51 protein-coding genes and 7 tRNA genes (1 of these 58 only partly in view) are annotated in these 55,100 nt (G+C 73.0%); 34 read left to right on the top strand and 24 right to left on the bottom strand.

What is annotated here, in order from left to right:
- The 3 genes from ACZ6JS_RS14170 to ACZ6JS_RS14160 form a co-directional block, all read left to right on the top strand.
- On the top strand, window positions 1-787 hold the 3' portion of the coding sequence (locus tag ACZ6JS_RS14170) for an acetylornithine transaminase (protein ID WP_469297863.1). The gene continues 419 nt to the left of window position 1, outside the view; only the last 787 of its 1,206 coding nucleotides appear in the window; its start codon lies beyond the left edge, outside the window; it ends in the stop codon at window positions 785-787.
- Window positions 788-794: 7 nt separating this feature from the next.
- The gene (locus ACZ6JS_RS14165; RefSeq protein WP_030841787.1) at window positions 795-1,331 is read left to right on the top strand and encodes an arginine repressor; all 537 of its coding nucleotides are present in this window, start codon (window positions 795-797) and stop codon (window positions 1,329-1,331) included.
- An 81-nt stretch (window positions 1,332-1,412) separates the two neighbouring features.
- The gene (locus ACZ6JS_RS14160) at window positions 1,413-2,330 is read left to right on the top strand and encodes a hypothetical protein (RefSeq protein WP_469297862.1); all 918 of its coding nucleotides are present in this window, start codon (window positions 1,413-1,415) and stop codon (window positions 2,328-2,330) included.
- Here ACZ6JS_RS14160 and ACZ6JS_RS14155 read toward each other — a convergent pair.
- From ACZ6JS_RS14155 to ACZ6JS_RS14145, 3 genes are read right to left on the bottom strand one after another with little or no spacing between them, the layout of a single operon-like run.
- Window positions 2,317-3,015 (bottom strand): L,D-transpeptidase family protein, encoded by a 699-nt coding sequence (locus ACZ6JS_RS14155; protein WP_469298115.1) that lies wholly within the window; start codon window positions 3,013-3,015, stop codon window positions 2,317-2,319. The two genes, ACZ6JS_RS14160 and ACZ6JS_RS14155, sit on opposite strands and share 14 nt — an antisense overlap.
- Before the next feature lie 6 nt (window positions 3,016-3,021).
- Window positions 3,022-3,603 (bottom strand): pyridoxamine 5'-phosphate oxidase family protein, encoded by a 582-nt coding sequence (locus tag ACZ6JS_RS14150; protein ID WP_469297861.1) that lies wholly within the window; start codon window positions 3,601-3,603, stop codon window positions 3,022-3,024.
- A 43-nt stretch (window positions 3,604-3,646) separates the two neighbouring features.
- Window positions 3,647-5,140: a hypothetical protein gene (locus ACZ6JS_RS14145; RefSeq protein ID WP_469297860.1), complete on the bottom strand. Its 1,494-nt coding sequence runs from the start codon at window positions 5,138-5,140 to the stop codon at window positions 3,647-3,649.
- A 331-nt stretch (window positions 5,141-5,471) separates the two neighbouring features.
- Here ACZ6JS_RS14145 and argH point away from each other — a divergent pair, with 331 nt between their 5' ends.
- Entirely contained in the window at window positions 5,472-6,902 is a 1,431-nt protein-coding gene (gene argH / locus ACZ6JS_RS14140; RefSeq protein WP_469297859.1) for an argininosuccinate lyase, read from the top strand.
- Between the two features lie 155 nt (window positions 6,903-7,057).
- On the opposite strand, the gene ACZ6JS_RS14135 is transcribed toward argH, so the two are convergent.
- Complete coding sequence (locus tag ACZ6JS_RS14135; protein ID WP_469297858.1) at window positions 7,058-8,230, bottom strand: hypothetical protein; 1,173 nt, start codon at window positions 8,228-8,230, stop codon at window positions 7,058-7,060.
- A gap of 104 nt (window positions 8,231-8,334) precedes the next feature.
- The gene (locus ACZ6JS_RS14130) at window positions 8,335-8,844 is read right to left on the bottom strand and encodes an HAD domain-containing protein (RefSeq protein ID WP_469297857.1); all 510 of its coding nucleotides are present in this window, start codon (window positions 8,842-8,844) and stop codon (window positions 8,335-8,337) included.
- An 89-nt stretch (window positions 8,845-8,933) separates the two neighbouring features.
- On the opposite strand from ACZ6JS_RS14130, the gene ACZ6JS_RS14125 reads away from it, so the two are divergent.
- The 3 genes from ACZ6JS_RS14125 (at window position 8,934) to ACZ6JS_RS14115 (ending at window position 12,577) form a co-directional block, all read left to right on the top strand.
- A complete protein-coding gene (locus ACZ6JS_RS14125; RefSeq protein WP_469297856.1) occupies window positions 8,934-9,485 on the top strand; it encodes a TetR/AcrR family transcriptional regulator in 552 nt (183 codons plus the stop codon).
- A complete protein-coding gene (locus tag ACZ6JS_RS14120; RefSeq protein ID WP_469297855.1) occupies window positions 9,482-11,026 on the top strand; it encodes an MFS transporter in 1,545 nt (514 codons plus the stop codon). Before ACZ6JS_RS14125 ends, ACZ6JS_RS14120 begins: the two co-directional genes overlap by 4 nt.
- A gap of 75 nt (window positions 11,027-11,101) precedes the next feature.
- The gene (locus ACZ6JS_RS14115; protein ID WP_469297854.1) at window positions 11,102-12,577 is read left to right on the top strand and encodes a membrane-associated oxidoreductase; all 1,476 of its coding nucleotides are present in this window, start codon (window positions 11,102-11,104) and stop codon (window positions 12,575-12,577) included.
- Between the two features lie 30 nt (window positions 12,578-12,607).
- Here ACZ6JS_RS14115 and ACZ6JS_RS14110 read toward each other — a convergent pair whose 3' ends face one another.
- Complete coding sequence (locus ACZ6JS_RS14110; RefSeq protein WP_350998081.1) at window positions 12,608-13,237, bottom strand: lysophospholipid acyltransferase family protein; 630 nt, start codon at window positions 13,235-13,237, stop codon at window positions 12,608-12,610.
- Between the two features lie 327 nt (window positions 13,238-13,564).
- Between ACZ6JS_RS14110 and ACZ6JS_RS14105 the strand changes: the two genes are divergently transcribed.
- From ACZ6JS_RS14105 to ACZ6JS_RS14095, 3 genes are all read left to right on the top strand, one after another.
- The gene (locus ACZ6JS_RS14105; protein ID WP_469297853.1) at window positions 13,565-14,731 is read left to right on the top strand and encodes a glycerophosphodiester phosphodiesterase; all 1,167 of its coding nucleotides are present in this window, start codon (window positions 13,565-13,567) and stop codon (window positions 14,729-14,731) included.
- Window positions 14,732-14,804: 73 nt separating this feature from the next.
- The gene (locus ACZ6JS_RS14100; RefSeq protein WP_469297852.1) at window positions 14,805-15,392 is read left to right on the top strand and encodes a sigma-70 family RNA polymerase sigma factor; all 588 of its coding nucleotides are present in this window, start codon (window positions 14,805-14,807) and stop codon (window positions 15,390-15,392) included.
- 37 nt (window positions 15,393-15,429) lie between these two features.
- Window positions 15,430-15,936 carry a GNAT family N-acetyltransferase gene (locus ACZ6JS_RS14095; protein ID WP_469297851.1) on the top strand — a complete coding sequence of 169 codons (507 nt, stop codon included), beginning with the start codon at window positions 15,430-15,432 and terminating at the stop codon, window positions 15,934-15,936.
- A gap of 48 nt (window positions 15,937-15,984) precedes the next feature.
- Here ACZ6JS_RS14095 and ACZ6JS_RS14090 read toward each other — a convergent pair whose 3' ends face one another.
- On the bottom strand, window positions 15,985-16,404 hold the full coding sequence (locus tag ACZ6JS_RS14090) for a hypothetical protein (RefSeq protein WP_469297850.1): 420 nt from the start codon (window positions 16,402-16,404) through the stop codon (window positions 15,985-15,987).
- Complete coding sequence (locus ACZ6JS_RS14085; RefSeq protein ID WP_469297849.1) at window positions 16,397-16,765, bottom strand: hypothetical protein; 369 nt, start codon at window positions 16,763-16,765, stop codon at window positions 16,397-16,399. Before ACZ6JS_RS14085 ends, ACZ6JS_RS14090 begins: the two co-directional genes overlap by 8 nt.
- A gap of 603 nt (window positions 16,766-17,368) precedes the next feature.
- Here ACZ6JS_RS14085 and ACZ6JS_RS14080 point away from each other — a divergent pair.
- The 8 genes from ACZ6JS_RS14080 (at window position 17,369) to ACZ6JS_RS14045 (ending at window position 28,381) form a co-directional block, all read left to right on the top strand.
- The gene (locus ACZ6JS_RS14080) at window positions 17,369-18,415 is read left to right on the top strand and encodes a methionine ABC transporter ATP-binding protein (protein WP_469297848.1); all 1,047 of its coding nucleotides are present in this window, start codon (window positions 17,369-17,371) and stop codon (window positions 18,413-18,415) included.
- A complete protein-coding gene (locus ACZ6JS_RS14075; RefSeq protein WP_469297847.1) occupies window positions 18,412-19,080 on the top strand; it encodes a methionine ABC transporter permease in 669 nt (222 codons plus the stop codon). Before ACZ6JS_RS14080 ends, ACZ6JS_RS14075 begins: the two co-directional genes overlap by 4 nt.
- A 113-nt stretch (window positions 19,081-19,193) precedes the next feature.
- Window positions 19,194-20,057 carry a MetQ/NlpA family ABC transporter substrate-binding protein gene (locus ACZ6JS_RS14070; protein ID WP_469297846.1) on the top strand — a complete coding sequence of 288 codons (864 nt, stop codon included), beginning with the start codon at window positions 19,194-19,196 and terminating at the stop codon, window positions 20,055-20,057.
- A gap of 255 nt (window positions 20,058-20,312) precedes the next feature.
- A complete protein-coding gene (locus tag ACZ6JS_RS14065) occupies window positions 20,313-21,038 on the top strand; it encodes a GNAT family N-acetyltransferase (RefSeq protein ID WP_469297845.1) in 726 nt (241 codons plus the stop codon).
- A gap of 69 nt (window positions 21,039-21,107) precedes the next feature.
- A complete protein-coding gene (gene cbiE, locus ACZ6JS_RS14060; RefSeq protein ID WP_469297844.1) occupies window positions 21,108-22,310 on the top strand; it encodes a precorrin-6y C5,15-methyltransferase (decarboxylating) subunit CbiE in 1,203 nt (400 codons plus the stop codon).
- Between the two features lie 275 nt (window positions 22,311-22,585).
- Complete coding sequence (gene cobT / locus ACZ6JS_RS14055) at window positions 22,586-25,666, top strand: nicotinate-nucleotide--dimethylbenzimidazole phosphoribosyltransferase (RefSeq protein WP_469297843.1); 3,081 nt, start codon at window positions 22,586-22,588, stop codon at window positions 25,664-25,666.
- A gap of 630 nt (window positions 25,667-26,296) precedes the next feature.
- The gene (cobA, locus tag ACZ6JS_RS14050) at window positions 26,297-27,532 is read left to right on the top strand and encodes a uroporphyrinogen-III C-methyltransferase (RefSeq protein ID WP_469297842.1); all 1,236 of its coding nucleotides are present in this window, start codon (window positions 26,297-26,299) and stop codon (window positions 27,530-27,532) included.
- Window positions 27,533-27,574: 42 nt separating this feature from the next.
- Window positions 27,575-28,381 (top strand): TrmH family RNA methyltransferase, encoded by an 807-nt coding sequence (locus ACZ6JS_RS14045; protein WP_469297841.1) that lies wholly within the window; start codon window positions 27,575-27,577, stop codon window positions 28,379-28,381.
- Window positions 28,382-28,387: 6 nt separating this feature from the next.
- Here ACZ6JS_RS14045 and ACZ6JS_RS14040 read toward each other — a convergent pair whose 3' ends face one another.
- A complete protein-coding gene (locus ACZ6JS_RS14040) occupies window positions 28,388-29,572 on the bottom strand; it encodes a serine/threonine-protein kinase (RefSeq protein WP_469297840.1) in 1,185 nt (394 codons plus the stop codon).
- 527 nt (window positions 29,573-30,099) lie between these two features.
- Here ACZ6JS_RS14040 and ACZ6JS_RS14035 point away from each other — a divergent pair.
- Window positions 30,100-30,309 carry a hypothetical protein gene (locus ACZ6JS_RS14035; RefSeq protein ID WP_381625941.1) on the top strand — a complete coding sequence of 70 codons (210 nt, stop codon included), beginning with the start codon at window positions 30,100-30,102 and terminating at the stop codon, window positions 30,307-30,309.
- Between the two features lie 213 nt (window positions 30,310-30,522).
- On the opposite strand, the gene ACZ6JS_RS14030 is transcribed toward ACZ6JS_RS14035, so the two are convergent.
- The 5 genes from ACZ6JS_RS14030 to ACZ6JS_RS14010 all read right to left on the bottom strand — a co-directional run bounded on the left by ACZ6JS_RS14030 (window position 30,523) and on the right by ACZ6JS_RS14010 (window position 30,986).
- Window positions 30,523-30,597: transfer RNA gene (locus tag ACZ6JS_RS14030), tRNA-Val, on the bottom strand.
- 40 nt (window positions 30,598-30,637) lie between these two features.
- Window positions 30,638-30,708, bottom strand: a tRNA-Val gene (locus ACZ6JS_RS14025).
- 19 nt (window positions 30,709-30,727) lie between these two features.
- Window positions 30,728-30,799, bottom strand: a tRNA-Val gene (locus ACZ6JS_RS14020).
- Between the two features lies 1 nt (window position 30,800).
- A tRNA-Cys gene (locus ACZ6JS_RS14015) sits at window positions 30,801-30,874 on the bottom strand.
- Window positions 30,875-30,913: 39 nt separating this feature from the next.
- Window positions 30,914-30,986 (bottom strand) — tRNA-Gly (locus ACZ6JS_RS14010).
- A gap of 180 nt (window positions 30,987-31,166) precedes the next feature.
- On the opposite strand from ACZ6JS_RS14010, the gene ACZ6JS_RS14005 reads away from it, so the two are divergent.
- Genes ACZ6JS_RS14005 through ACZ6JS_RS13995 form a run of 3 tightly spaced genes read left to right on the top strand, consistent with a single transcriptional unit; the run spans window position 31,167 to window position 33,953 of the window.
- Window positions 31,167-32,249: a chorismate-binding protein gene (locus tag ACZ6JS_RS14005; RefSeq protein WP_469297839.1), complete on the top strand. Its 1,083-nt coding sequence runs from the start codon at window positions 31,167-31,169 to the stop codon at window positions 32,247-32,249.
- Window positions 32,246-33,067: an aminotransferase class IV gene (locus ACZ6JS_RS14000; RefSeq protein WP_469297838.1), complete on the top strand. Its 822-nt coding sequence runs from the start codon at window positions 32,246-32,248 to the stop codon at window positions 33,065-33,067. The genes ACZ6JS_RS14005 and ACZ6JS_RS14000 overlap by 4 nt, the downstream gene beginning before the upstream one ends.
- 43 nt (window positions 33,068-33,110) lie before the next feature.
- Window positions 33,111-33,953 carry a GNAT family N-acetyltransferase gene (locus tag ACZ6JS_RS13995; RefSeq protein WP_469297837.1) on the top strand — a complete coding sequence of 281 codons (843 nt, stop codon included), beginning with the start codon at window positions 33,111-33,113 and terminating at the stop codon, window positions 33,951-33,953.
- Between the two features lie 220 nt (window positions 33,954-34,173).
- Here the strand turns inward: ACZ6JS_RS13995 and ACZ6JS_RS13990 are convergent, their stop codons facing one another.
- Window positions 34,174-34,668 (bottom strand): DsbA family protein, encoded by a 495-nt coding sequence (locus tag ACZ6JS_RS13990; RefSeq protein ID WP_469297836.1) that lies wholly within the window; start codon window positions 34,666-34,668, stop codon window positions 34,174-34,176.
- A 180-nt stretch (window positions 34,669-34,848) separates the two neighbouring features.
- On the opposite strand from ACZ6JS_RS13990, the gene ACZ6JS_RS13985 reads away from it, so the two are divergent.
- Both ACZ6JS_RS13985 and ACZ6JS_RS13980 read left to right on the top strand, forming a co-directional pair.
- Window positions 34,849-35,271, top strand: coding sequence for a hypothetical protein (locus ACZ6JS_RS13985; protein ID WP_469297835.1), 423 nt, complete (start codon window positions 34,849-34,851; stop codon window positions 35,269-35,271).
- A 160-nt stretch (window positions 35,272-35,431) separates the two neighbouring features.
- Window positions 35,432-35,605: a hypothetical protein gene (locus tag ACZ6JS_RS13980; RefSeq protein WP_173675212.1), complete on the top strand. Its 174-nt coding sequence runs from the start codon at window positions 35,432-35,434 to the stop codon at window positions 35,603-35,605.
- Here the strand turns inward: ACZ6JS_RS13980 and ACZ6JS_RS13975 are convergent.
- A complete protein-coding gene (locus tag ACZ6JS_RS13975) occupies window positions 35,546-36,166 on the bottom strand; it encodes a CGNR zinc finger domain-containing protein (RefSeq protein WP_469297834.1) in 621 nt (206 codons plus the stop codon). The two genes, ACZ6JS_RS13980 and ACZ6JS_RS13975, sit on opposite strands and share 60 nt — an antisense overlap.
- A gap of 197 nt (window positions 36,167-36,363) precedes the next feature.
- Window positions 36,364-36,777: an SsgA family sporulation/cell division regulator gene (locus tag ACZ6JS_RS13970; RefSeq protein ID WP_030011909.1), complete on the bottom strand. Its 414-nt coding sequence runs from the start codon at window positions 36,775-36,777 to the stop codon at window positions 36,364-36,366.
- A 176-nt stretch (window positions 36,778-36,953) separates the two neighbouring features.
- On the opposite strand from ACZ6JS_RS13970, the gene ACZ6JS_RS13965 reads away from it, so the two are divergent.
- Window positions 36,954-37,424, top strand: coding sequence for a TIGR02611 family protein (locus ACZ6JS_RS13965; protein ID WP_469297833.1), 471 nt, complete (start codon window positions 36,954-36,956; stop codon window positions 37,422-37,424).
- 46 nt (window positions 37,425-37,470) lie between these two features.
- Window positions 37,471-37,542 (top strand) — tRNA-Val (locus ACZ6JS_RS13960).
- Between the two features lie 67 nt (window positions 37,543-37,609).
- Here ACZ6JS_RS13960 and ACZ6JS_RS13955 read toward each other — a convergent pair.
- Entirely contained in the window at window positions 37,610-39,958 is a 2,349-nt protein-coding gene (locus tag ACZ6JS_RS13955) for an SCO7613 C-terminal domain-containing membrane protein (RefSeq protein ID WP_469297832.1), read from the bottom strand.
- Window positions 39,959-40,097: 139 nt separating this feature from the next.
- On the opposite strand from ACZ6JS_RS13955, the gene ACZ6JS_RS13950 reads away from it, so the two are divergent.
- Window positions 40,098-40,169: transfer RNA gene (locus ACZ6JS_RS13950), tRNA-Val, on the top strand.
- An 81-nt stretch (window positions 40,170-40,250) separates the two neighbouring features.
- Here ACZ6JS_RS13950 and ACZ6JS_RS13945 read toward each other — a convergent pair.
- A complete protein-coding gene (locus ACZ6JS_RS13945; protein WP_469297831.1) occupies window positions 40,251-40,976 on the bottom strand; it encodes an exonuclease domain-containing protein in 726 nt (241 codons plus the stop codon).
- A 222-nt stretch (window positions 40,977-41,198) separates the two neighbouring features.
- Between ACZ6JS_RS13945 and ACZ6JS_RS13940 the strand changes: the two genes are divergently transcribed.
- Window positions 41,199-41,813, top strand: a complete 615-nt coding sequence (locus ACZ6JS_RS13940) for a DUF4365 domain-containing protein (protein ID WP_469297830.1) — start codon at window positions 41,199-41,201, stop codon at window positions 41,811-41,813.
- A complete protein-coding gene (locus ACZ6JS_RS13935) occupies window positions 41,813-43,051 on the top strand; it encodes a hypothetical protein (RefSeq protein ID WP_469297829.1) in 1,239 nt (412 codons plus the stop codon). The genes ACZ6JS_RS13940 and ACZ6JS_RS13935 overlap by 1 nt, the downstream gene beginning before the upstream one ends.
- A 251-nt stretch (window positions 43,052-43,302) precedes the next feature.
- Here ACZ6JS_RS13935 and ACZ6JS_RS13930 read toward each other — a convergent pair whose 3' ends face one another.
- A complete protein-coding gene (locus tag ACZ6JS_RS13930) occupies window positions 43,303-43,803 on the bottom strand; it encodes a DUF4232 domain-containing protein (protein ID WP_469297828.1) in 501 nt (166 codons plus the stop codon).
- A gap of 10 nt (window positions 43,804-43,813) precedes the next feature.
- Window positions 43,814-44,329, bottom strand: coding sequence for a GNAT family N-acetyltransferase (locus tag ACZ6JS_RS13925; RefSeq protein WP_469297827.1), 516 nt, complete (start codon window positions 44,327-44,329; stop codon window positions 43,814-43,816).
- A 484-nt stretch (window positions 44,330-44,813) separates the two neighbouring features.
- Between ACZ6JS_RS13925 and thrS the strand changes: the two genes are divergently transcribed.
- Entirely contained in the window at window positions 44,814-46,790 is a 1,977-nt protein-coding gene (gene thrS / locus ACZ6JS_RS13920) for a threonine--tRNA ligase (RefSeq protein WP_469297826.1), read from the top strand.
- Between the two features lie 71 nt (window positions 46,791-46,861).
- The gene (locus ACZ6JS_RS13915; RefSeq protein ID WP_469297825.1) at window positions 46,862-47,422 is read left to right on the top strand and encodes an HIT family protein; all 561 of its coding nucleotides are present in this window, start codon (window positions 46,862-46,864) and stop codon (window positions 47,420-47,422) included.
- A 48-nt stretch (window positions 47,423-47,470) separates the two neighbouring features.
- Here the strand turns inward: ACZ6JS_RS13915 and ACZ6JS_RS13910 are convergent, their stop codons facing one another.
- From ACZ6JS_RS13910 to ACZ6JS_RS13900, 3 genes are all read right to left on the bottom strand, one after another.
- A complete protein-coding gene (locus tag ACZ6JS_RS13910) occupies window positions 47,471-47,872 on the bottom strand; it encodes a DnaJ family domain-containing protein (RefSeq protein ID WP_469297824.1) in 402 nt (133 codons plus the stop codon).
- 42 nt (window positions 47,873-47,914) lie between these two features.
- Window positions 47,915-49,579, bottom strand: a complete 1,665-nt coding sequence (locus ACZ6JS_RS13905; RefSeq protein ID WP_469297823.1) for a hypothetical protein — start codon at window positions 49,577-49,579, stop codon at window positions 47,915-47,917.
- Between the two features lie 140 nt (window positions 49,580-49,719).
- Window positions 49,720-51,915 (bottom strand): elongation factor G-like protein EF-G2, encoded by a 2,196-nt coding sequence (locus ACZ6JS_RS13900; protein WP_469297822.1) that lies wholly within the window; start codon window positions 51,913-51,915, stop codon window positions 49,720-49,722.
- Between the two features lie 302 nt (window positions 51,916-52,217).
- Here ACZ6JS_RS13900 and pgsA point away from each other — a divergent pair, with 302 nt between their 5' ends.
- From pgsA to ACZ6JS_RS13885, 3 genes are read left to right on the top strand one after another with little or no spacing between them, the layout of a single operon-like run.
- Window positions 52,218-52,883, top strand: coding sequence for a phosphatidylinositol phosphate synthase (pgsA, locus tag ACZ6JS_RS13895; protein WP_469297821.1), 666 nt, complete (start codon window positions 52,218-52,220; stop codon window positions 52,881-52,883).
- On the top strand, window positions 52,883-53,788 hold the full coding sequence (locus ACZ6JS_RS13890; protein ID WP_469297820.1) for a phosphatidylinositol mannoside acyltransferase: 906 nt from the start codon (window positions 52,883-52,885) through the stop codon (window positions 53,786-53,788). The genes pgsA and ACZ6JS_RS13890 overlap by 1 nt, the downstream gene beginning before the upstream one ends.
- Entirely contained in the window at window positions 53,785-54,957 is a 1,173-nt protein-coding gene (locus tag ACZ6JS_RS13885; RefSeq protein ID WP_469297819.1) for a glycosyltransferase family 4 protein, read from the top strand. Before ACZ6JS_RS13890 ends, ACZ6JS_RS13885 begins: the two co-directional genes overlap by 4 nt.
- The last annotated feature ends 143 nt before the right edge of the window (window positions 54,958-55,100 follow it).

Below are 55,100 nucleotides of genomic sequence, written 5' to 3'. Positions count from 1 at the left end.
CATGGGCGCCCTCGCGCTCACCGGCCAGCCGAAGAAGCAGGAGCCCTTCCTGCCCCTGCCCGGCGAGGTCACCCACGTCCCGTACGGGGATGTCGAGGCCCTGCGGGCCGCCGTCACCGAGGAGACCGCGCTCGTCGTCATCGAGCCCATCCAGGGCGAGAACGGCGTCGTCGTGCCCCCGGCCGGATACCTGACGGCCGCCCGCGAGATCACCCGGGCCACCGGCGCCCTGCTGGTCCTGGACGAGGTCCAGACCGGCATCGGCCGCTGCGGCCAGTGGTTCGAGCACCAGGCCCACGAGGGCGTCGAGCCCGACATCGTCACCCTGGCGAAGGGGCTCGGCGGCGGCCTCCCCATCGGCGCCGTGGTCGCCTTCGGGCCCGCCGCCGGCCTGCTCCGGCCGGGTCAGCACGGCACCACCTTCGGCGGAAACCCGGTCGCCTGCGCCGCCGGCCTCGCCGTCATCGACACCATCGCCGCCGACGGCCTGCTCGACCGGGTCAAGGCGCGGGGAGAGCGGCTGCGCTCGGGCATCGAGTCGTCGGGGCACCCGCTGGTGTCCCACGTCCGCGGCGCCGGACTGCTGCTGGGTATCGTGCTGACCGAGCCGCTCGCACCCAAGGTGCAGCAGGCGGCTCAGGACGCCGGCTTCCTGGTCAACGCGCCCGCCCCCGACGTCGTACGACTCATGCCCCCGTACGTACTCACCGAGGCCGAGGCGGACGCGTTCGTCCGGGCGCTGCCCGGCATCCTCGACGCAGCCAACGGGGACGGATCCGGAGAATGAGACGACGATGAGCCAGCCGCAGGACAACGAGCACGGCGGGCAGGCCGTCCCGCAGACCCGCACCGCACGCCACCGCCGGATCGTGGACATCCTCAACCGGCAGCCGGTCCGCTCCCAGAGCCAGCTGGCGAAGCTGCTCGCCGACGACGGGCTGAGCGTCACCCAGGCGACGCTCTCCCGCGACCTCGACGAGCTGGGCGCGGTGAAGATCCGCAACACCGGCGGCGAGCTGATTTACGCCGTGCCCAGCGAGGGCGGCTTCCGCACACCGCAGGCCCCGCTCGGGGAGTCCGCCAAGGAGGAGCGCATGCGGCGCCTCTCCGGGGAGCTGCTGATCTCCGCGGAGGCCTCGGCGAACCTCGTTGTCCTGCGCACCCCGCCGGGCGCGGCGCAGTTCCTCGCCTCGGCCATCGACCAGGCCGAGCTCCGCGAGATCCTCGGCACGATCGCCGGCGACGACACCCTGATGCTGATCAGCCGGGACCCGGCGGGCGGCCAGGCTCTCGCCGACCACCTCCTGCGGCTGGCGCAGAAGGAGGGCTGAGCGGGACGCGTCGGCGGGGAGGTCCGGGGCGCCGGGAAATCCCGGTGGCCCGACCGGCGTTCGCCGACGTAGCCTCGGCCCGTGCTCCGACCCGTCCTCGCCATATGGGCGTCCGTCATGGCCGTCGCCGTGTACGCGGCCATCGGTCTGCGGTGGCGGCGCCGGTCGCGGATCCGCCGTGAGATCCTCCGGCTCGTCGCCACGGCCGACCTGGAGCCTTACCACGCCGCCCTGTTGCGGAACGAGGAGACCGAGGCGGCCGCCGCCGAACTCGTCCTCGGCGGGTACCTCCGCATCGACGCGGAGGGCGCGGCGTTCCTCACCGAGGAGGGCCGCGACCCCGCCCGGACCCCCGTCCACCTGCTGCCCGCCGCCCTGCTGGAGGCCGTGCGCCGGCACGATCCCGAGCCCGTGTCCATCGGCTGGATCGACCGGAGCGACGAGGGATACCAGCGGCGGAGAGGCGCGTACAGGAGCGAACAGGACGCCCTGCTGCCCGAGCTGCCGCGGATGCCGGACCGCGGGGGGAACCCGTCGCCGGGCTGCTGCGGCTGCCTGGGCATCGTCTTCGTGATGATGTCCTGGACCGTCGTGGGCGCGCTGCTGGTGGCCGAGTGGCCGCAGGGCCCGTGGCAGTGGGCCTGCGCCGTGGTGGCCGCCGTCGGCCTGGTGGCGCTGGCCTTCGCCGAGAGGGCCGACCGGGAGGTCCGGGAACGGACGGACTGCGGCGACCCGCTGGGAGACCTGGTCCGCGCCGAGCCGCACCCGGCCTTCACCGCCCTGGACGAGGAGCAGCGCATGCTCGTGCTGCGGAGCGCCGGCGAGTGGTACAGGTGGCGCGGTGCCGACACGGTCGTCCAGGAGGACATGGACGACGGGGACGAGGACGACGAGTGGCCGGACGAGAAGATCTGGTGGGAGGACGCGTACGAGTACCGGGCCTCCGACGAGGACGAGCCCGACGCCGCGCCCGGGGCCACCCCTCCTAGTAGCGGGTGATCGCGAGCGGACCGTCCTGCGTGCCGATCGCGATGTGCGGCCGCCGCTCCGGGTCCGCCCAGCGCAGGATCGCCCGCATGTCCCGCTCGGGCACCGATACGCAACCGGCCGTCGCGCCCTTGCCGTTGACGTGCAGGAAGATTCCGGCGCCCCGTCCGCGCACCGGCCGGTCGTAGTTGAAGGCGATCAGCAGGGCATGCGCGTACTGCTTCTGGTAGGTGACCAGGTGCTCGGCCTCGCCCGGCGCGCAGTCCGCGGGCAGCGGCTCCACCCAGCGGTTGTACGCGGCCGAGGCGTTGTCCTGGCACCACCAGGAGTCCGCGGTCACCCGCCGGTAGCGGTACTCCGTCCCGGCCGGCGCCCGCCGGATCCCGAAGGCGTACGGCAGCTCGTACAGGCCCGCCGGGGTGGTGCTCGTGCCCTGCGTACGGGTCGCGCCCTCGGTCAGGCCGCCCGCCCCGAACCGGGCGGGCGCGCTCCCGGCCGCGTACCAGCGCCCGGCCCGCCGGTCCCACCAGGTCAGGCGGCCGGTCGTGGATCCGGGCGCGGGCGCGACGGCGGTGATCAGCTGACTGCCGCCGCCGGTGTCGGCGAGACGGGCGGGCAGGGGCCCCGACGAAGACCCGGCCCCTTGCGGGAGCAGGGTGGTGACGATCAGTGAGCCCGTGACGAGAGCGGTACGCAGCACATGTCAAACGGTACGGGCAGGGAGGGGCAGGGGCAGTGCAGGCAGGCCGTCGAGGCTCGTGGCGATGTGTTCCTTCTTCTCGCAGTACTCGGCGAACTCCTCGTCCGTCTTGCGGGCGAGGTACTCCGAATGGAGGGTGCGCTCGCCCCGGTACTCCATGAGGGGGACGGCGTACCCGCACACGTCGGCGATCCGGCGGGCGTGCACCAGGATGATCGCGCGTGCGCCGGGCCCGTCGGCCTCGCCGAACAGGCCGATCAGCTCGGGCCAGCGCGGGTCGTCGCGGAAGACGGCCTCGCCGTCCCCGTGGATGCGGACGATGTTCGGGGGCCCGCTGAAGGCGCACCACATGAGGGTGATCCGGCCGTTCTCGCGGACGTGGGCGATGGTCTCGGCGCCGCTTCCGCCGAAGTCCAGGTAGGCGAGCCGCTGTTCGTCGATGACGACGAGGGTGCCGGCGCGGCCCTTGGGGGACAGGTTGATGTGGCCGTCACCCGAGAGCGGCGCGGTCGCGGTGAAGAAGACAGGCTGCTCCTCGATGAAGGTGCGCAGCCTGCCGTCTATGCGTTCGTAGAGCTTTCCCATGAGCTGATTATCGGCCCGCAAGGGCGGGGTGAGCCTGAGGAGTTCAGGTTCGCCGTTCTAACCGGTTGCGCCGCAGTCCCAGTCCGTAGTCGTCGAAGAGTTTCGCGGACCGCTTCAGCAGGGCCGCCAGTTCCGCCGTGTCCGCCTCCCCGTCGAACCGGGCCGGGTGCCACGGGCAGGCGCACACCACGGCCCGCGCCGTTGTACGCGTCCTCGGGTGCCAGTCGTCGATCAGCGCGACGGCCGCCCGCAGCGCGTGGATCCCGCCCCGGGCGAGCAACAGCCGGAAGGCGGCGCGCCGCACGTGCAGCGGGCCGCGGACGGCCAGCCGCTCGGCGAGGTACGAGGGGTCCAGGCGCCCGACCACCGGCAGCAGGGCCAGGCTCGCCTCGCGGGCCACGGCCGGCGCCGGGTCGTCCAGCAGTGCGAGCAGGACCGAGTCCTCCACGACGGCCTGCCGTCGCCGCAGCCCGGCCAGCGCGGCGGCCCGGACCGGGCCCGCGGGGTGTGCCACGAGCCCCCGCAGCAGCTTCGTGTCCTCTTCCCGGCCGCACTCGGCGAGTCCGGCCACGGCGTACGGGGACGGCCCGGCGGGATCGCGGACCAGCCAGCGGTAGTGCCCGTGGGCGTCGCCGCCGTCCTGGCCGACCAGCCGGCGGGCGCACGCACGGACGAGCCCGGAGCCGTCGGCGAGGTGGGACACGCCCTCGGCGGCCCGGCCGGCCCGGCGCAGCGCGGTGACCCCGGCGGCGCGCACGGCGGGGATCCGGGCGCCGGCCAGTACGTCGATCACCGCGTCGTCCTCGGATCCGGGCGCGGCCAGGGCGGCGTCGGTCCAGAGCGCGGCCGTCGCCGGGTCGGGTTCGGCGGCCGCCCGCCGGGCGCACTCCAGGGCGTCGGCCCGGCCGGGCCCGGCGAGCGCGAGCCGGACGGCGAACTGCCGGGTCTGCCGGTCGGGGGAGTCCAGCAGGTCGGCGAGCACGGCGGCCGTCGCGCCGTCCGGCGCCGCCGCACCGACCGCAGCCGTGGCAGGCCCGGGCAGGTGCCACCACGGCGTGGCGTCCCCGGCCTGCCGGCGCAGCGCGTCCTGGAACCGCTCCAGGATCCAGTCGCCCCGGTGGCGCCGCCCGAGCCGCAGCGCGAGCGGGGTCACCGCCCGCAGGGTCGCCTCCGGGTGGGCGCGGAGCGTGCTCTCCATGAGGGCGCGGGCCCGGTCCCGTACGGGTCCGGCCCAGTCGGTGGTCAGGACGGCGACCAGTTCCACGGGGGCGTCCGGCTCGGCGAGGGCGGCCTCGCGGATCAACCCCCGCGGGTGGCAGAGCCGCAGCGCCGGGGGAGTCGGCACCGGGAGCCGCCGGCCGCCGTGCGCCCGGCCGCGGATCCGCTCCGCGAAGGCGAGCCAGACGTCCGGCGCCGCACCCGGCGGCGGCGCGGCGGCCGCGCACCCGTCCAGCAGCTCGTCCGCCAGGGCGCGCCCCGTCGCGGCGTCGTTGCCGGGTCCCGTGCCGCGTGCCGTGCCGCGTCCTGTGCGGGTCATCCGCCGCCACCCCTCCCGAAGGCCTCGATCCCCGATCGTAGGCGGTGGCCATGGCCCGCTGCTCGGGATATCCGGCCTGGTCAGGCGTCTGCTGCCCGCCCGTGATTGACGAAACATACGGAGACATGCATAGTTATGCTTACCGTTGAGTGCACCGCCGGTCCAAGGCGCAGGGCTTCATCGACATCGTCGCCCTGTCGTCGAAGATCGCGGCCGAGCGCGACCTGGCGCGAGCCCCGCCGCCCAGCCCGTACGCAGACGGCCTCCCCGTTACCTCCGCGGCGGGGAGGCCGTTGCACATCCATACATGCAGTCTTGAGGAGCAGTAGCTGTGAGCAGCAACAACGCTGGTGACGTCCGGCTCTGGGGCGGCCGGTTCGCCGACGGTCCCGCCGAGGCCCTCGCGAAGCTGTCCGCGTCGGTCCACTTCGACTGGCGCCTCGCGCCGTACGACATCGCCGGCTCGCGCGCCCACGCCCGCGTGCTGCACACGGCGGGACTGCTCACGGCCGACGAGCTCGAGCGCATGATCGCCGGCCTGGACCGGCTGGAGGCGGACGTCGCCGACGGCTCCTTCACCGGCACCATCGCCGACGAGGACGTGCACACCGCGCTGGAGCGGGGCCTGCTGGAGCGGCTCGGCGCCGACCTCGGCGGCAAGCTGCGCGCAGGCCGGTCCCGCAACGACCAGGTGGCCACCCTCTTCCGCATGTACCTGCGCGACCACGCCCGGATCATCGGCGGCCTGATCGCCGACCTCCAGGACGCGCTGGTCGGTCTCGCGGAGAGCCACGCGGACGTGGCGATGCCGGGCCGTACCCACCTCCAGCACGCACAGCCGGTGCTCTTCGCGCACCACGTGCTGGCCCACGTGCAGTCGCTGTCCCGGGACGCGGAGCGGCTGCGGCAGTGGGACACGCGGACGGCGGTCTCACCGTACGGCTCGGGCGCGCTGGCCGGTTCCTCGCTGGGCCTGGACCCGGAGGCGGTCGCCGCGGAGCTGGGCTTCGAGCGGGGCTCGGTGGGCAACTCGATCGACGGCACGGCCTCGCGCGACTTCGTCGCCGAGTTCGCCTTCATCACCGCGATGATCGGGATCAACCTGTCCCGGATCGCGGAGGAGATCATCATCTGGAACACGAAGGAGTTCTCCTTCGTGACGCTGCACGACGCCTTCTCCACCGGCTCGTCGATCATGCCGCAGAAGAAGAACCCCGACATCGCGGAGCTGGCGCGCGGCAAGTCCGGCCGCCTCATCGGCAACCTGACGGGTCTGCTCGCCACCCTCAAGGCGCTGCCCCTGGCCTACAACCGGGACCTCCAGGAGGACAAGGAGCCCGTCTTCGACTCCTGCGACACCCTCGAAGTCCTGCTGCCCGCCTTCACCGGCATGATGGCCACGCTCACCGTCAACCGTGAGCGGATGGAGGAGCTGGCCCCGGCGGGCTTCTCCCTCGCCACCGACATCGCGGAGTGGCTGGTCAAGCAGGGCGTCCCGTTCCGGGTGGCGCACGAGGTGGCCGGCGAGTGCGTCAAGGAGTGCGAGGGGCTCGGCATCGAGCTGGACGAGCTCACGGACGAGCAGTTCGCCAAGATCTCCGAGCATCTGACCCCCGAGGTCCGCACCGTCCTCAACGTCAAGGGTGCGCTCGCCTCCCGCAAGGGCCGCGGCGGCACCGCCCCCTCGGCGGTCGCGGTCCAGCTCACCGAGCTGAAGGCGGACCTGGTCATCCAGCACGCCTGGGCCGTCCACAAGCGGTAGGCCCCCACTGCCGCAGACACCCACTGCCCCCGCCGCCCTGCGTCCCGCACGCCCGCCCGACCGGGTCGGGCCTGTACGTCCGCACGCGGCGGAATGCCCGGAGGGGCGGCAGGAGCCCCGTGCCCCTGCCGCCCCTCCGGCGCGTCGCCTCCGGCTCAGTCGAGCGGATGGTCCGGCTCGTAGTTCGTCAGGACGCAGCCCTCGACCTTGGACTTCTCCAGCCGGTAGCCCGACGGTGCGGAGAAGCCGGGAACGCAGTTCAGGTACAGGAACTGAAGCTGGTAGAGGCCGCGCCGGGACGACGGGCTGTTGGTCTCGACCGCGATGTTCTCCCCGACGAGCAGCCGGCTCGCGGTCTGCTTCAACTTGCCGTCGTCCTTGAGGTCGGCCAACTGGGCGGCCTTCGCCTTGGTCTGGAGCAGCTTCATGTCCGCGACGGTGTCGAGCCAGCTCAGGTTGCGGGCGCGCTGCGCCCCGGCGGGCTCCCCGCACAGGGCGCGGCCCGTCACGCCCCACTCGAGCACGCTGCCCGTCACCACCGGTGTGTAGTCGATCGACTCGATCGCGACGGCGTCGGGGTCGGTCGAGAAGTGCTTTTCGCAGTCGAGGCTGTTGCCCACGAGCGTCCGGAGCTCGGCGATGCTGCCGGCGCGGGGGAGCCCGAGGCTGCCCGTCTTCGGCTGGCCCAGCTTCTCGCCCTCGCCCGCCGGATCCTGCGGGGTTTCGAGGTTCGGGCTGCCCGATCCGTCCTCGGAGCCGACGAAGTCGCTGAGGTTGCAGTGTTCGACCAGCGGCTTCTCCCGCTTGTAGCCCTTGGGGACGGGGGCGGTCGGGTTGCACGTCAGGACCCGCAGGTCGGAGCGGACCAGCGCGAGTGCCGTCTTGGTGCTCGTCGGGAACGCGACGAAGCCCTTGCCGATCAGGACCCGGCTCTCCAGGCCGTACGCGCCGTCACCGCCGTCGATCCTGTCCAGGACGTACTTCTTGTATCCCTCCTGGAACTGCCGCATGTCCGCGGGAACGGCGATGACGATCTCACCCTGCCGGACCTTGTCGCTGCAGACGCCCAGCTCCTTCACCGACCACTGCCCGGCCTTGGGGAAGTCGCCCGCGGGTATGCGGGGGTCGTCGGGCCTGTCGCTCAGGTCGTCGCAGTTGGCGAACTGCCTCAGGTACTGCTGGGCCTCGGCGAGCGGGCCCGTGGCGGCGGCCGCGGAGGTGGACGGGGATGCGGTCGGAGTACCCGGCTGCCCGCCCTCCTTGCAGGCGGAGAGCGGGGCCAGGCAACAGAGGGCGGCGGTCGCGGCGAGGATCCGCTGAAGGCGCATGGGTCGCTTTCGTCGGTACGGGTTCGGGGGGGGCATGTGCATGCTAAGTCGCGGCGGGAGCGTGATCAAAACCCCGGCCCGCGGCGGCCGTTCACCGCCGCGCGTCAGGCGGCCCACTCCGCCAGCGTGTCGAAGTCCGCGCGGACCAGGCCGATCTGCTCGTCGACGCGCATCAGCAGGGTGCGCGCCGGGTGGCGCTGGTCGACGTACTCGCGGTCGCTCGCCGTGATGTCGTCGTCGATCCAGGCGAAGGGCCGCACACCCGCGTACTCCAGGATGTACCGGGTCTTCCAGAAGGTGCCGCGCGGCGCCCGGCCGTGCATCACCGGCCAGTCGATGAACGGCAGCCGGGGCAGACCCAGGTGCGGGCCTATCCAGTCGTTGGCCTCGTCCTTCCAAGTGGTCGCCCAGACCAGCTCGTACGCGTCCGCGAGGGCGAGCAGCTCGGCGCCGTGGCCGTGGTTCAGCCAGACCCGCAGCGGCTTCGCGCTCTCCTGCTCCGTCCAGCCCGTCGGCCGCATCCGGTGGGTGGAGTACCCCTCCGGGCGGCGCTGCGCCTTGGCCGCGTAAGGGTTCAGCGGTCCGTCGACGTCGATCAGCAGCAGTGGCTTCATCTCGGCAGGATTCCTTTCCGGCGGCCCGCAGGCAGCCCATTTTTCGAAAGAATGAGACGCGCGTGTCTCATTCGGGGTATGCTTGTCTCATGGCCATGGATCGTGACCAGGTGCTCCGCGACGCGGCCGCCCTGCTCTCCCGCAAATCGACCGCCACGATGGACGAGGTCGCCCGCGCCGCCGGAATCGGCCGCGCGACCCTCCACCGGCACTTCGCCGGACGTGACGCCCTCGTACGCGCCCTCGAAGACCTCGGCATCCGCGAGTTCGAGGCGGCGTTCGACAACGCCCGGCTCGACGAGGGCACCGCGCTGGAGGCGCTCCGGCGCCTCGTCGCCGAGGCCGAGCCCAACGCCCCGCTGCTGGCCTTCCTCGTCACCGAGAACCAGCTGTTCGAGGGCGACGAGGTCAACGAGGGCTGGGCCCGGCTCGACGCCCGCGTCATCGCCCTGTTCCGGCGCGGCCAGGAAGAGGGCGACATCCGCATCGACCTGAGTCCCGCATGGCTCACCGAGGCCCTCTACGGCCTCATCGGCAGCTGCGCCTGGGCCGTCATGGACGGCCGGGTCGCCGCCAAGGACTTCCAATACATGATCATCGAGCTGCTGCTCGGTGGCGCCCGACGGAGTGTGGAGAAATGAGCCGTACCGAACAGCTGATACGTCGGACGGAGGTGGAGGAGAAGAGCCGCGGACGCTGGCTCGCCCTCTCCGTGCTGGTCCTGGCCGTGCTGCTCGTCGCGGTCGACGCCACGGTCCTCGGCCTCGCCACACCTTCCCTCAGCGAAGACCTCAAGCCGTCCGGCACCCAGCTGCTGTGGATCGGCGACATCTACTCCTTCGTCATCGCCGGACTCCTGGTGTCCATGGGATCCCTCGGCGACCGGATAGGCCGCAAGAAGCTGCTCCTCGTCGGCGCCACCGCCTTCGGCGCCGTCTCGGTCCTGAACGCCTACGCCACCAGCCCCGAGATGATGATCGTCGCCCGCGCCCTGCTCGGCGTGGCCGGCGCCACCCTGATGCCCTCCACCCTCGCCCTGATCCGGAACATCTTCACCGACCCCAGGGAGCGCAGCCTCGCCATCGGCATCTGGGGCGCCACCGCCTCGGCCGGCGCGGCCGTCGGCCCGGTCGTCGGCGGAGCCCTCCTCCAGCACTTCTGGTGGGGCTCGGTCTTCCTCATCAACCTCCCCGTGATGATCGCCCTGGTCCTCGTCGGAATCAAGCTGCTTCCCGAGTCCAAGAACCCGGTCGCCGGCCCCTGGGACCTGCTCAGCGTGGGCTTGTCCCTCGTCGGCGTCATCGGGGTGGTCTACGCCGTCAAGGAAGCCGCCACGCACGGCATGACCTGGGAGGTCGCTCTCGCCGCGAGCCTCGGCGCGGGCGCCCTGTACGCCTTCGTCCGCCGCCAGTTCACCCTGCCGTCCCCGCTGCTCGACATGCGGCTCTTCCGGCACCGCGGCTTCTCCGGCGCGGTCCTCGCCGACCTGCTCACCGTCTTCGGCCTGTCCGGGCTGGTCTTCTTCCTCTCCCAGTTCCTCCAACTCGTCCAGGGGCGCGGCCCGCTGGAGGCCGGCCTGGCCGAACTGCCCGCCGCCATCGGCGCGGTGGCCACCGGACTCGTCGCGGGCAGGTACGCCCGCCGGTACTCGGTGCGCTCCGTCGTCACCGGCGGCCTCGCCGCCATCGGCGCCGCCCTGGCCGTCCTGACCGTGATCCACAAGGAGAGCGGCTACCCGCTGCTCGGCGCGGCCCTGCTCGTCGTCGGCCTCGGCGCAGGCTTCTCCTTCACCGTCACCGCCGACGTGATCCTCTCCAGCGTGCCCAAGGAGCAGGCCGGATCGGCCTCCGCCGTCTCCGAGACGGCGTACGAACTCGGCGCCGCCCTCGGCATCGCCCTGCTCGGTTCCATCGTCACCGGCGTCTACCAGGGCTTCACGGCGCCCGCGTCCGTCGGCGCACCGGTGGCCGACGCCGCGCACGAATCCCTCGGCGGCGCCGTGGAAGCCGCCAAGACGCTGGACCCGGACACCGCCGCCCACATGGTCGGCGCCGCCCAGGACGCCTTCGTCGACGGCCTGCGGTTCGCCTCCGGCGTCGGCGCGGCCGTCCTGCTGGCCACGGCCGCGGCCGCCTGGTTCCTGCTCAGGGGCCAGCGGCTCCAGGGGGGCGTCGAACACTGACCCGCCGCCGCGTCAAGGGGCTTCGTCCCGCAACGAGTTGACAGCCCGTCGGACTCCGGGACACCATCCCCCGCGATGGAGATCAACGATCTGACCCCGGCCGAGCGACGCGTGTGGGAGGCTTTCCCGCGCGGCGACGGCATCGACTTCCGGGAGCACCCCGAGGACAGCTCCGTCGACGGGGCCGGCTGGGGACCCGACCGCACGCTGCGGGCCGAGGTGCTGCGGGCCCTCCTGCTCGGCGCCGCCCCCGCCGTGGAGGGCAGGGTCGCGGGGCTCAAGATCAAGGGCGCGAGGATCGTCGGCAAGCTCGACCTGCGCTACGCGGTGGTCGACCACCCGATCCGGATGCGCGACTGCTGGTTCGAACGCAAACCGCTCCTGTACGGAGCCCAGCTGAAGGCCCTCGTCCTCGGATACTCCACCCTGCCCGGCCTCACCGCCGCCACCCTGCGCGTCGACGTCGTCCTGCGGCTCTCCTGCTGCCGCATCAGCGGCCCCGTCCGGCTCCAGGGCGCCAAGGTGTCCGGCGGCCTCTTCCTCCAGGGCGCGATGGTCGGCCCCACCTCCGGCGAGGAGGCGGACGAGGCCCCGCTCCAGCTCAACCACGCGGAGATCGGCACCGACATCATCGCCAACGACCTGACCGTCCACGGTCAGCTCCGCCTCAACGGCGCCGTGGTCGGCGGGCAGATCAACCTCGATGACGCCCACCTGCTCGCCCCGGACGGCACCGCGCTGCAGGCCGAGACACTCACGGTCGGCACCAACCTCCAGGCCGCGCGGGCCCGGACCCAGGGCCGCCTCAACCTCACCGGATCGCGCATACCCGGCCGCCTCAACCTCGCCCGCGCCGTCCTCGACAACCCGGGCGGCGTCGCCCTGCGCGCCTCCAGCTGCACGGTGGGCGAGATGTGGCTGCCCGCCTGCGAGGACGTGCGGGGAACCGTGAACCTGCGGCGCTCGCAGTTCGACCTGCTGAACATGAGGCCCGGGACCTGGCGGGACCCGCTGCGCCTCGACGGGCTGACCTACCGCGCGCTGGGGCCCCACCTGCCCGCCGAGGAGCGGCTGGCCGCGCTGGAGACCGGCGAGCCCGGCTACTTCCCGTACCCGTACGAACAGCTGGCCGCCGCCTACCGTACGGCGGGCGACGAGGCGGCCGCCCGCACCGTCCAGCTCGCCAAACTGCGCAGGCACCGCCGTACCCTGCCCCGGCACACCCGCCTGTGGGGGCTCCTCCAGGACGCGACCGTCGGCTACGGCTTCCGGCCGCTGCGCGCGGCGGGCTGGCTGACGGCGCTCCTGCTCACCGGGGCGATCGCGTTCACGCTGGAGCAGCCCCGCCCGCTCAAGCAGGGCGAGGCGCCGGACTTCAACGCCGTCTTCTACACCATCGACCTGATGCTGCCGATCATCGGCTTCGGCCAGGAGCAGGCCTTCGCGCCGAGCGGCTGGCACCAGTGGCTGTCGTACCTGCTGATCGTGACCGGCTGGATCCTCGCCACCACGACGGCGGCGGGCGTCAGCCGGTCACTGCGGCGACAGTGAGGGCCGCGGGGGACGCCGGGGCCTCGGATACTAGGCGGCCTTCGCCTTGGTCGCGTACATGTCGACGTACTCCTGGCCCGAGAGCCGCATGACCTCGGCCATCACCGAGTCCGTGACGGCCCGCAGCACGTACCGGTCGCGGTCCATGCCCTCGTAGCGGGAGAACTCCATCGGCTCGCCGAAGCGGACGGTGACCCGGCCCGGACGCGGCATGCCGGCGCCGCCGGGCTGCAGTTTGTCGGTGCCGATCATCGCGAAGGGCACCACGGGGGCACCGGTCATCAGGGTGAGGCGGGCGATGCCGGTACGGCCTCGGTAGAGCCGGCCGTCGGGGGAGCGGGTGCCCTCGGGGTAGATGCCGAAGATCTTGCCCTCTTCGAGGATCCTGCGGCCGGTCATCAGCGCCGCGACCCCGCCGTTGGCGCCGTCACGGTCGACGGGGATCATGCCGGCGCCGGTGAAGAACCACGCCATGAGGCGGCCCTTGATCCCCTTGCCGGTCACGTACTCGTCCTTGCCGATGAAGTGGACCGTGCGGTCGCACACCAGCGGGAGGATCATGGAGTCGATGAAGGTGAGGTGGTTGCCCGCCAGAATCACCGGACCGGAGCCGGGGATGTTTTCGACGCCCTCCACGCGGGTGCGGAACATCGTGCGCATGACCGGTCCGACAGTGGCTTTGATGAGCTTCGTACGGAACAACGTGGGCCCTCCGGCATCGAAAAGCGGCTCGCGCCCCCACCGCTCGGCGGTGGCGCAGGTGAGGACGATACTCGCGGGTCAGCTCCGAGCGCACATCGGGTTCACGTGTCGGATACGTATTGTTGACGCGCGTTTTCGCCAAGTTCCCCGGATGTGTCCTCGAGGCACCCCCTGCGGCCACCCCCCTTTGCCTACCATCGGCACGCCGACCGCGGGCCGCGGGATGCCGTGACGCCACAGGTCCCGGGACCGCCGGCCCCTTTCACGACGAGGAGTGTGGCACTCATGACACAGGGTGGGGCAGCGCGACGCACGGTCCTGGGGGCGGCGGTCCTGGCGGCGGGGACGGGGATCACCGGTCTCGGGGCGGGGACGGCCTCCGCGTCATCCGCGGGCGGGCACGGCGACAGGGGCCACCGGAGCCTTCCGTACCCGACGGTCATCGGCCATCGCGGCGCCAGCGGCTACCGGCCGGAGCACACGCTCGGCTCCTACGAGCTGGCCCTCGACCTCGGGGCCGACGTCGTCGAGCAGGACCTGGTGCCGACCCGGGACGGCCACCTCGTGTGCCGCCACGAGAACGAGATCGGCGGGACCACCGATGTCGCCGAGCACCCCGAGTTCGCCTCCCGGCGCACCACCAAGTCCGTGGACGGGATCTCGGTCACCGGCTGGTTCACCGAGGACTTCACCCTCGCCGAGCTCAAGACCCTGCGCGCGAAGGAGCGCATCCCCGCCGTCCGCCAGCGCAACACCCTCTACGACGGCCAGTGGGCCGTCCCCACCTTCGAAGAGGTGCTCCGCTGGGCCGACCGCGAGGGCAGGCGGCGCGGCGAGCGGGTCTGGCTGCACGTCGAGACCAAGCACCCCAGCTACTTCCGCAGCCTCGGCCTCGGCCCGGAGGAGCCCCTCGCCCGGCTGCTGCGCCGATACGGCCGCGACGGCCGTGACGCCGCCGTCTTCCTCCAGTCCTTCGAGCCCTCCAGCATCCAACGGCTCTCCCGGCTGGTCTCCGCGCCGCGTGTGGTCCTGCTGTCCGCCGCGGGCACCCGCCCCTGGGACTTCGAACAGGCGGGGGACCCGCGTACGGTCGCCGATCTGGTCAAGCCCGACGGCCTCAAGTGGATCGCCGGGTTCGCCCAGGGCATCGGCCCCACCATGGACCTGATCCTCCCGCGCGACGCGGCCGGCCGGCTCGGCGCTCCCACCACCCTGGTCAGGGACGCCCACGCCCGCGGGCTGCTGCTGCACCCCTACACCGCGCGCAATGAGAACAGCTTCCTGCCGGCCGAGTACCGCAGGGGTACGGATCCGGCCGCGTACGGCGACGCCCTCGGAGCGTTCCGCACCTACTTCGAACAGGGCATCGACGGCATCTTCACCGACAATCCGGACACCGGGCTTCTGGCCGCCGAGGCGTTCCGTCCGGGCCGGCGCCCCGTCAACGGCTGAGCCCCGCTTCCCGATCGAGTGGGCCGCGCCCGGGGCGGAAACCGCCGGGCGCGGCCCACTCGTCCCGCTCGGCATGGACCTGCTGAAGGACTCCGACCTCGTGACCGAACTGGGCCCCCTGCTCTCCGCGGAGGCCGCGGCGGAGGCGCCGGCCGCCGGAGTGGACGCGGCCGACCTCGAACAAGCCGTCTGGGTCAGGCTGCTGGAGAGCGGCCGGCGGGCGCCCGATCCCGCAGACCCGGCCGAGCCGGCCCGCTGGCTGCGCCGGGCGGTACGGGCCGAGGCCCGCCTCGCCCGGCGCCGCGCGGAGCGCGAGATCCCGTACGACCACCGCCGCCATCCCGCGGACGGCCGACGCCGGCACCCCGCGGGCGGCGGCCCGCAGCCGGCCGCCGCCACCGGCCCCGTACCCGAAGAGGCCCTGCTGCACAGGGAGGAGAACCGCGCACTCCGATCGGCCGTCGCCCGGTTGCCCGGACGCTGCCCCGAGCTGATGAAGGCACTTCTTTCGCCCAGGGACCTCACATACCGTGAAATCGCAGGAGAGTTGGGTATCTCACAAGGAAGTTTAGGGCCCGTGCGTTCCCGTTGCCTGGGATGTCTGCGCAGAATGCTGGCGGCAGAGGTTGCGGCTCCTGGCCTTCGGGGAAGGGAGCGGTAGACCAACGGGCTACCAGGTGAGCTGGAGGCATGCGCACATGGGCATGAGCGTGACCATTTCGGCGGCGGTCGCCGAGGACGCCGAGCAGATCTTCAAACTGCAGTACCTGGCCTTCCAGCGCGAGGCCGAGCTCTACGGCAACTACCTCATCCAGCCGCTCACCCAGTCCCTGGACTCCCTGAAGGGGGAGCTCGCGACGGACACCGTCCTCGTGGCCCGGCTCGGCGACGAGATCGTCGGTACCGTGCGCGGCAGCGTCGACGAGGAGGGCACAGCCAGGATCGCCAAGCTCTGCGTCCACCCGCGCCTGCAGGGACACGGGCTCGGGGCGCGCCTGCTCCGCGCCGTGGAGGAGGCCCTTGCGAGCCCCGGCACCGCCACCCGCTTCCGCCTGCACACCGGGCACAAGAGCGAGTCCAACCTGCGGCTCTACCACAAGGCCGGCTACGTCAAGGTCGGCGGGCGCACGGCCTCCGACGGCGTGCAGCTGGTGATCCTGGAGAAGGAAGCCAAAGACCCGACCGACTTCGCGGTCAGCGCCTGAGCCGCCTCGGTGCCGGTGCCTCGGTGCCGGCGCCTCGGCGCCCGCGCCTCAGCGCTTGCGCAGCCAGAGCATCCCGGTGATCGGCAGGATCACCGGGATGAACAGGTAGCCCAGACCGAACTGCGACCAGACGGTCGTGTCGGGGAAGGACTCCGGGCGCAGCACGGTCCACGTGCCCACGGCCAGTACGCCCGCCAGTTCCGCGGCGCAGCAGACCAGCGCCGCCTTGCGCGCCGCCTCGCCGCCGCGCACGAGGGAGTACGTGATGAACGCGTAGGCCAGGGCCGCCACCGCGGACAGCGAGTAGGCCAGCGGCGCCCGGCCGAACTCGGTGGAGATCTGGAAGGCCGACCGCGAGACCGCGCCCACCACCATCACCCCGTACAGCCACACCAGCAGCAGCCCGGGCCCCGAGACCAGCCGCTTGCGCCCGGCGGCAGTGGCGGTCGTCGTGTCAGCGTCAGGCACCGGTGGTTCCCCAGATGTCGTAGAGCCGTACTTCGAGGACGGCGAGGACGACCGCGCCCGCGGCGACCGTCACCGAGCCCCACTTGGTCCGCTCGGTCAGCGAGAGCAGCCCGGCGGCCGGTACCGCGGCGAAGGCGCCGAGCAGGTAGGCCACGAAGATCACCGAGCCCTCGTCGGGCTTCTCGCCCCTGGCCAGCTGCACCAGGCCGATCACCAGTTGGGCCAGGACCAGCAGGGTCACGACGGCCATGCCGATGAAATGCCAGTCTTTGGTGGGCTGGTCCCGCAACGCGGCGAAACCGCACCAGGCGGCGAGGGCGAGTGCGGCCACGCCGATGGCGACCGTCAGGGCGTCGAGCATGCAGCGAGGGTATTACGGGCCGAAAGACCCGATGCGCGCACCCCTTCCCGTACCGGGCCCCGCGCGGCCGACCCACCCCGCGCCGCCCGCCCGGAGGGGTCGTGGTCTTGACCACAGAGGGGGCCGCCGCAGCCCTCCACGCCGGTGTCCTGCGGTGGAGCCGTAGGACCGCGTCGACGCAGGTCAGCGGCGGAGGCCGCACGGTGGGGCGGACGGCCGCGGCTGACCGGCGCCGTCCGGTATGCGGTCGAAATGCGTCCGCTATCCGGACAGCTTTGATCGGTGAGGGGATACGTCTGCTTTACTGGGGCCCATGACCACGACGAGCAGCCGCACCCTTGCGACCGAGGCGACGATGACGCCCGGTGCTCGCTGTATGTGTCGAATGTGCGCCTTCTGAGGGCCCCTTCCTGAGCCTCGCGCCCCGAAGCGAGACCGGCCGCGCCAGTACGTCACCGCCTGATGGACAGCACGGCCCACTCATGCCCGGCGCACGCGTCGAAGCCATCGATTTCTGACGGTTCGTCCCGTATCGCGTCCCCTGATGTTTGCCCCGTGCCCGGCACCCCGCTGCGCCGTGCACTCGACAGCGACGGAATTCCTGTGATCACCACATCGGGCCTCACGAAGGTCTACCAGTCCCGTGGCCGCGAGGTCACCGCCCTGGACGGCGTCGACCTCCACGTCCGCGAGGGCGAGGTCTACGGAGTCATCGGCCAGAGCGGCGCGGGCAAGTCCTCCCTGATCCGCTGCGTGAACCTGCTCGAGCGCCCCACCACCGGCACGGTCACCGTCGACGGCGTCGACCTCACCGCCCTCGCCGGCCGCGGCCGCCGCGCCGGCAAGGAACTCCGCGAGGCCCGCAGCCGCATCGGCATGGTCTTCCAGCACTTCAACCTGCTGTCCTCGCGCACCGTCCAGGCCAACGTCGAGCTGCCCCTGGAGATCCTCGGCGTCTCCGGCCGCGAGCGCTCCCGCAAGGCCCTCGAACTCCTCGACCTGGTCGGCCTCGGCGACAAGGCCAAGGCCTACCCCACCCAGCTCTCCGGCGGCCAGAAGCAGCGCGTCGGCATCGCCCGCGCCCTGGCCGGCGACCCCAAGGTGCTGCTCTCCGACGAAGCCACCAGCGCCCTCGACCCGGAGACCACCCGCTCCATCCTGGGCCTGCTGCGCGACCTCAACGAGCAGCTCGGCCTCACCGTGCTGCTCATCACGCACGAGATGGACGTCGTCAAGACCGTCTGCGACTCGGCCGCCCTGATGAAGAAGGGCCGCATCGTCGAGTCCGGCACCGTCGCCGAACTGCTCGCCACCCCCGGATCCGAGCTCGCCGGCGAGCTGTTCCCGGTCACCGGCGCGGCCACCGGCCCCGACCGCACGGTCGTGGACGTCACCTTCCACGGCGACGCCGCCGCCCAGCCGGTCATCTCGCAGCTCTCGCGCACGTACAACATCGACATCTCGATCCTCGGCGCCGCGATGGACACCGTCGCCGGCCGGCTGATCGGCCGCATGCGCATCGAACTGCCCGGCCGCTACGAGGACAACGTCGTGCCCGTCGGCTTCCTGCGCGAGCAGGGCCTCCAGGTCGACGTCGTCGACGAGATCGACAACGAACTGGCCGAACTGGTCAAGGATGGTGCCAAGTGACCTGGTCCGAGATGCAGCCCCTGCTGACCCAGGGCACCTACGACACCCTCTACATGGTGCTGTGGTCCGCCCTGGTGACCGTGCTCGGCGGACTGCCCATCGGCATCCTGCTGGTCCTCACCGACAAGGGCGGCCTGCTGCAGAACCAGCCGCTGAACAAGGTCCTCGGCGTGATCGTGAACATAGGCCGCTCGCTGCCGTTCATCATCCTGCTGATCTTCCTGATCCCGGTCACCACCGCGGTCGTCGGCACCTTCATCGGCCCCACCGCCATGATCGTGCCGCTCGCCATCGGCGCCATCCCCTTCTTCGCCCGGCTCGTCGAGACCGCCGTCCGCGAGGTGGACCACGGTCTCATCGAGGCCGTCGAGTCCATGGGCGGCGGCATCCCGACCCTGGTCGGCAAGGTGCTCCTGCCGCAGGCCCTGCCCTCCCTGGTCGCCGGCGTCACCACCACCGTCATCACCCTCGTCGGCTACTCCGCCATGGCGGGAGCCGTCGGCGGCGAAGGACTCGGCTCCAAGGCCATCACGTACGGCTTCCAGCGCTTCGAGACCGGCTTCATGGTCGCCACCGTCGTGGTCCTCATCGTCCTCGTCACCGTGGTCCAGCTGATCGGCGACGGCGTCGTACGCCTCCTGGCCCGCCGCGGCCGCACCGCCTGACCGCCACCACGGCCCGCAGCCCCCACTGATTTCCCCCATAGAGCCCGCACTTGTCGTGCTTGGGCCGCCACCAGCAAGTCCTCGGTACTTGTTCAGCAAGAAAGGCACTCTTCGTGCGTAAGAACACCAAGCTCACCGCCCTCGCCGCCACCGCCACCGCGCTGACCCTCGGCCTCACCGCCTGCGGCAGCTCCTCGGACCCGTCCTCCGCCAAGGCCGACGGCGCCAAGGCCGACGAGAGCAAGCCGCTCGTCATAGCGGCCTCCCCGAGCCCCCACGCCGACATCCTGAACTTCGTGAAGGACAAGCTCGCGGCCAAGGAGGGCCTCAAGCTGGAGGTCAAGGAGTTCACGGACTACGTCCTGCCCAACACCGCCACCGAGCAGGGCCAGGTCGACGGCAACTACTTCCAGCACAAGCCGTACCTCGACGACTTCAACAAGAAGAACAACACCCACGTCGTCCCCGTCGTGAACGTGCACCTGGAGCCCCTCGGGCTCTACTCCAAGAAGGCCAAGGCGCTCTCCGACATCAAGCCCGGCCAGACCATCGCCGTCCCCAACGACACCACCAACGAGGGCCGCGCGCTCCAGCTGCTGGCCGCGAACAACCTGATCACCCTGAAGGAGGGTGTCGGCACCGGCGCCAAGCTGTCCGACATCACCGACAAGAAGGGCCTGGAGTTCAAGGAGCTGGAGGCCGCCACCGTCCCGCGCGCCCTGGGAGACGTGGACGCCGCGGTCATCAACGGCAACTACGCCCTCGAGGCCGACCTGGCGCCCGCCAAGGACGCCATCGCCCTGGAGAAGGCCGAGGGCAACCCGTACGCCAACTTCCTCGCGGTCAAGGACGGCGACCAGGACGACCCGCGGATCCAGAAGCTCGCCAAGCTCCTGAACTCCGACGACGTCAAGAAGTTCATCGAGGAGAAGTACCAGGGCTCGGTCGTCCCGGCCTTCGGCACCCCCGCCTCCTGACCCCGCCGCCCGACCCCGTCGGGTCCGCACGGTCATGCATCTCGGCCCCGCACGCCCCTGTCGGCGCGCGGGGCCGAGCCCTGCCCGCGGTCGGGGCCGAGTCCTGCCCGCTCCCGGGCAACCCGGCCCTGCACATCCCCCGGCCGATGCTGCATGCTGTGGCCTACGACCCGTACACGGTCCGGTACCAACGGTCCCGAAGCCGAGGTCGCATCGCACCACGGTCGCACCACGTTCTCAGGCATGGAGCTGCGCATGACTACCACCTTCCCGGACGTCACCATCAGCACGGAACGGCTGGTGCTGCGCCCGTTCGAGGAGGAGGACGTCACCGCGCTCGCCGCGATGATGAACGACGAGAACATCACCGCCTGGACCTCCGCGCCGCACCCCTACACGCAGGCCGACGCACGTGCGTGGGCCACCCGGGACTCCCACGCCGAACGCGCCGAGGGCCGCGGAATCGTCTTCGCCGTCACGGAGTTCCTCACCCAGCGCCTCGTGGGCATCGTCCACCTCCGCAACACCAACTGGCGCACCCGCGCCACCGAGGTCGGCTATGTCACCGCACCCTGGGCCCGCGGCGAGGGCTACGCGAGCGAGTCCGTCCTGGCCGTCGCCCAATGGCTGTTCCGCGAGCAGGGGTTCGAGCGCCTCGAACTGCGAACCGCCGCCGACAACACCGCCTCCCAGCAGGTCGCCCAGAAGATCGGCTGCATCAGCGAGGGCGTCCTGCGCAACGCGTGGACGGTCCGCACGCAGACGGCCGACGGCGGGTGGACCGATACCCGGACCGACCTCATCGTGTGGAGCCTGCTGCCCGAGGACCTCGACGAGGGCGACGGCTTCGACGGGTACGACGGCTACGAGAGCCACGACACCCACGACACCTACGGCGGCCACGGCGCACACCCCGGCCACGCGGTCCCCGGGCAGCGGTCCGACGCGAACGGCCACCCGGTCGGCGCCGACCGGAAATGAACCGATGACCGGGTAGTCTCACCGTGCCCGCCCCTCCCTCCCGCCCCCCACCCCAGGAGACAGACGACGATGGCCGACCGGGTCACCGTGATCGGCTGGGACGGTTCGCCCCTGACCTCGGCCGCCCGGTCCGCGCTCTCCGCCGCCACCCTCGTGGCCGGCGCCGCCCACCATCTGGCCCTCCCCGAAGTCCCGCCCACCGCCGAACGCATCCGCCTCGGCAGTCTGGGCCTGGCCGCCCGCCGCATCGCCGGCCACCGCGGCACCGCGGTGGTCCTCGCCGACGGGGACCCCGGCTTCTTCGGCGTCGTACGGACCCTGCGGGCCCCGGAGCACGGCCTGGAGGTCGAGGTCGTCCCCGCGGTCTCCTCCGTCGCGGCCGCCTTCGCCCGCGCCGGTATGCCCTGGGACGACGCCCAGGTGGTCGTCGCCCACCCCCGCACCCTGCGGCGCGCCGTCAACGTCTGCCGCGCCCACCCCAAGGTCGCCGTCCTCACCTCGCCCGGCGCCGGCCCCGCCGAACTCGCCCTGCTCCTCGACGGGGTCCACCGCACCTTCGTCGTCTGCGAGGAACTCGGCACGGACCGCGAGCAGGTGAGCGTCCTCACCTCCGACAAGGCCGCCGACCACAGCTGGCGCGACCCCAACGTCGTCATCGTCATCGGCGGCGCGGGCCAGGCGCAGGCAGCCGACCCGGGATGGCTCCTCGGCCAGAGCGCCGCCCACTGCGCCGAGCGCGGCTGGGCCCGCCCGCAGACCGGTGCGGGGGAGGGGGAGTCGGGGCTGCTGCACGCCGCGCAACTCGCCCGTCTCGGCCCGCGCACCGGCGACCTCGTCTGGGACATCGGCACCGGATCCGGCGCCGTGGCCGTCGACGCGGCCGCCCTGGGTGCCGCCGTCATCGCCGTCGACGCCGACCCCGGGGCCCGCGAGCGGGTGACCGCCGCGGCCCGCGAGCGGGGTGTGCAACTGCAGTTCGTCGCCGGGCGCGCACCGCACGTCCTGGAGAACCTGCCCGAACCCGACGTGGTCCGCGTCGGCGGCGGCGGCGCCGAGGTGGTCGCCGCCGTCGCCGACCGGCGCCCCGAACGGATCGTCAGCCACGCCTCCACCCGCGACGACGCGGAGGCCATCGGCCGCGCCCTCACCGAACACGGTTACGACGTCGAGTGCGCCCTCCTGCAGGCCGTCGGCCTGGACCCCCGCACCTGGGCGGAACAGGACCGTTCCGTGGTGTTCCTCCTGGCAGCTCAGCGCCCTGTCACCCGCTGAGACGAGGGCCGGGGTAGGCTGGCCGATCGTCGTACTGCGCGGACGTTTCGGGCATCGCGACACGGCCTGGACGCGCGACGTGGCGCAGTCCACAGACGACCGTGGTGGTTATGGCCGCCACGATCGCTAACGGGCGCGACAATGCTTACTGGTTGTCGTGCAGGCGCACGTGAGACGGACTCGTCGCACCCGCGACACCGCACGGCAACTCCGCTCGGAGGCCTCGTGGGCGACCGGGTGATCGATGAGGCAACACCGATGGGCGAGGGGTAAGCATGACTGACACCGGCCAGGTCCCGGGCGAGGGTCTCCCGGACAACACGGGCATGGTGGATCAGCAGGGCATCCCCGCCCCGGTCCAGATCCCGGCACCGATGCCCGGTTACGCCTTCCAGGACCTCATGGACAACCCGGCCGAGCCGGAGGACGAGGAACTCCTGCTCATGCCGAGCGGCCAGGGCTCCTGGAGCGACCCGCAGGTCGTTCCGCAGGTCCCCGCCTTCCCGGTGGAGCCCCAGCTCGCCGAGCCGCAGATGTACGCCGACGCGTCCTACGGCGCCGGGTCCGCGTACGGGGACGCCCCGGCGGCCTACCCCGAGCCCGCCGCGTACACCGAGTTCCCCCAGCCCGCCTTCCCCGACGGCTCCTACAGCGCCGGCGCCCACGAGACGGGCGGCCGGGACTCCGGCGCGCTCGACCTCGGCGGGCTCGTCGTCCCGCCCCCCGCGGCCCCCGCCGCCCCGGTGGCCCCCGCCGCCCCCGTCCGGCGCCCGCTGCACATGGGCCCGCCCATGCCCGACGCCACCGGCGGAGTCGTACGGTCGCTCGCGGACCGAGGCCCGGCCGCCGCGCCCGCGCAGCCCGCCCCGCCCGCCGCCGTGCCGACCACCCCGCTCCACCAGGCGGGCCCCCCGACGATCGGGCCGGAGTACCTCGACGTCCCGCGCCCGGAGGCCGCCCGGGAGCCCGCCCCGCAGCTCGGCGAGGTCCCCCCGCAGGCCGGGACGCCGTGGACGGAGCCGGTCCCCGCGTCGGAACCGCTGCCGGCCGAGGCCGCCGAGGCCCCGGAGCCTGCCGGGACCCCCCAGCCGGTCCAGGCCGACGTGGAGCCCGAGCCGGAGCCCGTGGCCGCCCCCGCGGGAACGATGGCTCAGCCGCCGCAGCCCGAGGCCCTACCGGCCGAGGCGCCCGCCGCGCCGGCCGAGAGCCCCGAGCCGGTGGCCGCCGAGACGCCCGCGACCGCCCCCGAGCCGGCCGCTCCGGCGGAGATCCCCGAGCCGGCCGCTCCCGCCGAGGCCGTCGTGGCCGAGCCGGTCCGGCCGGTGCCGGCCGAGGCCCCCGCTCCGGTCCAGCCCGAGCCGGTGGCCGCACCGCCGCAGCCCGTGGCGGCAGCCCCCGAGGAACCGGCCGCGCCCGCCGCGCCGGAGCCGGTCCAGCCCGAGCCGGTCCGGCCCGAGCCCGCCGGTGCCCCGGTGGAGGCTGCCGAGCCGCAGCCCGTCGCGGCAGCCCCGGTGGAGCCCGCCGCCCCGGTCGAGGCCGTCGTGCCCGAGCCGGTCGAGGCCGGCGCCGCCGAGGCGGAGCCCGAGGCCCAGCCGGAGGCGACCGCCGCGGCGGAGCCCGCCGGAGACCCGGCGCCCGGCTACGACGACGCCGAGCGTGAGGCCGTCCTGCGCGTCATGCGCGAGCGCCGCGACATCCGCAAGGGCTTCCGTACCGACCCGATCCCGCACGAGGTGCTCCTCCGCGTCCTGGAGGCGGCCCACACCGCGCCCAGCGTCGGCCACTCGCAGCCCTGGGACTTCGTCGTCATCCGCTCCGCCGACACCCGCCGGACGATGCACGAACTTGCCCAGCGCCAGCGCGAGGCCTACGCGAAGTCGCTGCCCAAGGGCCGGGCGAAGCAGTTCAAGGAACTCAAGATCGAGGCCATCCTCGACACCCCGGTGAACATCGTCGTCACCGCCGACCCCACCCGCGGCGGCCGCCACACCCTCGGTCGGCACACCCAGCCGCAGATGGCCCCGTACTCCTCCGCCCTCGCCGTCGAGAACCTCTGGCTCGCCGCACGCGCCGAAGGCCTCGGCGTCGGCTGGGTCAGCTTCTTCGACGAGCGCGAGATGGTCCGCGAGCTCGGTCTGCCCGAGCACCTGGAGGTCGTCGCCTACCTGTGCGTCGGCTACGTCGACGAGTTCCCGGAGGAGCCCGAGCTGGCCCAGGCCGGCTGGTCGCAGCGCCGCCCGCTGTCCTGGGTGGTCCACGAGGAGACCTACGGCCGCCGCGCGCTGCCCGGCGAGGAACCGCACGACCTCCTCTCCGAGACGGTCGCCAGCATCCGCCCGCTCGACGCGAAGGCGCTCGGTGAGGCCTGGGAGCGGCAGAAGCGCATGACCAAGCCCGCCGGGGCCCTGGGCATGCTGGAGATCATCTCCGCCCAGCTCGCCGGCCTCTCCCGGGTCTGCCCGCCGCCGATCCCCGAGCCGGCCGCGGTCGCGATCTTCGCGGGCGACCACGGCGTGCACGCCCAGGGCGTCACCCCGTGGCCCCAGGAGGTCACCACGCAGATGGTCGCCAACTTCCTGGGCGGCGGTGCGGTCTGCAACGCCTTCGCCAACCAGGTGGGCGCCGAGGTCTGCGTGATCGACGTCGGTGTCGCCGGGGAACTCCCGGCCACCCCCGGTCTCCTGCCCCGCAAGGTCCGCCCCGGCACGGCCGACCTCTCCACCGGCCCGGCGATGACCCGCGAGGAGGCCGTCGCCGCCATCGAGGTGGGCATCGAGACGGCCCGCGACCTGGTCGCGGCCGGCAACAAGGCGCTCCTCACGGGCGAGATGGGCATCGCGAACACCACCGTCTCCGCGGCCCTCATCTCGGTCTTCACCGGCGTCGACCCGTCCGAGGTAACCGGCCGCGGCACGGGCATCAACGACGAGACCCACGCCCGCAAGGTCGAGGTCGTCCGCCGCGCCCTGGAACTGCACCAGCCGGACCCGGCGGACCCGATCGGCGTCCTCGCGGCGATCGGCGGCCTGGAGCACGCGGCCATCGTCGGCCTCCTCCTCGGCGGCGCCTCCCTGCGTACTCCGGTGATCCTGGACGGCGTCAGCGCCGGTGCGGCCGCCCTGGTGGCCCGCGCCATCGCACCCGAGTCCCTCTCGGCCTGCATCGCGGGCCACCGCAGCGCCGAACCGGGCCATGTGGCGGCCCTCAACAAGCTGGGCCTGCGCCCCCTGGTCGACCTGGACCTCCGCCTCGGCGAAGGCACGGGCGCCCTGCTGGCCCTCCCGCTGGTCCAGAGCGCGGCCCGCGCGATGCACGAGGTCGCCACCTTCGACTCGGCGGGCGTCACCGAGAAGTAGCCCCTCCGCGGCGGGGTCGTCCGGCAGGCCCGCTCGCACGGGAGCGGCCCAGAGCTCGGGGGCCTGCCCCGGACCGCCCGCCTCTACCGCCTGGGGGCGGCAGCGGTACGGCCGCGCCCGGTCCGCTGCTGCCCTGACGGCCGGGTGCAGGCGGTACGGGGGTGCCGTGGGCGAAGATGCTCCGGGAGGTCCCCGCAGGCAGAGCGAACCCCCCGGGAGCCCGCTCGGCGTTCGCGAGCCGAGGAGACCTGCCGGAGGGACACCGCCCACCCCGAGCCCCGGCCCGAACGGGAGCGTGCCCGCGCGTGCGGACCCGCCCGCCCGTGACGGGCCGGCCGCCGCGGCGCGGGCAGCCGCAGGGCCGGGCGTGGGGCGCGGACCCGGGGCCTCGGCTCCCGACCCCCTGCCGGACCGGCCGCCGCCCGGTCCCGGGAGGTGGCACCACTGCGCCGGTGGCGTTCGGGGGGCGGGGCGGAGCCCAGGGGAGCCCGGGCCCAGCCCCCGTCCGTACCTCGGGACGGCCCGCGCCGTATGGTGGACCCGCACCGCATCACCGCACGTCAGCAATCCCGCCGCTCCAGAGCCGCAGCGGCACGACAGAACGACTGCCGCATCAGGAGCCGCACCGTCATGGCCGACACCCCCGCCTACCCCGTAGGACTCCGCCTCGCCGGCCGCCGCGTCGTCGTCATCGGCGGTGGCCAGGTCGCCCAGCGCCGCCTCCCCGCGCTCATCGCGGCCGGCGCCGACGTCCTGCTCGTCTCGCCCTCCGCCACCCCCTCCGTGGACGCCATGGCCGAGACCGGCGAGATCCGCTGGGAGCGCCGCCGCTACCAGGACGGCGACCTCGCCGGCGCCTGGTACGCCCTCATCGCCACCCAGCACCGCGACGTCAACGAGCAGGCCTCCGCCGAGGCCGAGCGTGAGCGCGTCTGGTGCGTCCGCGCCGACGACGCCTCCGCGGCCACGGCGTGGACCCCGGCCACCGGCCGCATCGAGGGCGTCACCGTCGCCGTACTGACGGGCAACGACCCGCGCCGCTCCGCCGCAGTCCGGGACGCCGTGATCGAGGGCCTGCGCGACGGCAGCCTCGCCGCCCCCGGCCACCGCCACAAGTCCACCCCCGGCGTCGCCCTCGTCGGCGGCGGCCCCGGCGACCCCGACCTGATCACCGTGCGCGGCCGCCGCCTCCTCGCCGAGGCCGACGTGGTCATCGCCGACCGGCTCGGCCCCCGCGACCTGCTCGACGAGCTCCCCCCGCACGTCGAGGTCATCGACGCCGCGAAGATCCCGTACGGCCGGTACATGGCCCAGGAGGCCATCAACAACGCGCTGATCGAGCATGCCAAGGCGGGCAAGGCCGTCGTCCGGCTCAAGGGCGGGGACCCGTACGTCTTCGGCCGCGGCATGGAGGAGCTCCAGGCCCTCGCCGAGGCCGGCATCGCCTGCACCGTGGTCCCCGGGATCTCCAGCTCCATCTCCGTCCCCGGCGCCGTCGGCATCCCGGTCACCCACCGGGGGGTCGCCCACGAGTTCACCGTCGTCAGCGGCCACGTCGGCCCCGACGACCCGCGCTCCCTCGTGGACTGGGCCTCCCTCGCCAAGCTCACCGGGACCCTGGTGATCCTCATGGGCGTCGACAAGATCGGCCTGATCGCCGAGGCGCTCGTCCGGCACGGCCGCTCCGCCGACACCCCCGTCGCGGTCGTCCAGGAGGGCACCACCGCCACCCAGCGCCGGGTGGACGCCACCCTCGCCACGGTCGGCGAGACGGTCCGCGCCGAGGAGGTCCGCCCGCCCGCGGTCATCGTCATCGGCGAGGTCGTCCGCGTCGGCGCCCCGGACGTTCCCGACGCCGGCGCCTGACAGGGCGTTGGCACCGCACCCAGGACAAGGCAGTATCACCCTGTGGCTGATCTCATCACCATCACCGACCCCGACGACCCCCGCCTGCACGACTACACGGGCCTGACCGACGTCGAACTCCGGCGCAGGCGCGAGCCCGCGGAAGGCCTCTTCATCGCCGAGGGCGAGAAGGTCATCAGACGGGCCAAGGACGCCGGTTACGAGATGCGCTCGATGCTGCTCTCCGCCAAGTGGGTCGACGTCATGCGCGACGTCATCGACGAGATCCCGGCTCCGGTCTACGCCGTCAGTCCCGACCTCGCCGAACGCGTCACCGGCTACCACGTGCACCGCGGGGCGCTCGCCTCGATGCAGCGCAAGCCGCTGCCCACGGCCGAGGAACTCCTCGCCGCGACCCGCCGCGTGGTCGTCATGGAGGCGGTCAACGACCACACCAACATCGGGGCCATCTTCCGCAGCGCCGCCGCCCTCGGCATGGACGCGGTGCTGCTGTCGCCCGACTGCGCCGATCCGCTCTACCGGCGCTCGGTGAAGGTCTCCATGGGGGCGGTGTTCTCCGTCCCCTATGCCCGCCTGGAGGCCTGGCCCAAGAGTCTGGACTCGGTTCGCGAGGCCGGCTTCAAGCTGCTCGCGCTCACCCCGCACGAGAAGGCGACCCCGATCGACGTGGCCGCGCCGCAGTCCCTGGAGCGGGTCGCGCTGATGCTCGGCGCGGAGGGCGACGGCCTGTCCACGCAGGCGCTGGTCGCCGCGGACGAGTGGGTGCGCATTCCCATGGCCCACGGCGTGGACTCGCTGAACGTGGGCGCCGCCGCCGCGGTCGCCTTCTACGCGGTCGCCCAGGGGTAGCGCGCGCTACAGCTTCTGGGCTGCGGCGATGCCCAGCGCCACGACCAGCGTGACCACGACGAACACGATCAGGCGCTGGCGCATCAGCTTCGGGTCCGGCCGTGAGGGACGCCGCCCCGCACCCGTCGTCCTGGGCGCCGGGCGGCCGCCCGTGCGCCCCGCGGTCGGGCGGGAGGACGGGCCGCCGGAACTGCGCGGGTTGCGCGGGGAGGACGGCCGCGAGTGCGGGCCGCCCTGCACCCTGGGTGCGCCGCCGCCCGTACGGCGCTCCGTACGCTGCTCCGCGTGGTCCGGCGTCCCCTCGGGCAGCCTTCCCGTGGGCCGCTCGATCCGCGCCCGCTGCGCCGGCGGGCGGCCGTCCGTCAGCCCCTGCGCCTCGCGGGCCGCGATCTCCTTGAGCCGCATCGACAGCTGGAGCGTGCTGGGCCGCTCCTCGGGGTCCTTGGCCAGGCAGGCCTGCACGAGGGGCGCCAGGGCGTCGGGGACCCCCTGCAGGTGCGGTTCCTCGTGCACCACGCGGTACAGCATGACCTCGGAACTGCCGTGCCCGAAGGGCGAGTCGGCGGTGGCCGCGTAGGCGAGGGTGGCGCCGAGGGCGAAGACGTCCGTGGCCGGGGTGACGGCGGCGCCGCGCACCTGCTCGGGCGCGAGGAAGCCGGGGGAGCCGACGGCCGTACCCACATGGGTGAGGGTGCTCGCGCCGGTGGCCCAGGCGATTCCGAAGTCGATGATCCGGGGGCCCTTGGGGGACAGGAGGATGTTCGAGGGCTTGAGGTCCCGGTGGACGACTCCGGCCTCGTGGACGGCGACCAGCCCCTCGGACAGCGCGGCGCCGACGGCGGCGATCTGCGCGGCCGTCAGGGGGCCCTCCTCGGCCACCTTGTCGTGCAGCGAGGGACCGGGCACGTACTGGGTGGCGAACCACGGCCGCTCGGCCTCCAGGTCCGCGGCGACCAGGCGCGCCGTGCACCCGCCCCGGATCCGCCGGGCCGCGGACACCTCGCGGGCGAACCGCGAGCGGAACTCCTGGTCCTCGGCCAGATCCGGCCGGATGACCTTGAGCGCGACGCGCTGCCCGCGCCGGTCCGATCCCAGGTAGACCACGCCCATGCCGCCGGCCCCGAGCCGCCGGTGCAGTCTGAACGAGCCGACGACACGCGGGTCCTCGCGCCGGAGCCGCATCATCGCCATGTCCACCCCGCTGACCGGTCGTCCTGTTGACGTGCCACAGCTTACGGACCATCCGGCATGCGTGCTCAGAGGCCGCGCCCTCGTCGGGAGATTCGATCGTCAGTGCGGCACAGCACACTTGAGGGAGCCTCAGGGATCCCGCTCGCCCGCCCGGAGGGGGCCGATCGCCGGGCCAAACGGCCCTTCGCGCAAGGGGATTGGCGCTCCGGTGCAGGTCGGGGTGCGCCGGAGCGCGCACCGGCGCACCCGCCACCCGAGTCGATCTTGCCGGTGCCCGCTCGGCGGACACGCATGAACAGGGAGTGACGAAAGTGAGGGAAGTCACTACCCTCCGGTCATCCCCTCCGGGATGACCCCGACGCAAGGCGGACGGTCTCCACCCAGGGGAGTACACGGCGCGGTCGCCCTCATCCTCCTGGAGGCCCGGCAAAGGGTACGAGGGCATGAGGCCGGCGGCCGTCCGCCCGCCTAGTGTTGAAGTCAAGCGGCGGGTGATGCACTCGTCCCCCGAGGTCAAGAGCCCGCCGCTGCCAGACGACAGGGAGAGGACCATGGCGGACATCGCACGGCAGGGACGCAAGGCATTCGCGTTCAACAGCCATGAGTCCGGCACCCGCCACCCACTGGTGGCCGCGGCCATGGTGCTCCCCCTGGCCGCCCTGCTGCTCTTCCTCTTCGGAGGGTTCGATCAGCTGGCGGCGCAGGCGTCGTCCGTGGGCATGATGCCGGGGCGCTGAGCGGCGCCCCGGGCCCGGGAGAGCGGCCCGGGCCGGGACATCGGCCTGTCGTACCCCGTGGGGACGGGGGCGCGACGGACGGCAGGTGAAGGGTGCTGCCCGTGCGACTGGGGAGTCGTACGGGCAGCACCCTTTTTGACGCCCGCACAGGCGCCCCGCACCCGTGTGGAGGAACGTCGAAGCCCCGGCCGTGAACACGGCCGGGGCTTCCGATGGTGCGCGATACTGGGATTGAACCAGTGACCTCTTCCGTGTCAGGGAAGCGCTCTCCCGCTGAGCTAATCGCGCGGGACCGCGGTGCGAAACCGCAGATGGTGCGTGTACTGCGTGCGCGATACTGGGATAAACCAGTGACCTCTTCCGTGTCAGGGAAGCGCTCTCCCGCTGAGCTAATCGCGCGGGGATCCTTGCGGACCAGTGGACGATACTGGGATTGAACCAGTGACCTCTTCCGTGTCAGGGAAGCGCTCTCCCGCTGAGCTAATCGTCCTTGGAGGTGGAGACGGGATTTGAACCCGTGTAGACGGCTTTGCAGGCCGTTGCCTCGCCTCTCGGCCACTCCACCATGGAGCTGCAGGGGTTCTCGGGAAGATCCCCCACTTCGAGCGGACGACGAGACTCGAACTCGCGACATCCACCTTGGCAAGGTGGTGCTCTACCAACTGAGCTACGTCCGCAGGTCACCGTGTTCGCTCCGGGGATTTCCCCCTTCGCTCCCTGGCGACGTGTTGAACTCTAGCGGATTCCCGGGCCAGCTCAAAAACGCGTTTCCGCAGCGTGCTGCCGCTCGATCACCACAGGTCACCCGGCCGTCACCGCACCGGCGCCCTCGCGCAACCGGTCATAGACTCGCAGCCGTGCACGACCTGCCCCCCATGGCCCGCTTCGGCGGCCTCCTCGCGACCGACCTGCGGGATGTCACCAGTGATCCCGCCGCCCTCGACTCCACCGGCTTCTGGGCGGTGGCCGCCGACTTCGAAGGGCGCCTCGTCTGCGCGCGTTTCGGGGACGTGCGGCCCGCCCCCGTCCCCGCGCCCGTCCCCGGCGCCTGGGCCGGTCCCGACGCCGACCGGTGGACCTCCTCCCTGGACCGGACCGCGTACGTCGCCGGGGTGCGCCGCATCCGCGAGCACATCGAGGCGGGCGAGGTCTACCAGGCCAACCTCTGCCGGGTGATGTCCGCGCCGCTGCCGCGACCGGAAGGCGCCGACGTCGACGCCCTCACCGCGCTCCTCGCGCGCGGTAACCCCGCACCCTTTGCAGGAACGATTCGCCTCGCGGCGCACGGCGTGGAGATCGCCACCGCCTCGCCCGAGCTGTACCTGCGCCGCGACGGCCGGCGCGTGGAATCCGGACCGATCAAGGGCACCGGCCGCACCGTCGACGACCTCCTGCCCAAGGACCACGCCGAGAACGTGATGATCGTGGACCTCGTACGCAACGACCTCGGCCGGGTGTGCGCCACGGGCTCCGTGTCCGTCCCCCAACTGTGCGCCGTCGAGGAGCACCCCGGCCTCGTGCACCTCGTCTCGACCGTGAGCGGCGAACTGGCCGACGGGGCCGGCTGGCCCGAACTGCTCGCCGCGACCTTCCCGCCCGGATCCGTCACGGGGGCGCCCAAGTCCTCCGCCCTGCGGATCATCGAAGCCCTGGAGACCGCCCCGCGCGGCCCCTACTGCGGAGGCATCGGCTGGGTCGACGCAGACCGCGGCGCCGGCGAGCTCGCCGTCGGCATCCGTACGTTCTGGATCGACCGGGAGGCCCCCGGCGGGCCCCGCCTGTTCTTCGGCACCGGGGCCGGCATCACCTGGGGTTCCGACCCCGACCGCGAGTGGGCGGAGACCGAGCTCAAGGCGGCCCGCCTGCTGCGGGTCGCTGCGGGCCGCGAGACCAGCGGCACCCAGGGGGCGAACGGCACCACCGGAAGGACAGCACCATGAGAATCTGGCTCGACGGAGCCCTGAGGGACGTCGACAGCGCGACGGTGTCCGTCCTCGACCACGGGCTCACCGTGGGCGACGGCGTCTTCGAGACGCTCAAGACGGAGCGCGGCCGGGCCTTCGCGCTCACCCGCCACCTGGAGCGGCTGACCCGCTCGGCCCGGGGCCTCGGCCTCCCCGCACCCGACCTCGACGAGGTGCGCCGCGCATGCGCCGCCGTCCTGGAGGCCGAACCGGTCGAGCACGGGCGGCTGCGGCTGACCTACACCGGCGGCGTCGCCCCGCTCGGCTCCGACCGCGGCGACGCCGGGCCCACGCTGATCGCCGCCGTCGCCGCTTCCCCGCGCCGCCCGGACACCACCGCCGTCGTCACGGTGCCCTGGGTCCGCAACGAGCGCTCCGCCGTGGCCGGCCTGAAGACCACCTCGTACGCGGAGAACGTGGTCGCGCTCGCCGCCGCGCACCGGGCGGGGGCCTCCGAGGCGCTGATGGCCAACACCGTGGGCCGGCTCTGCGAGGGCACCGGCTCCAACGTGTTCGTCGTACTCGAGGGGGAACTGCACACCCCGCCCCTGGAATCCGGCTGCCTCGCCGGCATCACCCGGGCCCTCGTCATCGAGTGGGCCGGCGCCAAGGAGACCGACCTGCCCTTCGAGGTGCTCGAACAGGCGGAGGAGGTCTTCGTCACGTCCTCGCTGCGCGACGTCCAGGCGGTCGTCCGCCTCGACGGCCGGGAACTGGGGACGGGGCCCGGACCGGTCACCGCAGAGGCCGTGCGGATCTTCCAGGTGAAGGCCGGCGCCGACCTCGATCCGTGAACACCGGTGACGCGGAGCCGCAGGGCAGGTAGAACTCGAAGTGATGACCACCACCCTGCGGCCCGCGCAGCCGCTTCAGCGAAACAGTGACGGCACCCGACGGCGGGCCTACGAGGTCCGGGTCAACAGCCGCCGGGTCGGCACGCTCGAACTGGCCACCCGGTCCGCGGCCCAGCCCTCCATCGGCGTGATCCGGGGGCTGTGGATCGACGAGGGCGACCGCCGGCGCGGGCGCGGCACGGTCGCCGCGCTCGCCGCCGAGGAGGTGCTGCGCTCCTGGCGCTGCACGGGGGTCGTGGTGTCGGTGCCCGCCGACGCCGGGCCGGCGCTGCGGATGGCCGCGGCCCTGGGCTACCGGGAGACCGGCCGGATCATGGTCAAGGAACTGCCGGCGCAGCCGCCGGGCCTCCCGCCGGGCAGTGTCGGCCGACCGATGACCCGAGCCGAGTTCGACGCCTGGCTGGAGCCGGGCATCGTCGAGTACGGCCGCAGGCTCGTCGCCCCCGGCATGACCGACGAGCAGGGCGTGGCCGCCTCCCGCGCCGAACACGCCAGGATGCTGCCCGACGGCCCGGACACCCCCGGTACACACTTCCTCCTGCTGGAGACCCCCGAGGGGGAGACCCTGGGCACGGTGTGGATCGGGGAGTGCGAGCTGCCCGGCCTCGGCGCCGTTCCGTACGTGTACGACGTCAAGGTCGCACCCGAACACCGCGGGCAGGGCCACGGGCGGACCCTCATGCTCCTCGCCGAGCGGACCGTCCTGGCCGCCGAAGGCCATCGGCTGGGCCTGCACGTGGTCGAGGGCAACACCCCGGCCCGGCGGCTCTACGAGTCGCTCGGGTACCGGGACATCGCCGTGAACGCCTCAAAGGAGCTGATCTAGCTCCGACGCCGTTCCGCGAGGCCGGGCTGGGTGCGGTCAAGGGCCGGCTGCGCGCAGGTCGATGCCGATAGTGGCTCACCGCCGTCGCCGACACCGCGGAGACCGTCCGCACGACGCGGCACAAGAACAGGATGGGACGCGGAATCAACATGCGCGCAGCCGGCCCCTGACCGCTCCCAGCCCCGCCTCACTGCACGGCGTCGGTTCCAGAACCGGCGGATCAGGCGGCCAGGAGGCGGTCGACGATCTCCTCGATGCGGGCGCGCAGGCCGTCCTGGCTCTTGCCGCCGTCGAGGCGCTCGCCGTCGATCACGTACGTCGGGGTGCCGGTCACGCCGATCGCCTTGCCCTCGGCCTGGTCGGCGTCGACGATCAGGATGTGCCGGCCGTCGATCAGGGCGGTGTCGAATTCCTCCACGTCGAGGCCGAGGTCGCGAGCCACGTCCAGCAGCACCGGCTCACCCCGCTCGGAGAGCTCCGCGGTGCGGGCCAGCAGGGCTTCCGCGTACGCCCAGCCCCGGCCCTGCTCGGCGGCCTCCTCCGCCGCCTGCGCGGCGGCGAACGCGTGCTTGTGCTTCTCCAGGGGGAAGTGGCGCAGCCGGATGTCCAGCCGGTCGCCGTAGCGGGCCCGCAGGGCGCGGACGTCGTCCAGGGCGCGGTGGCAGTCCGGGCACTGCAGTTCGCACCAGACGTCGAGGATCACGGAATCGGTCATGCGGACAGTCTCCCAGCCCCGGCCCGCTCCGCCGACCGGGACCTGGGGAGGAGGCCCGACCCGGATATCTCCCGGAGATCCGCCCAGGGGCGCCGAAGTGCCTGGCCGGTACGGCGGCGGGCGGTGCACGATGGACGGACGGGGACAGACCGCCCCGCCGCCGAGAGTCCGGAGGACCGCATGCTTGCCGAGACCATTTGCTCCGCGGTGTCCGCGGCGGGCCTGGGCATCGCCGTGGTGACCGCCTACCGCAGGCGGTTCCTGGCCGCCGCGCGGATCGCCGCGTACTCGCTGGTGCCCGTCGGCCTGGTGATGACGGGTGTCGTGGAGTGGCTGACCGGCATCGCCTTCAACCCGACCGTGTGGATCGGCTTCGGGCTGCTGGGACTGGCCTGGCTGATCCTGTTCACCACCCGCGCCGTCGAGCGGCGCGGTCCGGGCCGGTCCGGGAGGACGAAGAAGAAGGCGAAGGCGGGCGCGGCCCCGGAGGCCGTGGCCCCGGCCGCTTCCAAGCCTTCCCTGGGCGCCGGCGGGCCCACCCCCGCCGCTCCGGCGGACGACTTCTCCGACATCGAGGCCATCCTCAAGAAGCACGGCATCTGACCGGCCTCCGCGGCGGACGCGCAACCGGCGGGCGGGAAGCACGGCGGGCGGTGCGGGAGGAGCCGGATCGGGGTACGTCCACAAGATCGAGCGAACTGCCGCGCGAGTGTTGGCGTGTTGAGGGGTGCGGGGCGGCCCGCTGCGCCATCATCGGCGCGACATGTTCGAGACATCGCAGAGTGACCCCGCGGTGCCCGTCCCGGTACCCGACCCCGTCGCCGACGAGCCGCGAGGCTGCCTGTTCGCGCTCTCCCAGCCGCCGCTGATGATCTTCCTAGCGGTGATCGGGATTCTGCTGCTGCTCGCTGCCGTGCACGATCTCTTCCTGCTCTGACGCTCCCGCGTCGGCCTCCTTGCGGCGGGCCCGGTACGCCGCGACGTGCAGCCGGTTCCCGCAGGTCCGACTGTCGCAATAGCGCCGGGAGCGGTTCCGTGAGAGGTCCACGAAGGCGCGCCGGCAGTCGGGGGCCTCGCAGCGGCGCAGCCGTTCCTGCTCGCCGGAGACGACGATGAAGGCCAGTGCCATGCCGCCGTCGGCCGCCAGGTGGTCGCCCACCGACGCGCCCGGCGCGAAGTAGTGCACGTGCCAGTCGTAGCCGTCGTGGTCGGTCAGCTGCGGGGTGGTGCCCGCGGTCGCCACGAGCTCGTTGATCAGCACGGACGCGGCGCGCGCGCTGGGCGCCGCGAAGACCTGGGCGAACTTGGAGCGCACGGTCCGGACGCCGGCCAGGTCGCGGGCGCCGAGCTCGCCGACATCGCTGATCGAGTACTCCTGGACGAAGCCGCGCAGCGCACCGACGTCCGAGAGCCCGTCCGGCTGGTCCGGTTCCGCCGCGGTGTTCACCAGCGCGACGACGACGTCGAGCGCGCGACGGGTGTCGTGTGGGATTTGCACGGTGTCTCCCTGGGGGCCGGGCCTGCGGCGACGGGCGTGTCGCCGATGCCGCCCGACAATAGCCGGTCCCCGTGCAGCACACAGGCGCCGTCCTCGCGGGTGGCTTCCGCGGGAACAGCGCCGGCGCACGCGTATGTGGTTGTCCGCTCCGCACCGTCGCCCCGAGTCGGACGGTGTCGAGCGGCCGTGAGCCTGGCTCAGCTTTCGGCCAGGATGTGGGAGAGCTCCTTGTCGAGGTCGAAGTGCCGGTGCTCGGTTCCGGGTGGGACCGCGGCGTCAGTCCGCTTGAGGAACGACTCCAGGGCTCGGGCGGGTGCTTCGAGAAGCGCTTCTCCCTCCGGTGAGCTCAGGGCGATGCAGACGACGCCCTGACCGTGACTGCGGGAGGGCCAGACGCGGACGTCGCCGGTACCGGTGGGCCGGTGGAGACCCTCTGCGAGGAGGTCGCGGGCGAACACCCATTCGACCGTCTCCTCGGCGCCGGTGTGGAAGGTGGCGTGCACGGCGTAGGGGTCGGCCGTGTCATACCGCAGGCCCGCGGGAACAGGCAGTGAGGACTCGCTCGACACAACGAGGCGCAGGTGCAGCTCGCAGCTGACCGTGGTGTTCATAAGCGCCAGGGCCTTTCGCTCAGTGTGCGCTCGGGGATTCGCACGTCGGCGAAATCGACATGCCACCTACGGTGTCGTTGTAAACCCCTCTGACCGTTTTGCGGACCTCTGGGTCCCTCGGACGGCGGATCCAAACCACCGTTCCCGTGTGCTTCGCGCTCGGGTAGATTCGACCCATGAATACGGGGAGTGACCGCGGAACGAACGAGTCCGCTACCGGCGACACCACCACGGGAACCACCGCGCAGTCCGCCGCGGAGACCGGGGAGGAAACGCCGCACGTGTCGAAGGCGCCCGCCTTCATCAAGGCGAGCAGGAGTCTGCACCTCAGCTGGCAGGTCGGCGTCTTCATCGTCGGGCTCGCGGTGATTGCCGCAGGCGTCGCCATGCTCGTCCTGCCCGGCCCCGGCTGGGTCGCGATCTTCGCGGGTCTGGCGATCTGGGCCACCGAGTTCGCCTGGGCCCACCTGGTGCTGCGCTGGACCAAGCGCAAGGTCACCGAAGCCGCACAGAAGGCGCTCGACCCCAAGGTGCGCCGCCGCAACCTCATCCTGACCACCGCGGGCCTCGTCATCGCGGGCGCCCTGATCGGCTTCTACCTCTGGAAGTACGGGCTCGTCCTGCCCTGGGACCTCAAGGACCAGTGATGGTGAAAGAGCACCGCTGACATGGGGTAATGTTTGCGGTGCGTCCGGGCGATTAGCTCAGTGGGAGAGCACTTCGTTCACACCGAAGGGGTCACTGGTTCGAACCCAGTATCGCCCACCCGGACCAGAGGCCCGGAGACATTCACCGTCTCCGGGCCTCTGGCGTTTCCCGGTCCGAGCCGCGCCTACCGCAGCCGCCCGATCGCGGCCCGCAGCCTGCGCGCGTCCCGCAGCCGCTTCTCGTAGGTCGCCCCCACCGCCAGCAGCAGCACGCCCGCCAGGGCCGGCGGCACCCAGCGCGGCAGCGCCCCCGCGACCTGCACCACGTACGGGGCCAGCTCGTGCACCGCCACCGCCGCCAGCACCGCGCCGCCCAGCAGGAGCGGCGCCTGGAGCCGCCGGTGAGCGCCCGCCAGGGTCACCGCCAGCGCGGCCGCCCCGAGCACCAGCGGGCGCACCCAGCCGGCGTCGCCCCAGGCCGCCAGCAGGCTCGGCACCAGCGTGGCCGCCAGCCCCGGCCCGTACGCCGCCCAGGACGAGGCCCGCGCATCCCGGCGGCGCCGCAGGAAGCCCACCGCGAGCGCGGGCACGGTGACCGGCAGGGTGTACGCCTCCGGAGCCGTCACCCCGGCCTCCACCAGCCGCACCCACGTCGCGGCCACGAACAGCGCCCCCGCCGCCCAGCCCAGCACCCGCCGCTCCGGCCGCACCGCCGCCCCCGCGCAGACCACCCCGGCCAGCGCCAGGACCAGCGCCAGCGTCCCGGGCCGCCCTGCGGACAGGGCCACCGCCAGGACACCCGACACGCCCGCCGCGATCTCGACCGGCAGCCGTACGGCGCCGAGCCGCGGCCCGAGCGCCGCCACGAGAGCCGGAACCGCCAGGACCGGCAGCGCCCACCAGGCCACCGCCAGGTCCGTCACCGCGGCCGCGGCCACCAGCAGCCCCGTCACCCAACCGACCGCGCACACCGCGGCCCCCGACCGGACCCACCGCGCGGCGGGCCCGTACGCCGCTCCAGCCGCGCAGCCCGCGCCCAGCAGCCCCCAGACCGCGAACGTCGCCGCGCGGCCGTCCAGCGCGCCCAGGGACACGTTCGCGGCCCCCGCCAGCGCACACACGGCCGCGGCGACCCCGGCCCCCCGCGCGGGGGACCGCAGGGCGAGGGCCCCCGCCGCGCCCGTCACCGCGAGCTGGGCCGCGAGCACCGCCGCCACCGGGAACCCGAGCAGCACCGGCGCCGTGAACAGACCCGCCCAGCCCAGCACCACCGCCAGCACCCCGGGCTCCGGCCGGGCCGACACCCCCGACAGCCACCGGGCCGCCCCCGCCGTCAGCAGCAGCGCGACCGCGGCCGCCGCCCCCGGACCCTGCGGAGCCACCGGGGTCGTCACCGCCCACACCTCCTCCAGCACCCGCAGCCGCGCCACCAGCACCGGCAGTACCGCCGCGCCGGCCGCCAGCGCGCCCACGGCGCCCACCACCGCACCGGCGACGACCGACCCGCGCCGCACCGCCTCCGGCAGCGCGGGCACCCGCACCGCAGCCAGCAGCGGCAGACCCATCAGCAGGTGCGCCACCACCGACCAGCCCGGTGCGAGCTCCGGCCGGGCCACGCCGCCCACGGCCGCCACCGCCGCCACGGCGCCCACCAGCGCCGCGGGCCAGGCCCGCGGCTCCCGCCAGGCCGCCGCCGCACCGAGGGCCGTGCCCGCCAGCAGCAGCGCCGCCGGAGCCAGGGCCTGTCCCGCCGAGCCCGCCGACCATGACTGCGCCACGCCGACCAGCAGCGCCGCCGAGCCCAGCACCGCCGCCGGGACCGCCGCCGCGCGGGCCCGCAGCGCCAGCGCCGCGTCCAGGGCGGCCGTCACCAGCAGCGCCCACCCGAGCCCCAGCGGGCCCGCGTCCGCTGCGACCGCGGCCAATGGCAGCGGCAGCTGCGCCGCGACCACCGCCGCCGGCAGCGGCAGGCGCAGCGTCCGCAGCGCCGACCCGTACCCGGCCCACACCGCCGCAAGCACCGCGGCCGCGCCCGCCGCGTACCCGGTCCCGTCGGCGTCCGGCATGCCCACCGCGTACAGCGCGTACGCGTCCAGCACCGTCAGCAGGAGGCCCACGGCGGCCACCGACTCCGCCGTCGACCGCAGCCCTCGGCGCAGCAGCACCGCGGGAGCGGCCAGCGCCGCCGCCGTCACCGCGGCCAGCACCGCCGAGCGCCCGGCGATCCCCATGGATCCCCAGCTGACCAGCGTGAACGCGAGCGCGGCCACGGCCAGCAGCACCGCGCCCAGGGTGAGCAGCACGTTCTGCGCACCGGGGGTCGAAGCCTCCTTCGCGGGACCGGCCGGACCGGCGGACCGGGCAGGCGACCCGCCAGCGGCGGGTCCCCAGCGGACCGCCGCCGTGCCCGACTGCTGGAGCAGGCGCAGCAGCCAGTCCCGGCGGGCCAGCAAGTACAGGCGCCGGGCATCGAGTTGGGCCAGCTCACGGTCGATGAGCGCCAGCTCTTCGGCCGGCGGCAGAGGCGAGTTCATATGCGGAGTGTGGCGCCCGTCACCCGGTCAGGACATGGGCGGGGGTACTCAAGTACGTACTGAGTACCACCGGGCGGCCCCCGCTCGGGGAAGCGGTTTGAACCAGCCCCGCGGCTTCTGTATTGTTCAGTGCGTTCCCGGGCGATTAGCTCAGCGGGAGAGCACTTCGTTCACACCGAAGGGGTCACTGGTTCGATCCCAGTATCGCCCACCGGGTCGGGCCGGTCCGTCGATGACGGACCGGCCTTCCGCATGTCGGGCCCATGTACGTCCGCGCTCCCGCACGCTGCCTCTACGCGGCCGCCGACAGGTCCGGCCGCAGCGGCCAGTGCGGGTCCACCGCCTCCGGAGTCCCCTGCCGGGCGAACCACGCCTGGAGGCCCCGCGCCTGCGCCGCGTGCCACACCGCCTGGAGCGTGTGCAGCTCGGCCGGCGTCAGCCGCTCCAGGCGCGAGGCGTACCGGCGGCCCACCGCCCGCACGAGCTCCAGCGAGGCCATCGCGTCCGCCGCCGCGTCGTGCGCGCCCTCCAGCTCGATCCCGTAGTGCGCGCACAGGTCCGTCAGCGTCCGGCGGCCCTTGCGGTACCGGTCCAGGTGCTTGTCCAGCACCCGCGGGTCCAGCACCGTCAGCGGCCGGTTGTCCAGGTACCGCGACAACGACGACGCCCGGTGCCGACGCAACTCCCGGTCCAGCAGCGTCAGGTCGAACGGCGCGTTCATCACGACGACCGGCCGGCCCGCGACCTGCTGCTCCCCGAGCGCACGGGCTATCTCCTCCACCACCGGCGCCGGCCAGCGCCCGTGGCGCTGCAGGTGTTCGTCGGTGAGGCCATGCACTTCCGTCGCGCCCGGCGGCACCGGAACACCGGGGTTGACCAGCCAGCGCGTCGTGCGCACCCGGCCGCCCGCGCACTCCTGCACGATGAGCGCGGCGGAGACGATCCGGTCCTGCTCCACGTCCACCCCGGTGGTCTCCGTGTCGAATGCGGCCAGCGGGCCCTCATACCAGCGTGTCATGGCGAACTCCTCGTCCCCGGTCGGCAGTTGGGGTGCAGCCGGGCGCCGCCGCCTCGGAACGTGCCGCCCCTGCCCGAATCGGTGATACCCGGGCTGTTTGTTCCGTACGCCGTTTGCGGTGACCCGGGTACGGAGACAACAACCTTGGGGGACCGCACACATGACCGGTCGTCACCCACCCACCCACCGAAGGCAGAGCCCGGAAGGCATGGGGAGCCGGCCATGGCGCTCGCACAGCCCGAACCGGGCGGGGTGCTGGCGGGGCGGATCGATCCGCGCACCGGAACCGGTACAGGCACACCGGACGGGACGCGGGCCGTACCGCTGCGCGGCACACTCGCCACCACCGCCTGCATGGAGACCCTCCAAGTGGGATACCTGCACGCCGTCGCCGCCGCGGCCGGCTGCTCGCTGTCCCAGCCCTTCCCCGACAACGGCGTCGACTGGCACGTCAGCCACGGCGCCCCCGAGCACGTCGTCGACGACGAGGTCACCGTCAAGGTGCAGTTGAAGGCGACCTACCAGGTACCGCCCCGGCCGCCCGGACCCACCTTCGCCTTCACCCTCGACAACGAGCACCTGGTGAAACTGGCCCGCACCCCGGTCGCCGTCCACAAGATCCTCGTCGTGATGCTCGTCCCGCGGGAGCGCGACCAGTGGCTCGCCGCCGGACACGACCGGCTCGACCTGCGGCACTGCTGCTACTGGACCAATCTCGCCGGGCACCCCGTGACCGGCCGGCGCCGGACCACCGTACGGATTCCGACCGCGCGGATCTTCGACGACCGGGCGCTGTGCGAGATCATGACCCGGGTCGGGTCGGGAGGGACACCCTGATGCACCGCCACCCGTCGAACCTCGAACCACTGCTGCCCCCGGACCACGGCCGGCCCGGGCACTTCCCTGACTCGGCGCACTCCTGCGCCGCACCCGACCCCGCACAGGTCGACCCCGCCGTGCTCGGTGCGCTGCTGCACCGGCACGGCTGGCTGCGCCGGGGCGGGGCGACCGGCCGGTACGGGCGTTGGACACCGCCCGGTCACGCCGGCACCAGCGTCCTCGTCCCCGAGAACCGGTCCTTTCCCGACTGCGCCGACCTGCTGGAGGAGGCGCTGACCGCGCTCTCGCGCAGCACCCTCCCGTCCGCGCGGGAGGTGCTCTACGGGCTGAGCGTGCCCAGCGACGAGATCCGCTGGGACCGGGAGGTCCCGCCGGGGGCGTACGGGCTGGAGGGCGAAGCCGCCTGGACCGTGCAGGAGCAACTGCGCTCGGCCGCACGGCAACTGCTGCTGGCGGGGGCGCTCGCGGCGCGGGCGAGGGCCGGCTACTACGGCGCCCGCCACCGGGCCCAGGCCGAACGGGCCCTGGACGCCGTCCTGGTGGGGCCCCAGCCGGGCGGGCGCCGACTGAGCGCGTACGTCCCGGTGGACGGCGGGCGGGGCACCGTGACGCGGCTGCACCACGCGCTGCACGCGGCCCGCGAGGCCGTCGACTACCAGCGGGCGACCGGAGGCATGGAGGCCTTCGACGCCGCCGTGGCGGCAGGGGTCAGCCGGGAGCTCGCCGAGGCGCTGATCGCGCTGGTGCGCGGCTCGGAAGGCGCCCGCGTCGCGCTGGCCTGGGCGCCCGCGGCGGGGGTGCCGGCGGGCTGCGCGGCCCGGCCGGAGCCGGTGGAGTTCTCTCCGGGCGACCTGCCCGTGCTGAGGGAGGCCGCGGCGCGCTACACCCGCGACGAGCCGGCCGTACAGGTGCGCGTCGCAGGGGCGGTGGTCCGGATGCGGCGCTCGGCCCCGGGCGGAGGGGGCACGGTCCGGCTGCGGGTCCTCGCCGGGGCGGACGTCCCGTACATACGCGCCGCGCTCGACGAGGAGGCGTACCGGGTCGCGGGACACGCGCACCTGGTCGGTCTGCCGATCCGGATCAGCGGACGGCTCCAGCGCCGGGGCGGATTCCGTCGGCTCACCGACGCCGCGGACGTGCGCCCCGTACCGCTCGACGAGGTCGAGCGGGACCGCCTCATGAAGTCCCTGGACGAGTCCTTCGACCCGGCGGACGTCCTTCCGGCGGACGGTTAGGCCGTCTCCTTCGGATCCTGTCGGTCGAGCCTCGCCGTGCGGTGCCGTGCACCGCACGGCGGAGGGGCTCCCGTGTACCGGACGTACTCGGGTCGCGCAGGTACGTCCGGTACGAGCCGCGGTCGCGGCCCTGCGCCGATGCACCGCGCCCGACGCCGCGCTGATCCGCCGGGGACGACGGGACAGCCCTTACGGCAGTCCCTTCCGGATCCGGGTCGCGCCGGCCCTGGCGGCAGGAGGGGCGGCAGCGGTCAGCGGAAGGCGGTGGCGCGGACGGAGTCGCCGCACAGGGCGAACTGTCCGCCGTCCGACGGTGCCACCTGGAAGCCCGTACCCGCGACGCCCACCACGAGGGAGGGGGCGGTGGTCGGCTCGGCGCCGGAGGCGCAGTAGCCGTCCGCCTCGCCGAGGACCGGGGTGAAGGTCAGGACCGTCGACGCGGACCCGCCCGGGGACAGCAGCACGGGGCGGGCTTCGCCGCGCGGGACGACGCGCAGCGGCGTGTTGCGGTCCGGGGCGCCATGCCCTGCCAGCGCCACCGTCGGGAAGCCGCGCAGCTCGCACGCCGGGCCCTCGTTCACCACCGTGAACCGCACCCGCGTGGAGTCCGTACGCACCGCATCGGCGGCCGAGAGCCGGTCCCCTGTGCACGGGGCGGCCGGTGCCGCCTCCGCGGGGGCGGCGACGAGCAGCCCGCCCGTCAGTACGGCCGCCGCGGCGCACAGGGCGGCCGCGTTCCTGGAGACTCTCATGGGTGTCACCTCAGCCCGGGTCGGAAGTCCCCCTTCGACCTTCGCACGAGATGTCCGGGGCGGCCCGGCCGAAGGAAGCCATGGTCAGTCCCGGGACGGGGGAGAAGTCCGGGCCGCGGGTGAAGCCGAGCGCCTCGTAGAGGCGGACGGCGGGGGTGTTGGCGGCCCCCGTGGCGACCTGGACGGGGCGGTCGGGGAAGAGCTCGGCCAGGGTGTGGCGCAGCAGCAGGGAGGCGATGCCCCGGCGGAAGAAGTCCGGGGCGACGCAGAGCCGGTCGATGCCGATGCCGCCGCCGGGCTCCTCCTCCCAGGCGAGGAAGCCGGCCAGCTCGCCGCCCTCGGACACGGCACCGACCCAGCGCAAGTCCTGCGCGCGCATCTCGGCGAGACTCTCGCGCAGGGCCGGAATCCCGTCGAAGCCGATGATCTCCGCCTCGACCGCGTACGCGGCCCGGCCGATCCGGTGCACTGCGGCCGCGGTGGCGTCGTCGCTCAGGTCGAGCGGGCGTATGTGCGGGCTCGGCATACGGGTCCCTCCGGGGGTCGGGGCGGCCACCCACGCTACCGGTGGCCTCCGGCGGGGCGACCGAATTTCCACCGGCCGGCTCCCGTGGGTGCCCCTCCGGGCGATGCCCGGCTCGCGAACTCTGAGCAGAACCGGCCCCCTGCCCGGGGACGGGTCCGCTGGACCTGCGGGGACGCCCCCGCGGTGTCCCCGCCCCACGGGGCCGTTTCGGCCCCCTTCGGGTGCGGCGGGGGCACACCGGGTCTCCCGCAGGCCGAGCGAACCCACCCCCGATCCACAGGAACCCCTCCCGCTCAGCGTTCGCGAGCCGAGGGGAGGCCCTTGGGGGGCCGGAGCCGGCGTTCGGTCCGACCGGGGCCGCCCGTACGGTGTGAGCGGGGCCGCGGCGGAGCCGGGAGGAACCGTTTAGCGGCGCAGCCACTCGGCTCGGTACGATTCAGGCGCGCAGCGTTCGCTCGCGCACCCCCTGAGTCAGGAGAGACCGGTGTCAGACGTCCGTGTGATCATCCAACGCGATTCCGAGCGGGACGAGCGCGTGGTGGCCACGGGCACTACGGCGGCTGAGCTCTTCGCCGGCGAGCGCACCATCGTCGCCGCCCGCGTCGCGGGCGAGCTGAAGGACCTCGCGTACGAGGTGCAGGACGGCGAGACCGTCGAGCCGGTGGAGATCTCCTCCGAGGACGGCCTGAACATCCTGCGCCACTCGACCGCGCACGTCATGGCGCAGGCCGTGCAGGAGCTGTTCCCCGAGGCCAAGCTCGGCATCGGCCCGCCGGTCCAGAACGGCTTCTACTACGACTTCGACGTGGCCCGGCCCTTCACCCCGGAGGACCTGAAGGCCATCGAGAAGAAGATGCAGGAGATCCAGAAGCGCGGCCAGCGCTTCTCCCGCCGCGTCGTCACCGACGAGGCGGCCCGCGAGGAGCTCGCCGACGAGCCGTACAAGCTGGAACTCATCGGCATCAAGGGCTCGGCGTCCACCGACGACGGCGCGAACGTCGAGGTGGGCGGCGGCGAGCTGACCATCTACGACAATCTGGACGCCAAGACCGGCGAGCTGTGCTGGAAGGACCTCTGCCGCGGTCCCCACCTGCCCACCACCCGCAACATCCCGGCGTTCAAGCTCATGCGCAACGCGGCCGCCTACTGGCGCGGCAGCGAGAAGAACCCGATGCTCCAGCGCATCTACGGCACCGCGTGGCCGTCGAAGGAGGAGCTGAAGGCCCACCTCGACTTCCTCGCCGAGGCCGAGAAGCGCGACCACCGCAAGCTCGGCAACGAGCTGGACCTCTTCTCCATCCCGGACGAGATCGGCTCCGGCCTCGCCGTCTTCCACCCGCGCGGCGGCATCATCCGCCGGGTCATGGAGGACTACTCGCGCCGCCGGCACGAGGAGGAGGGCTACGAGTTCGTCTACTCGCCGCACGCCACCAAGGGCGCGCTCTTCGAGAAGAGCGGCCACCTGGACTGGTACGCGGAGGGCATGTACCCCCCCATGCAGCTCGACGGTGGTACCGACTACTACCTCAAGCCCATGAACTGCCCGATGCACAACCTGATCTTCGACGCGCGCGGCCGCTCCTACCGCGAACTGCCGCTGCGCCTGTTCGAGTTCGGCACCGTGTACCGGTACGAGAAGTCGGGCGTCGTGCACGGCCTGACCCGGGCCCGCGGCTTCACCCAGGACGACGCGCACATCTACTGCACCCGTGAGCAGATGGCGGAGGAGCTCGACCGCACGCTCACCTTCGTGCTGAACCTGCTGCGCGACTACGGCCTGACCGACTTCTACCTGGAACTGTCGACCAAGGACCCGGAGAAGTTCGTCGGCTCGGACGAGGTCTGGGAGGAGGCCACCGCGGTCCTCCAGCAGGTCGCCGAGAAGCAGGGCCTCCCCCTGACCCCCGACCCGGGCGGCGCGGCCTTCTACGGCCCGAAGATCTCGGTGCAGGCGCGCGACGCCATCGGCCGTACCTGGCAGATGTCGACCGTGCAGCTCGACTTCAACCTGCCGGAGCGCTTCGACCTGGAGTACACCGGCCCCGACGGCTCGCGCCAGCGCCCGGTCATGATCCACCGCGCTCTGTTCGGCTCGATCGAGCGGTTCTTCGCGGTCCTGCTGGAGCACTACGCGGGCGCCATGCCGCCGTGGCTGGCGCCGGTCCAGGCCGTCGGCATCCCGATCGGCGACGGGCACGTCGAGTACCTGCAGGAGTTCGCCGCCCAGGCGAAGAAGCAGGGCCTGCGGGTCGAGGTGGACGCCTCCTCCGACCGGATGCAGAAGAAGATCCGCAACCACCAGAAGCTCAAGGTCCCGTTCATGATCATCGTCGGTGACGAGGACATGGCGGCGGGCACGGTCTCCTTCCGCTACCGCGACGGTTCGCAGGAGAACGGCATCCCGAAGGACGAGGCGCTGGCCAAGCTGGCGAAGGTCGTCGCGGACCGCGTCCAGGTCTGATCCGCACCGTCGGGGCCCCCGGAAGGTGATCACTTTCCGGGGGCCTTCTTCGTCCGCGCGGGCAAGGTCATATGCTGCATGCCATGACGACTGAGCCGGAGCAGCAGATCGGGGTCGGCACGCAGGACGCGTTCCAGCGTCTGTGGACGCCCCACCGGATGGCCTACATCCAAGGGGAGAACAAGCCGACCGGCCCGGAGGCCGGGGACGGCTGTCCCTTCTGCGGTATTCCGGAGATGTCCGACCAGGACGGCCTGGTCGTGGCGCGGGGCCAGCACGTCTACGCCGTGCTGAACCTCTACCCCTACAACGGCGGCCACCTGATGGTCGTGCCGTACCGCCACGTCGCCGACTACACCGAGCTCGACGCCCCGGAGACGGCCGAGCTGGCCGACCTGACCAAGCGGGCGATGGTGGCGCTGCGCAAGGCCTCGGGTGCCCACGGGTTCAACATCGGCATGAACCAGGGAGCGGCGGCCGGCGCAGGCATCGCCGCGCACCTGCACCAGCACATCGTGCCCCGCTGGGGCGGGGACACGAACTTCATGCCGGTGGTCGGTCACACCAAGGTGCTGCCCCAACTCCTGGCGGACACGCGCCAGATGCTCGCCGAGGCCTGGCCCGTCGGCTGACCCCGGCTCGGCCGCGGCCGACGTCGCGGATCCCGGCCGTGCCGGGGCCTACGAGGCGCGGTTCTCGCGCCGGGCCCGCAGCTCGGCCTCGACGTCGAACTCCTTCAGGTTGAGTGCAGGGCCCGGCGGTGGCATGCGCAGGGCCGCCCGGATCTTGTCGTTGACCTCGGTGAGGAGGGCCCGCGCCTCGCGCTCCGTGCGCGCCGCCGCAGCCGCCTCGCGGGCGTCCTCGGCCTCCTTGCGCAGCGCGAGCGCCGGCGGGAGGGCGGCGAAGCCCTCGCGGTGCATCTTGTCCTGGATCCACCACAGCTCGTCGTACGGGGCGTCGAGCGAGGCCATCGGCTTGCCGAAGCCCGGCAGCTCCTTGAAGTCGCCGCGGGCGGCGGCCTGCCTGATCTGCCGGTCCACGAAGGACTCGAAGTCCACGCCAGGCGGTTTGCGCTCCGTCACGGTTGCCTCCTCGGCCCGTCTCCTGCTCCCCTTCCAGCCTAGCTAGGCGTCGTAGACGTCGGCCTTGCGCGGCGAAGGCTCCTGGATGAGGCCGCTCATGATCGAGGAGCGGTTGGTGAAGCGCTCGGTGTCCACGCCGTTCTCCTCCAGGACCTTGAAGGTCGCCGTGTGGATCGCGCGCAGGACCGGAGCCACCGTGCGCAGCGCGTCGTCGGCCATGAACCGGTGGCGCCACATCGAGCTCGCCCAGACGTGGCGCAGGCCGAAGGGCTCGGGCAGGACCAGCTTCCCGCCGAAGAAGTCGAGCACCGGCGGATACCAGGTCAGCGGCGCCCGCACGGCGAGGCGCACCACCTCCTGGGCGTCCACCAGCGGCAGCGGCTTCTCCACGGTCTCCCAGAAGCGGATGCTCTTGGGCACCTCCACCACCGGGGCCTTGGACTTCGTGGTGAACAGGCCGTGCACGGGGCCCAGGGCGTGCGCGGTGACGTCCACGCGCAGGGTCTTGTAGAGCACGGTGACCGTGACCAGCATGTTGATGATCAGCTGGCCGTCCCAGAGCGGGTACTGGATGCCCAGGTAGTGCCGGTTTCCGGAGTTGAACTGCTGCTCGTTGCAGATCCGGGTGACCTCGTGCGGCTTGACGAGGAAGGCGTCGACGTTCTCGCCGGTGGGGCGGGCGACCTCGGCCGCGCCCTCGCCGACCGGAGTGACGATCCAGTGCTGGATCGCGGCGGGCGGGAAGCCGCCGGTGTGCAGCGGGCCGCGCTCGAGCTTGCGCAGCTGGGCGTCGATCGCGCGTATGACGTCCCAGGCGCGGAAGGGGTGGATCTCCTTGCCCTCGTCCTTCGGGGCGAGTTCCTCGGCCATCTGCCAGTTGCCCCAGCGGGTGCCCATGCCGAGGATGCCTTTGGGGCCGGCGTAGAAGACCTGGTTGCTGCGGTCCTCCGCGGTGAGCTTCGCGAGCTGATGGCGCAGGTCCTCGCGGGCCTTCTCGTCGGGGTTGCCGGGCACGGCCTCGGGGATCTTGGCGGCGACACCGCCCCCGGACAACAGCCCGTCCCAGCGTTCGCGCAGGTCGCGGGCGGTGGACTCGCAGGTGCGGCGGGCGAGCAGCCAGCCCAGCGCGGGGGCGATGAGCATGCCGCGGGCGTACAGGCCGAGGAAGCCGGTGAGGGGCAGCCGGAACATCAGGACGGCCGCCACGAGGCCGACGCCCACCAGGAGCACGGTGCCCAGCCAGGAGTGCTTGCCCTGCTTGGAGGCCAGGGACTTGCGGAGCTGGAAGAGCCCCAGCCACAAGAGCAGTCCGGGCAGGAACAGCACGCCGCAGACCAGCATGATCAGCCGGAGCCTGCGGTCGCGCTCCTTGCGGATGCGGGACGCGGCAAGGCAGTGCTCCACGACCGTCTGCGGGTCGGCGCCGAAGGACTGGATGAGCGGCTTGCGGCCCGCCCCCAGGGTGCGGGCCTCGACGGCCCGGCAGAAGGCCTCGCCGAGGCTGGGCTCGAAGAGGGAGAGCTTCGGCGGCTTCACCGTGGCCGGGTGGTTCTCGCTGTTGGCCCCGAGTATCGCCTCGAGTTTGGTGTCCTTGCCGCCGTCGCGGTACGCGGCCGAGGCCAGGGCGTTGGTCGCCGCCGTCTGGCCCCCGCCGTTCTGCAGTGGAATCTGTGCGCCCGGCCTGAAGTCGAATCCGTCGTCCGCCACCGCTGCCCCCCTCGCTGTGCGTTCATGCTTTTTTGGTGCGCCGACGAGCCTATCGGCGTATCCCGCCCCATGGTCATGGGACAGGGAAATGCCGCCCGCCGCAAGCCGGTTGGGTGGGCGGCATCCCGGCGCTCCTTCGACTACGTTCCCTTCTCGGACTGTTCACGCACCTTCTCCGCGATCTGCGGCGGCATGGGTTCGTGCCGGGCGTAGGCGCGCGCGAAGCGGCCGGTGCCGTGCGAGACGGAGCGCAGCTCGACGGCGTAGCGACCGATTTCGATCTCGGGGATCTCGGCGCGGACCCGGGTGCGTCCGGAACCGGCCTGGTCGGTGCCGACGACACGGCCGCGGCGGCCCGCGAGATCGCTCATGACGGGCCCGACGTACTCGTCGGGGATCAGGACGTCGAGCTCGGCGACCGGTTCGAGCAGGTCGATCCGGGCCTCCGCCGCGGCCTCGCGCAGGGCGAGCGCGCCGGCGGTCTGGAAGGCGGCGTCCGAGGAGTCCACCGAGTGCGCCTTGCCGTCGAGGAGGGTGACGCGCACGTCGACCAGCGGATAGCCGGCCGCGACCCCGCGGGCGGCCTGGCTGCGCACGCCCTTCTCCACGGACGGGATGAACTGGCGGGGCACGGAGCCGCCGACCACCTTGTCGACGAATTCGATTCCGCTGCCGGGCGGGAGCGGCTCGACCTCGATCTCGCAGATGGCGAACTGGCCGTGGCCCCCGGACTGTTTGACGTGCCGGCCGCGGCCGGCTGCCTTGCCGCCGAAGGTCTCGCGCAGGCTCACCTTGTGCGGGACGGGATCGACCTGGACGCCGTAGCGGGTGCGCAGCCGCTCCAGGGCGACGTCCTGGTGGGCCTCGCCGAGGCTCCACAGGACGACCTGGTGGGTGTGCTGGTTCTGCTCCAGCCGCATGGTGGGGTCCTCGGCGACGAGCCGGGCCAGGCCCTGGGAGAGCTTGTCCTCGTCGGCCTTGCTGTGGGCCTCGATGGCGAGGGGGAGCAGCGGGTCGGGCATGGACCAGGGCGCCATGAGGAGCGGGTCGTCCTTCGCGGAGAGGGTGTCGCCGGTCTCCGCGCGGCTGAGCTTGGCCACGCAGGCCAGGTCCCCGGCGATGCACCTGCCGAGGACGCGCTGCTGTTTGCCGAAGGGGGCGGTGAGGCTGCCGATCCGCTCGTCGACATCGTGGTCCTCGTGGCCCCGGTCGGCCAGGCCGTGCCCGCTGACGTGGACGGTCTGCTCGGGGCTCAGGGTGCCGGAGAAGAGGCGCACGAGGGAGACACGGCCGACGTAGGGGTCGGAGGACGTCTTGACGACCTCGGCGACCAGCGGTCCGTCGGGATCGCAGGTGACGTCGCGGCGGGCGGAGCCGTCGGGACGGGTGACGGTGACGGCGGGGCGCTCCAGGGGCGTCGGGAAGCCGCCCGTGATCAGTTCGAGGAGTTCCACGGTGCCGAGGCCCTGGCGTGCGCCGTCGGCGGCGGGAGCGGCCATCAGGACGGGGTGGAAGGTGCCGCGGGCCACGGCCCGCTCCAGGTCGTCGACCAGGGTCTTGAGGTCGATGTCCTCGCCGCCGAGGTAGCGGTCCATGAGGCTCTCGTCCTCGCTCTCGGCGATGATCCCCTCGATCAGGCGGGAACGGGCCTCGGTGATGAGGGCGAGCTCGGCCGGGTCCGGGTCGCGCTCCACGCGCTCCCCGGAGGCGTACTCGTACACGCGCTGCGAGAGCAGGCCGAGCAGGCCGGTGACGGGGGCGTGCCCGTCCGGGCCGGCGGGACCGTGCAGGGGGAGGTAGAGGGGGATGACGGCGTCGGGGTCGTCCGCGCCGAAGATCTCGCCGCAGACCGCGGTCATCTGCGTGTAGTCGGAGCGGGAGGCCTCCAGGTGGGTCACGACGATGGCGCGGGGCATGCCGACGGCCTCGCACTCGTCCCAGACCATGCGGGTGGCGCCGTCGATCCCGTCCGAGGCCGAGACGACGAACAGGGCCGCGTCCGCCGCGCGCAGACCGGCCCTGAGTTCCCCGACGAAGTCGGCGTATCCGGGGGTGTCCAAGATATTGATCTTGATCCCGTCCCATTCGACGGGGACGAGGGAGAGCTGGATGGAGCGCTGGCGCCGGTGTTCGATCTCGTCGTAGTCGGAGACGGTGGCGCCGTCCTCGACCCGTCCGGCCCGGTTGACCGCTCCGGCGGTCAGGGCGAGGGCTTCGACCAGGGTGGTCTTGCCGGATCCGCTGTGGCCGACCAGCACGACGTTCCGTATGGAGGACGGGCGGTCGGCCGTCAGTGCCCTGCCGGCGGCTCCGGCTTGGTGTGATGTGGCTCCCATGGTGCTCGTGCCTCCCGGTGGTGACGGTGAGGAGGGTGGGTTCCTTGTCCCCGCGCATGAGGAATGCGCGGTTCTACGAGCTTTGCACCGCTGTCACGCGGCGTCCATACGTCGTACCGCGGACGTACCGGGGGCGTACAGGGAGCGCACCCGTGCCGCACCGCCGACCGCCGGCGGCACGGAGTACGCCTTACGGAGCGAGAACCGGTGGGTGCGCGGCGTTCCGGCGGCGGCGTGCTGGCTACGATGGGCCAGCCGGTGGCCGTGGTGGCCGTGCGGCCCAGCGACCCTCCGGGAAGGCCATGCTGAACAAGTACGCGCGTGCATTCTTCACGCGTGTTCTCACGCCATTCGCCGCATTTCTGCTCCGGCGGGGGGTGAGCCCGGACGCGGTCACCCTGATCGGCACGGCCGGAGTGGTGGCCGGCGCGCTGGTCTTCTTCCCCCGCGGGGAGTTCTTCTGGGGCACCATCACCATCACCCTCTTCGTCTTCTCCGACCTCGTCGACGGGAACATGGCCCGCCAGGCCGGCATCTCCAGCCGGTGGGGCGCCTTCCTCGACTCCACCCTCGACAGGGTGGCCGACGCGGCGATCTTCGGCGGCCTCGCCCTCTGGTACGCCGGTACCGGCAACGACAACGCGCTCTGCGCGGTGGCGATCTTCTGCCTGGCCAGCGGCCAGGTGGTGTCCTACACGAAGGCGCGCGGCGAGTCGATCGGGCTGCCGGTGGCCGTCAACGGGCTCGTCGAACGCGCCGAGCGCCTGGTGATCTCGCTGGTCGCGGCCGGCCTGTCCGGACTGCAGACCTTCGGGGTGCCGTCCTGGATCGGCGTGCTCCTGCCGATCGCCCTGTGGGTGGTCGCCGCCGGCTCGCTCGTCACGCTGATCCAGCGCGTGGTCACCGTACGCCGCGAGTCCGCCGAGGCCGACGCCGCGGCTGCCGCCTCCGAAGGGGGCGCCGCCTGATGGGCGCCGCACAGGACAAGCTGGTCGACGGGCTGTACGGGCTCGGCTGGGCCGGGGTCAAGAAGCTGCCCGAGCCGGCCGCCGTGGCCCTCGGCCGGCGGATCGCGGACTTCGCGTGGAAGCGCCGCGGCAAGAGCGTGCTGCGGCTGGAGTCGAATCTGGCCCGGGTGGTGCCCGACGCCGGTCCCGAGCGGCTTCGCGAGCTCTCCCGGGCCGGCATGCGCTCGTACATGCGGTACTGGATGGAGTCGTTCCGGCTGCCGACCATGGACCCGGAGCGGTTCGGCACGGACGTCGAGTTCAGGGACGAGCACATCCTGCGCGAGGCCCTCGCCTCCGGGCGCGGAGTCGTCGTCGCCCTGCCGCACCTCGCCAACTGGGACCTCGCCGGAGCCTGGGCCATCGGCCACCTCGGGGTGCCCTTCACCACCGTCGCCGAGCGCCTCAAGCCCGAGACCCTCTACGACCGCTTCGTCGCCTACCGCGAGAGCCTGGGCATGGAGGTCCTGCCGCACAGCGGCGGCGCCGCCTTCGGCACCCTCGCCCGGCGGCTGCGCTCCGGCGGCCTGGTCTGCCTGGTCGCGGACCGGGACCTGTCGGCCTCCGGGGTCGAGGTCGACTTCTTCGGCGCGACGGCGCGGATGCCGGCCGGCCCGGCGCTGCTGGCCCAGCAGACGGGTGCGGTGCTGGTCCCGGCCACCCTGCACTACGGCGAGACGCCGAAGATGTACGGCCGGATCCACCCCGAGGTGGAGGTTCCGAAGACGGGGACCCGGGCCGAGAAGACCACCGCCATGACCCAGGCGGTGGCGGACGCCTTCGCGTGGGGCATCGCCGAGCACCCGGAGGACTGGCACATGCTGCAGCGCCTCTGGCTGGAAGACCTGGAGGAGCGCACGCAGTGAAGATCGGCATCGTGTGCCCGTACTCGTGGGACGTGCCGGGCGGCGTCCAGTTCCACATCCGGGACCTGGCCGAGCACCTGATCGGCCTCGGCCACGAGGTGTCGGTGCTGGCCCCGGCCGACGACGAGACCCCGCTCCCGCCGTACGTGGTCCCGGCGGGGCGTGCCGTGCCGGTCCCGTACAACGGGTCCGTGGCCCGGCTGAACTTCGGCTTCCTCTCCGCGGCCCGGGTCCGGCGCTGGCTGCACGACGGCACCTTCGACGTCATCCACATCCACGAGCCGGCCTCGCCCTCGCTGGGCCTGCTGGCCTGCTGGGCGGCCCAGGGGCCGATCGTGGCCACCTTCCACACCTCGAACCCGCGCTCCCGGGCGATGATCGCGGCGTACCCGATCCTGCAGCCCGCGCTGGAGAAGATCAGCGCGCGGATCGCGGTGAGCGAGTACGCGCGGCGCACGCTCGTGGAGCACCTGGGCGGGGACGCCGTGGTGATCCCGAACGGCGTCGACGTCGACTTCTTCGCCAAGGCCGAGCCCAAGGCGGAATGGGGCGGCCAGACACTGGGTTTCATCGGCCGCATCGACGAGCCGCGCAAGGGCCTGCCGGTACTCATGGCCGCCTTCCCGAAGATCGTGGAAGCCTGTCCGGACGTACGGCTGCTGGTCGCGGGCCGCGGCGACGAGGAGGAGGCGGTGGCCTCGCTCCCCGCCGACCTGCGCTCGCGCGTGGAGTTCCTCGGGATGGTCTCGGACGAGGACAAGGCACGGCTGCTGCGCAGCGTCGACGTCTACGTGGCCCCGAACACCGGCGGCGAGAGCTTCGGCATCATCCTGGTCGAGGCCCTGTCGGCGGGCGCCGCGGTGCTGGCGTCCGACCTGGACGCCTTCGCGCAGGTCCTGGACCAGGGCGGGGCCGGGGACCTCTTCGCCAACGAGAACGCGGACGCCCTGGCAGCCGGGGCGATCGCCCTCCTGCGGGACCCGGACCGCCGCGCGCGCCTCAGCGCCAGCGGCTCGGCGCACGTCCGGCGCTTCGACTGGTCCACGGTCGGAGCGGACATCCTGGCGGTCTACGAGACGGTGACGGACGGCGCGGCTGCGGTGGGTGCGGACGAGCGCGTCCCGCTCCGTGCCCGCCTGGGTTTCCCGAAGGACACCTCGGCCTCCTGACCGTCCGCCGCACCGCCCTCCCGGGGCCCGCCGCCGGCCTGCGGCCCCGGCCTGCGGCCCCGGCCTGCGGCCCCGGCCTGCGGCCCCGGCCTGCGGCCCCGGCCTGCGGCCCCGGCCTGCGGCCCCGGCCTGCGGCCCCGGCC

This window comes from Streptomyces sp. NPDC046349 (genome assembly GCF_055587885.1).
Note: the sequence above shows the minus strand (reverse complement) of the source record. Positions and strands in the feature narration are given on the sequence as shown.

Bases quoted from the DNA above. Each gene is read 5' to 3' on its own strand.
- ACZ6JS_RS14165 (WP_030841787.1), top strand. From the start codon at position 795: ATGAGCCAGCCGCAGGACAACGAGCACGGCGGGCAGGCCGTCCCGCAG.
- ACZ6JS_RS14150 (WP_469297861.1), bottom strand. From the start codon at position 3,603: ATGGGAAAGCTCTACGAACGCATAGACGGCAGGCTGCGCACCTTCATC.
- ACZ6JS_RS14145 (WP_469297860.1), bottom strand. From the start codon at position 5,140: ATGACCCGCACAGGACGCGGCACGGCACGCGGCACGGGACCCGGCAAC.
- ACZ6JS_RS14135 (WP_469297858.1), bottom strand. From the start codon at position 8,230: ATGCGCCTTCAGCGGATCCTCGCCGCGACCGCCGCCCTCTGTTGCCTG.
- ACZ6JS_RS14130 (WP_469297857.1), bottom strand. From the start codon at position 8,844: ATGAAGCCACTGCTGCTGATCGACGTCGACGGACCGCTGAACCCTTAC.
- ACZ6JS_RS14125 (WP_469297856.1), top strand. From the start codon at position 8,934: ATGGCCATGGATCGTGACCAGGTGCTCCGCGACGCGGCCGCCCTGCTC.
- ACZ6JS_RS14120 (WP_469297855.1), top strand. From the start codon at position 9,482: ATGAGCCGTACCGAACAGCTGATACGTCGGACGGAGGTGGAGGAGAAG.
- ACZ6JS_RS14115 (WP_469297854.1), top strand. From the start codon at position 11,102: ATGGAGATCAACGATCTGACCCCGGCCGAGCGACGCGTGTGGGAGGCT.
- ACZ6JS_RS14110 (WP_350998081.1), bottom strand. From the start codon at position 13,237: ATGCGCACGATGTTCCGCACCCGCGTGGAGGGCGTCGAAAACATCCCC.
- ACZ6JS_RS14105 (WP_469297853.1), top strand. From the start codon at position 13,565: ATGACACAGGGTGGGGCAGCGCGACGCACGGTCCTGGGGGCGGCGGTC.
- ACZ6JS_RS14100 (WP_469297852.1), top strand. From the start codon at position 14,805: ATGGACCTGCTGAAGGACTCCGACCTCGTGACCGAACTGGGCCCCCTG.
- ACZ6JS_RS14095 (WP_469297851.1), top strand. From the start codon at position 15,430: ATGGGCATGAGCGTGACCATTTCGGCGGCGGTCGCCGAGGACGCCGAG.
- ACZ6JS_RS14085 (WP_469297849.1), bottom strand. From the start codon at position 16,765: ATGCTCGACGCCCTGACGGTCGCCATCGGCGTGGCCGCACTCGCCCTC.
- ACZ6JS_RS14065 (WP_469297845.1), top strand. From the start codon at position 20,313: ATGACTACCACCTTCCCGGACGTCACCATCAGCACGGAACGGCTGGTG.
- cbiE (WP_469297844.1), top strand. From the start codon at position 21,108: ATGGCCGACCGGGTCACCGTGATCGGCTGGGACGGTTCGCCCCTGACC.
- cobT (WP_469297843.1), top strand. From the start codon at position 22,586: ATGACTGACACCGGCCAGGTCCCGGGCGAGGGTCTCCCGGACAACACG.
- cobA (WP_469297842.1), top strand. From the start codon at position 26,297: ATGGCCGACACCCCCGCCTACCCCGTAGGACTCCGCCTCGCCGGCCGC.
- ACZ6JS_RS14040 (WP_469297840.1), bottom strand. From the start codon at position 29,572: ATGGCGATGATGCGGCTCCGGCGCGAGGACCCGCGTGTCGTCGGCTCG.
- ACZ6JS_RS14000 (WP_469297838.1), top strand. From the start codon at position 32,246: ATGAGAATCTGGCTCGACGGAGCCCTGAGGGACGTCGACAGCGCGACG.
- ACZ6JS_RS13995 (WP_469297837.1), top strand. From the start codon at position 33,111: ATGACCACCACCCTGCGGCCCGCGCAGCCGCTTCAGCGAAACAGTGAC.
- ACZ6JS_RS13990 (WP_469297836.1), bottom strand. From the start codon at position 34,668: ATGACCGATTCCGTGATCCTCGACGTCTGGTGCGAACTGCAGTGCCCG.
- ACZ6JS_RS13985 (WP_469297835.1), top strand. From the start codon at position 34,849: ATGCTTGCCGAGACCATTTGCTCCGCGGTGTCCGCGGCGGGCCTGGGC.
- ACZ6JS_RS13980 (WP_173675212.1), top strand. From the start codon at position 35,432: ATGTTCGAGACATCGCAGAGTGACCCCGCGGTGCCCGTCCCGGTACCC.
- ACZ6JS_RS13970 (WP_030011909.1), bottom strand. From the start codon at position 36,777: ATGAACACCACGGTCAGCTGCGAGCTGCACCTGCGCCTCGTTGTGTCG.
- ACZ6JS_RS13965 (WP_469297833.1), top strand. From the start codon at position 36,954: ATGAATACGGGGAGTGACCGCGGAACGAACGAGTCCGCTACCGGCGAC.
- ACZ6JS_RS13955 (WP_469297832.1), bottom strand. From the start codon at position 39,958: ATGAACTCGCCTCTGCCGCCGGCCGAAGAGCTGGCGCTCATCGACCGT.
- ACZ6JS_RS13945 (WP_469297831.1), bottom strand. From the start codon at position 40,976: ATGACACGCTGGTATGAGGGCCCGCTGGCCGCATTCGACACGGAGACC.
- ACZ6JS_RS13940 (WP_469297830.1), top strand. From the start codon at position 41,199: ATGGCGCTCGCACAGCCCGAACCGGGCGGGGTGCTGGCGGGGCGGATC.
- ACZ6JS_RS13935 (WP_469297829.1), top strand. From the start codon at position 41,813: ATGCACCGCCACCCGTCGAACCTCGAACCACTGCTGCCCCCGGACCAC.
- ACZ6JS_RS13930 (WP_469297828.1), bottom strand. From the start codon at position 43,803: ATGAGAGTCTCCAGGAACGCGGCCGCCCTGTGCGCCGCGGCGGCCGTA.
- ACZ6JS_RS13925 (WP_469297827.1), bottom strand. From the start codon at position 44,329: ATGCCGAGCCCGCACATACGCCCGCTCGACCTGAGCGACGACGCCACC.
- ACZ6JS_RS13915 (WP_469297825.1), top strand. From the start codon at position 46,862: ATGCTGCATGCCATGACGACTGAGCCGGAGCAGCAGATCGGGGTCGGC.
- ACZ6JS_RS13900 (WP_469297822.1), bottom strand. From the start codon at position 51,915: ATGGGAGCCACATCACACCAAGCCGGAGCCGCCGGCAGGGCACTGACG.
- pgsA (WP_469297821.1), top strand. From the start codon at position 52,218: ATGCTGAACAAGTACGCGCGTGCATTCTTCACGCGTGTTCTCACGCCA.
- ACZ6JS_RS13890 (WP_469297820.1), top strand. From the start codon at position 52,883: ATGGGCGCCGCACAGGACAAGCTGGTCGACGGGCTGTACGGGCTCGGC.